Annotated in this window: 50 protein-coding genes and 5 tRNA genes (1 of these 55 only partly in view); 22 read left to right on the top strand and 33 right to left on the bottom strand. The window is 71.3% G+C overall.

Annotated features, from left to right (window positions below; genetic code table 11):
* From ACZ7GZ_RS29350 to ACZ7GZ_RS29335, 4 genes are all read right to left on the bottom strand, one after another.
* Positions 1-966, bottom strand: partial view of a sugar porter family MFS transporter gene (locus ACZ7GZ_RS29350; RefSeq protein ID WP_471028757.1) — the 5' portion only. Its footprint begins 453 nt before the window's first position; only the first 966 of its 1,419 coding nucleotides appear in the window; it begins with the start codon at positions 964-966; its stop codon lies beyond the left edge, outside the window.
* Positions 967-1,168: 202 nt separating this feature from the next.
* Positions 1,169-4,759, bottom strand: a complete 3,591-nt coding sequence (gene smc / locus ACZ7GZ_RS29345; protein WP_471028755.1) for a chromosome segregation protein SMC — start codon at positions 4,757-4,759, stop codon at positions 1,169-1,171.
* Between the two features lie 246 nt (positions 4,760-5,005).
* On the bottom strand, positions 5,006-5,209 hold the full coding sequence (locus ACZ7GZ_RS29340; RefSeq protein WP_014675251.1) for a hypothetical protein: 204 nt from the start codon (positions 5,207-5,209) through the stop codon (positions 5,006-5,008).
* A 382-nt stretch (positions 5,210-5,591) separates the two neighbouring features.
* Entirely contained in the window at positions 5,592-5,873 is a 282-nt protein-coding gene (locus tag ACZ7GZ_RS29335) for an acylphosphatase (RefSeq protein WP_471028753.1), read from the bottom strand.
* 181 nt (positions 5,874-6,054) lie between these two features.
* Here ACZ7GZ_RS29335 and ACZ7GZ_RS29330 point away from each other — a divergent pair, with 181 nt between their 5' ends.
* Positions 6,055-7,197, top strand: a complete 1,143-nt coding sequence (locus tag ACZ7GZ_RS29330; protein WP_471028835.1) for a CAP domain-containing protein — start codon at positions 6,055-6,057, stop codon at positions 7,195-7,197.
* A 45-nt stretch (positions 7,198-7,242) separates the two neighbouring features.
* On the opposite strand, the gene ACZ7GZ_RS29325 is transcribed toward ACZ7GZ_RS29330, so the two are convergent.
* A complete protein-coding gene (locus ACZ7GZ_RS29325; RefSeq protein WP_471028751.1) occupies positions 7,243-7,824 on the bottom strand; it encodes a flavodoxin family protein in 582 nt (193 codons plus the stop codon).
* A 120-nt stretch (positions 7,825-7,944) separates the two neighbouring features.
* Between ACZ7GZ_RS29325 and ACZ7GZ_RS29320 the strand changes: the two genes are divergently transcribed.
* Positions 7,945-8,355 (top strand): winged helix-turn-helix transcriptional regulator, encoded by a 411-nt coding sequence (locus tag ACZ7GZ_RS29320; RefSeq protein ID WP_471028750.1) that lies wholly within the window; start codon positions 7,945-7,947, stop codon positions 8,353-8,355.
* Here the strand turns inward: ACZ7GZ_RS29320 and mutM are convergent.
* The 8 genes from mutM to ACZ7GZ_RS29280 form a co-directional block, all read right to left on the bottom strand.
* Positions 8,328-9,188: a bifunctional DNA-formamidopyrimidine glycosylase/DNA-(apurinic or apyrimidinic site) lyase gene (gene mutM, locus ACZ7GZ_RS29315; protein WP_471028747.1), complete on the bottom strand. Its 861-nt coding sequence runs from the start codon at positions 9,186-9,188 to the stop codon at positions 8,328-8,330. The two genes, ACZ7GZ_RS29320 and mutM, sit on opposite strands and share 28 nt — an antisense overlap.
* 84 nt (positions 9,189-9,272) lie before the next feature.
* On the bottom strand, positions 9,273-10,121 hold the full coding sequence (gene rnc / locus ACZ7GZ_RS29310; protein WP_471028745.1) for a ribonuclease III: 849 nt from the start codon (positions 10,119-10,121) through the stop codon (positions 9,273-9,275).
* Positions 10,122-10,129: 8 nt separating this feature from the next.
* Positions 10,130-10,303, bottom strand: a complete 174-nt coding sequence (gene rpmF / locus ACZ7GZ_RS29305; protein ID WP_003951102.1) for a 50S ribosomal protein L32 — start codon at positions 10,301-10,303, stop codon at positions 10,130-10,132.
* Positions 10,304-10,305: 2 nt separating this feature from the next.
* On the bottom strand, positions 10,306-10,956 hold the full coding sequence (locus ACZ7GZ_RS29300) for a YceD family protein (protein WP_471028742.1): 651 nt from the start codon (positions 10,954-10,956) through the stop codon (positions 10,306-10,308).
* A 128-nt stretch (positions 10,957-11,084) separates the two neighbouring features.
* Entirely contained in the window at positions 11,085-12,158 is a 1,074-nt protein-coding gene (locus tag ACZ7GZ_RS29295) for a cell division initiation protein (protein WP_471028741.1), read from the bottom strand.
* Positions 12,159-12,215: 57 nt separating this feature from the next.
* The gene (gene coaD, locus ACZ7GZ_RS29290) at positions 12,216-12,695 is read right to left on the bottom strand and encodes a pantetheine-phosphate adenylyltransferase (protein ID WP_471028833.1); all 480 of its coding nucleotides are present in this window, start codon (positions 12,693-12,695) and stop codon (positions 12,216-12,218) included.
* A 26-nt stretch (positions 12,696-12,721) separates the two neighbouring features.
* Entirely contained in the window at positions 12,722-13,309 is a 588-nt protein-coding gene (gene rsmD, locus ACZ7GZ_RS29285; RefSeq protein WP_471028739.1) for a 16S rRNA (guanine(966)-N(2))-methyltransferase RsmD, read from the bottom strand.
* Between the two features lie 83 nt (positions 13,310-13,392).
* Complete coding sequence (locus ACZ7GZ_RS29280) at positions 13,393-16,632, bottom strand: helicase-related protein (RefSeq protein ID WP_471028738.1); 3,240 nt, start codon at positions 16,630-16,632, stop codon at positions 13,393-13,395.
* 169 nt (positions 16,633-16,801) lie between these two features.
* On the opposite strand from ACZ7GZ_RS29280, the gene ACZ7GZ_RS29275 reads away from it, so the two are divergent.
* Both ACZ7GZ_RS29275 and ACZ7GZ_RS29270 read left to right on the top strand, forming a co-directional pair.
* Positions 16,802-18,661 (top strand): HSP90 family protein, encoded by a 1,860-nt coding sequence (locus ACZ7GZ_RS29275; RefSeq protein ID WP_471028736.1) that lies wholly within the window; start codon positions 16,802-16,804, stop codon positions 18,659-18,661.
* Complete coding sequence (locus ACZ7GZ_RS29270) at positions 18,661-22,152, top strand: tetratricopeptide repeat protein (RefSeq protein ID WP_471028734.1); 3,492 nt, start codon at positions 18,661-18,663, stop codon at positions 22,150-22,152. The genes ACZ7GZ_RS29275 and ACZ7GZ_RS29270 overlap by 1 nt, the downstream gene beginning before the upstream one ends.
* A gap of 7 nt (positions 22,153-22,159) precedes the next feature.
* Here the strand turns inward: ACZ7GZ_RS29270 and ACZ7GZ_RS29265 are convergent, their stop codons facing one another.
* A complete protein-coding gene (locus tag ACZ7GZ_RS29265) occupies positions 22,160-23,935 on the bottom strand; it encodes a DAK2 domain-containing protein (RefSeq protein ID WP_471028731.1) in 1,776 nt (591 codons plus the stop codon).
* 253 nt (positions 23,936-24,188) lie between these two features.
* Between ACZ7GZ_RS29265 and rpmB the strand changes: the two genes are divergently transcribed.
* The 3 genes from rpmB (at position 24,189) to ACZ7GZ_RS29250 (ending at position 28,750) form a co-directional block, all read left to right on the top strand.
* The gene (gene rpmB / locus ACZ7GZ_RS29260) at positions 24,189-24,374 is read left to right on the top strand and encodes a 50S ribosomal protein L28 (protein WP_009190838.1); all 186 of its coding nucleotides are present in this window, start codon (positions 24,189-24,191) and stop codon (positions 24,372-24,374) included.
* 126 nt (positions 24,375-24,500) lie between these two features.
* Positions 24,501-27,509, top strand: coding sequence for an ATP-binding protein (locus tag ACZ7GZ_RS29255; protein WP_471028729.1), 3,009 nt, complete (start codon positions 24,501-24,503; stop codon positions 27,507-27,509).
* Positions 27,510-27,544: 35 nt separating this feature from the next.
* Positions 27,545-28,750: an FAD-dependent monooxygenase gene (locus ACZ7GZ_RS29250; protein WP_471028727.1), complete on the top strand. Its 1,206-nt coding sequence runs from the start codon at positions 27,545-27,547 to the stop codon at positions 28,748-28,750.
* Here the strand turns inward: ACZ7GZ_RS29250 and thiD are convergent.
* Complete coding sequence (gene thiD, locus ACZ7GZ_RS29245; protein WP_471028725.1) at positions 28,738-29,538, bottom strand: bifunctional hydroxymethylpyrimidine kinase/phosphomethylpyrimidine kinase; 801 nt, start codon at positions 29,536-29,538, stop codon at positions 28,738-28,740. The genes ACZ7GZ_RS29250 and thiD overlap by 13 nt on opposite strands.
* Positions 29,535-30,500, bottom strand: a complete 966-nt coding sequence (locus ACZ7GZ_RS29240; protein ID WP_471028723.1) for a thiamine-phosphate kinase — start codon at positions 30,498-30,500, stop codon at positions 29,535-29,537. The genes thiD and ACZ7GZ_RS29240 overlap by 4 nt, the downstream gene beginning before the upstream one ends.
* 246 nt (positions 30,501-30,746) lie before the next feature.
* Here ACZ7GZ_RS29240 and ACZ7GZ_RS29235 point away from each other — a divergent pair, with 246 nt between their 5' ends.
* Both ACZ7GZ_RS29235 and ACZ7GZ_RS29230 read left to right on the top strand, forming a co-directional pair.
* On the top strand, positions 30,747-30,980 hold the full coding sequence (locus ACZ7GZ_RS29235) for an Lrp/AsnC family transcriptional regulator (RefSeq protein ID WP_003997603.1): 234 nt from the start codon (positions 30,747-30,749) through the stop codon (positions 30,978-30,980).
* A 20-nt stretch (positions 30,981-31,000) separates the two neighbouring features.
* Entirely contained in the window at positions 31,001-31,522 is a 522-nt protein-coding gene (locus tag ACZ7GZ_RS29230; protein WP_471028721.1) for a DUF3515 domain-containing protein, read from the top strand.
* A gap of 12 nt (positions 31,523-31,534) precedes the next feature.
* On the opposite strand, the gene ACZ7GZ_RS29225 is transcribed toward ACZ7GZ_RS29230, so the two are convergent.
* The 3 genes from ACZ7GZ_RS29225 to ACZ7GZ_RS29215 all read right to left on the bottom strand — a co-directional run bounded on the left by ACZ7GZ_RS29225 (position 31,535) and on the right by ACZ7GZ_RS29215 (position 34,573).
* Positions 31,535-32,692 carry a D-alanine--D-alanine ligase family protein gene (locus tag ACZ7GZ_RS29225; protein WP_471028719.1) on the bottom strand — a complete coding sequence of 386 codons (1,158 nt, stop codon included), beginning with the start codon at positions 32,690-32,692 and terminating at the stop codon, positions 31,535-31,537.
* Positions 32,693-32,795: 103 nt separating this feature from the next.
* Positions 32,796-33,806 carry an NAD(P)H-dependent glycerol-3-phosphate dehydrogenase gene (locus ACZ7GZ_RS29220; protein WP_471028718.1) on the bottom strand — a complete coding sequence of 337 codons (1,011 nt, stop codon included), beginning with the start codon at positions 33,804-33,806 and terminating at the stop codon, positions 32,796-32,798.
* A complete protein-coding gene (locus tag ACZ7GZ_RS29215; protein ID WP_471028716.1) occupies positions 33,803-34,573 on the bottom strand; it encodes a lysophospholipid acyltransferase family protein in 771 nt (256 codons plus the stop codon). The genes ACZ7GZ_RS29220 and ACZ7GZ_RS29215 overlap by 4 nt, the downstream gene beginning before the upstream one ends.
* Before the next feature lie 153 nt (positions 34,574-34,726).
* Here ACZ7GZ_RS29215 and cofC point away from each other — a divergent pair, with 153 nt between their 5' ends.
* Both cofC and ACZ7GZ_RS29205 read left to right on the top strand, forming a co-directional pair.
* Positions 34,727-35,365, top strand: coding sequence for a 2-phospho-L-lactate guanylyltransferase (cofC, locus tag ACZ7GZ_RS29210; protein WP_471028713.1), 639 nt, complete (start codon positions 34,727-34,729; stop codon positions 35,363-35,365).
* Between the two features lie 107 nt (positions 35,366-35,472).
* Positions 35,473-35,676 (top strand): hypothetical protein, encoded by a 204-nt coding sequence (locus ACZ7GZ_RS29205; RefSeq protein ID WP_471028710.1) that lies wholly within the window; start codon positions 35,473-35,475, stop codon positions 35,674-35,676.
* Between the two features lie 83 nt (positions 35,677-35,759).
* Here the strand turns inward: ACZ7GZ_RS29205 and ACZ7GZ_RS29200 are convergent, their stop codons facing one another.
* The 4 genes from ACZ7GZ_RS29200 to leuC form a co-directional block, all read right to left on the bottom strand.
* Complete coding sequence (locus ACZ7GZ_RS29200) at positions 35,760-36,410, bottom strand: HU family DNA-binding protein (RefSeq protein ID WP_471028708.1); 651 nt, start codon at positions 36,408-36,410, stop codon at positions 35,760-35,762.
* Positions 36,411-36,546: 136 nt separating this feature from the next.
* A complete protein-coding gene (locus ACZ7GZ_RS29195; RefSeq protein WP_471028706.1) occupies positions 36,547-36,777 on the bottom strand; it encodes an SCO5555 family protein in 231 nt (76 codons plus the stop codon).
* 273 nt (positions 36,778-37,050) lie between these two features.
* On the bottom strand, positions 37,051-37,644 hold the full coding sequence (gene leuD / locus ACZ7GZ_RS29190; protein WP_471028704.1) for a 3-isopropylmalate dehydratase small subunit: 594 nt from the start codon (positions 37,642-37,644) through the stop codon (positions 37,051-37,053).
* A 6-nt stretch (positions 37,645-37,650) separates the two neighbouring features.
* Positions 37,651-39,081, bottom strand: coding sequence for a 3-isopropylmalate dehydratase large subunit (gene leuC / locus ACZ7GZ_RS29185; RefSeq protein WP_471028703.1), 1,431 nt, complete (start codon positions 39,079-39,081; stop codon positions 37,651-37,653).
* A 196-nt stretch (positions 39,082-39,277) separates the two neighbouring features.
* Between leuC and ndgR the strand changes: the two genes are divergently transcribed.
* The gene (gene ndgR, locus ACZ7GZ_RS29180) at positions 39,278-39,994 is read left to right on the top strand and encodes an IclR family transcriptional regulator NdgR (protein WP_471028700.1); all 717 of its coding nucleotides are present in this window, start codon (positions 39,278-39,280) and stop codon (positions 39,992-39,994) included.
* Between the two features lie 75 nt (positions 39,995-40,069).
* Here the strand turns inward: ndgR and ACZ7GZ_RS29175 are convergent, their stop codons facing one another.
* Positions 40,070-40,579 (bottom strand): DUF4188 domain-containing protein, encoded by a 510-nt coding sequence (locus ACZ7GZ_RS29175; RefSeq protein ID WP_471028698.1) that lies wholly within the window; start codon positions 40,577-40,579, stop codon positions 40,070-40,072.
* 83 nt (positions 40,580-40,662) lie between these two features.
* Between ACZ7GZ_RS29175 and ACZ7GZ_RS29170 the strand changes: the two genes are divergently transcribed.
* Positions 40,663-41,307 carry a MerR family transcriptional regulator gene (locus ACZ7GZ_RS29170; protein WP_471028696.1) on the top strand — a complete coding sequence of 215 codons (645 nt, stop codon included), beginning with the start codon at positions 40,663-40,665 and terminating at the stop codon, positions 41,305-41,307.
* Between the two features lie 50 nt (positions 41,308-41,357).
* Here ACZ7GZ_RS29170 and ACZ7GZ_RS29165 read toward each other — a convergent pair.
* The 9 genes from ACZ7GZ_RS29165 to ACZ7GZ_RS29125 form a co-directional block, all read right to left on the bottom strand.
* Positions 41,358-41,430, bottom strand: a tRNA-Glu gene (locus ACZ7GZ_RS29165).
* Between the two features lie 28 nt (positions 41,431-41,458).
* A tRNA-Gln gene (locus tag ACZ7GZ_RS29160) sits at positions 41,459-41,530 on the bottom strand.
* A gap of 21 nt (positions 41,531-41,551) precedes the next feature.
* Positions 41,552-41,624, bottom strand: a tRNA-Glu gene (locus ACZ7GZ_RS29155).
* Between the two features lie 30 nt (positions 41,625-41,654).
* Positions 41,655-41,727: transfer RNA gene (locus ACZ7GZ_RS29150), tRNA-Glu, on the bottom strand.
* Between the two features lie 21 nt (positions 41,728-41,748).
* Positions 41,749-41,820: transfer RNA gene (locus tag ACZ7GZ_RS29145), tRNA-Gln, on the bottom strand.
* Between the two features lie 90 nt (positions 41,821-41,910).
* Positions 41,911-42,642: an HAD family hydrolase gene (locus ACZ7GZ_RS29140; protein ID WP_471028694.1), complete on the bottom strand. Its 732-nt coding sequence runs from the start codon at positions 42,640-42,642 to the stop codon at positions 41,911-41,913.
* A 99-nt stretch (positions 42,643-42,741) separates the two neighbouring features.
* The gene (gltX, locus tag ACZ7GZ_RS29135) at positions 42,742-44,226 is read right to left on the bottom strand and encodes a glutamate--tRNA ligase (RefSeq protein WP_471028693.1); all 1,485 of its coding nucleotides are present in this window, start codon (positions 44,224-44,226) and stop codon (positions 42,742-42,744) included.
* Complete coding sequence (locus tag ACZ7GZ_RS29130) at positions 44,219-45,004, bottom strand: fumarylacetoacetate hydrolase family protein (protein ID WP_471028691.1); 786 nt, start codon at positions 45,002-45,004, stop codon at positions 44,219-44,221. Before ACZ7GZ_RS29130 ends, gltX begins: the two co-directional genes overlap by 8 nt.
* Positions 45,005-45,164: 160 nt before the next feature.
* Positions 45,165-45,359 (bottom strand): hypothetical protein, encoded by a 195-nt coding sequence (locus tag ACZ7GZ_RS29125; protein ID WP_471028690.1) that lies wholly within the window; start codon positions 45,357-45,359, stop codon positions 45,165-45,167.
* A 566-nt stretch (positions 45,360-45,925) separates the two neighbouring features.
* Between ACZ7GZ_RS29125 and ACZ7GZ_RS29120 the strand changes: the two genes are divergently transcribed.
* The 9 genes from ACZ7GZ_RS29120 to ACZ7GZ_RS29080 form a co-directional block, all read left to right on the top strand.
* Positions 45,926-49,726: a sensor histidine kinase gene (locus ACZ7GZ_RS29120; RefSeq protein ID WP_471028688.1), complete on the top strand. Its 3,801-nt coding sequence runs from the start codon at positions 45,926-45,928 to the stop codon at positions 49,724-49,726.
* A 9-nt stretch (positions 49,727-49,735) separates the two neighbouring features.
* Positions 49,736-50,149, top strand: coding sequence for a roadblock/LC7 domain-containing protein (locus ACZ7GZ_RS29115; protein WP_023546525.1), 414 nt, complete (start codon positions 49,736-49,738; stop codon positions 50,147-50,149).
* A 111-nt stretch (positions 50,150-50,260) separates the two neighbouring features.
* Positions 50,261-50,659, top strand: a complete 399-nt coding sequence (locus ACZ7GZ_RS29110) for a DUF742 domain-containing protein (protein WP_009190816.1) — start codon at positions 50,261-50,263, stop codon at positions 50,657-50,659.
* Positions 50,640-51,215, top strand: coding sequence for a GTP-binding protein (locus tag ACZ7GZ_RS29105; protein ID WP_323377011.1), 576 nt, complete (start codon positions 50,640-50,642; stop codon positions 51,213-51,215). The genes ACZ7GZ_RS29110 and ACZ7GZ_RS29105 overlap by 20 nt, the downstream gene beginning before the upstream one ends.
* A 393-nt stretch (positions 51,216-51,608) precedes the next feature.
* Positions 51,609-54,833, top strand: coding sequence for a nitrate- and nitrite sensing domain-containing protein (locus ACZ7GZ_RS29100; RefSeq protein ID WP_471028686.1), 3,225 nt, complete (start codon positions 51,609-51,611; stop codon positions 54,831-54,833).
* Between the two features lie 10 nt (positions 54,834-54,843).
* On the top strand, positions 54,844-55,257 hold the full coding sequence (locus tag ACZ7GZ_RS29095) for a roadblock/LC7 domain-containing protein (RefSeq protein WP_004983065.1): 414 nt from the start codon (positions 54,844-54,846) through the stop codon (positions 55,255-55,257).
* A gap of 97 nt (positions 55,258-55,354) precedes the next feature.
* Positions 55,355-55,930, top strand: coding sequence for a DUF742 domain-containing protein (locus ACZ7GZ_RS29090; protein WP_471028685.1), 576 nt, complete (start codon positions 55,355-55,357; stop codon positions 55,928-55,930).
* Positions 55,911-56,492, top strand: coding sequence for a GTP-binding protein (locus ACZ7GZ_RS29085; RefSeq protein ID WP_071369867.1), 582 nt, complete (start codon positions 55,911-55,913; stop codon positions 56,490-56,492). Before ACZ7GZ_RS29090 ends, ACZ7GZ_RS29085 begins: the two co-directional genes overlap by 20 nt.
* A gap of 92 nt (positions 56,493-56,584) precedes the next feature.
* A partial coding sequence (locus ACZ7GZ_RS29080; protein ID WP_471028684.1) for a WXG100-like domain-containing protein occupies positions 56,585-57,054 on the top strand: 470 nt, incomplete at its 3' end.

Raw genomic sequence — 57,054 nt, 5'->3', positions numbered from 1 at the left:
GATGTTGATGATCGACGTCGTGAAGGAGTAGAAGAACGAGTCCGTCGGGTCGACACCGACCGACTGCCACAGCGTCGAGGAGTAGTAGAACGCGACGTTGATGCCGACGAACTGCTGGAAGACCGACAGGCCGATACCGATCCAGACGATCGGCTTGAAGAAGAAGCCGCCGCCGAGCAGGTCCTTGAAGGTGGACTTGTGCTCGCTCTTCATCGCGTGCTCGATCTCGGCGACACGGGCGTCCAGGTCGGCGCTCTTGCCCTCGACCTCGGCGAGGATCTCCTTGGCGCGCTCACGCTTGCCGACGGAGAGCAGGAAGCGCGGGGACTCGGGGATCGCGAAGGAGAGCATGCCGTACAGGACGGCCGGGACGACCATCACACCGAGCATGACCTGCCAGGCCTCCAGGCCCATCAGGTGGCCGCGCTGGTCGCCGCCGGCGGCGTTCAGCAGGCCCCAGTTGACCAGCTGCGAGACGGCGATGCCGACGACGATCGCGGCCTGCTGGAAGGAACCGAGCCGGCCGCGGTAGGCGGGCGGGGCGACCTCGGCGATGTAGGCCGGGCCGATGACGGAGGCCATGCCGATGGCGAAGCCGCCGACGATGCGCCAGAGGGCGAGGTCCCACAGCGCGAAGGGCAGCGCGGAGCCGACGGCGCTGATCGTGAAGAGGACCGCGGCGATCTGCATACAGCGGATACGGCCGATGCGGTCGGCTATGCGGCCCGCCGTGGCGGCGCCGACGGCACAGCCGATCAGGGCGATCGCGATGACCTGGGCGAGGGCCGCGGAGCCGATGTCGTACTTGGTACGGATGGCCTCGACCGCGCCGTTGATCACGGAGCTGTCGTAGCCGAAGAGGAAACCGCCCATGGCGGCGGCCGCCGCGATGAAGATGACGTGCCCGAGATGTTCGGGGTGAGCCGTCCTGGCTCCTGACTGAGGTGCCTGCGCTGTGCTGGTCACGTGGATCTCCTCGGGCCACGGCAACGCTGCCGGGGTGGGGGACGAGCCCTTACAGGTGAGACCTGAAGGTAAAAGCAACGTTGCAGAGACTATGCCTTCAAGTTTCGAAGTCAATACTTCAACGGCTGTGAGTTTTTCGATATAGCCGATCACCCTGTGTTCAGTTCTTGAACACAGGGTGAGGTGATCTTGGAAGTCCGCGCTAACGGAGGCGCTGGGAGATGACCTTCGAGACGCCGTCGCCCTGCATGGAGACGCCGTAGAGCGCGTCGGCGACCTCCATCGTGCGCTTCTGGTGCGTGATCACGATCAGCTGCGAGGCCTCCTGCAGCTCCTGCATGATCCGGATCAGCCGCTGGAGGTTGGTGTCGTCCAGCGCCGCCTCGACCTCGTCCATGACGTAGAAGGGGCTGGGGCGTGCCTTGAAGATCGACACCAGCAGGGCCACGGCCGTCAGCGAGCGCTCGCCACCCGACAGCAGGGAGAGCCGCTTGACCTTCTTGCCCGGCGGTCGCGCCTCGACGTCCACGCCCGTGGTGAGCATGTTGTCGGGGTCGGTGAGCACGAGCCGTCCCTCGCCGCCCGGGAAGAGCCGGCTGAAGACGCCCTCGAACTCGCGGGCGGTGTCCCGGTAGGCCTCGGTGAAGACCTGCTCGACGCGCTCGTCGACCTCCTTCACCACCTGCAGCAGATCGGCGCGGGTCTTCTTCAGGTCCTCCAGCTGCTCGCTGAGGAACTTGTGCCGCTCCTCCAGCGCCGCGAACTCCTCCAGCGCCAGCGGGTTGACCTTGCCCAGCTGCTGGTACGCCCGCTCGGCCGCCTTGAGCCGCTTCTCCTGCTCGGCCCGCACGAAGGGGCGCGGCTGGTTACGGGGGTGGTCCGGGTCGTCCGGGAGTTGCTCGCCGTCGGCGGCGGGCGAGGGCGGCACGGGCTGGTGCGGACCGTACTCCGCCACCAGTCCCGCCGGCTCGACACCCAGCTCCTCCAGCGCCTTGGTCTCCAGCTGCTCGATCCGCAGCCGCTTCTCCGCACCGAGTACCTCGCCCCGGTGCACTGAATCGGTCAACTTGTCGAGTTCGGACTTGAGTTCGCGTCCGGCGGTGCGCGCGGCGGTCAGCTCCTGCTCGCGCTGGGCCTTGGCCGCCTCGGCGGCGGTGCGTTCCCGGTCGGCGCGGGCGAGGGACACCTCGATGTGCGCGAGCAGCTGCCGGGCGCCACAGGCGACGGCCTCGGCGACCGCGGCCTCGTGCCGCAGGCGGGCGCGGCGCTGCTCGGCACGCGCGCGTGCCTCGCGTTCCGCGCGGGCCGCGCGGTCGAGGGAGTCCGCCCGTCCGGCGAGCCCCTTGACCCGTTCCTCGTGGGTACGGGCCTGGAGGCGGGCCTCCATCTCGGTCTGGCGGGCGTTGGCGCCGTCGGCGGCGAGCCGGTCCCGGACGGAGGTGTCCGGCTCCTCCTCGACCGGCATCTCCTCGGCGACGGCCAGCCGCTCGGCCAGTTCCTCGGCCTCCTGTACGGCCTTCTCCAGCGCCTCCTGTGCGCGTGCCGCCGCCGCGGCCGACCGCTCGGCCTCCCCGGCGGCGCCGCGCGCCTGTCCGGCGAGCCGGCCCAGTTGCTGGGCCACGCCTGACTTCTCCCGGTCGGCGGCCCGGCGCCGCTCTCCGAGTTCTTCCACGAGGGCGGCAGCCTCGGTCCGCCGTTCGGCTGCCGCCCGCTGCTCCCGGGCCAGCTCCTCACACCGCACCGCCAGCTCGGCCAGCTCGGCTGCGGCCTCGTCGACGGAGGCCTGAACCTCCAGCAGGCTGGGGGCTCCGGCCGAGCCGCCGTGTGCGAAGTGGGCGCCCAGGAGGTCGCCCTCCGCGGTCACGGCGGTGAGCTCCGGGTGCGCGTAGACGAGGTCCTCGGCGTCCTCGAGGGTGCCGACGACGATGATGCCGGCCAGTAGCCTGCGGACAGCGGGGAGCAGTTCGGCGGGGCCGCGGACGAAACGCTCCGCGGGTCCGGCCGTGCTGGGCAGTCGTTCGTCTGCGGGTTCGCTGCTGCTGGGCGCGCAGTTCCCCGCGCCCCCTTGGGGCGCGTCCCCTGCCAGCAGCAGTGCCGCCCTGCCCCCGTCCTGTTTGCGCAGCAGCCGGATCGCCTCGGCCGCCGCTGCCGGGGTCGACACGGCGATCGCGTCCGCCGCCGCGCCGAAGGCCGCCGCGAGCGGCACTTCGTATCCCGGGGTGACCGTCAGCAGTTCCGCTGCCGGGCCGAGGACCCCGGTGAGGCGGTCGCGGGCGCCGAGCAGTATTCCGGTGCCGTCCTTGCGGCGCAGGCCCAGGGCCAGGGCCTCGTGCCGGGCCTGGGTCGCGGCGCGGGCGCGTTCCGCCCCGGCGGACGCCTCCCGGGCCGCGCTCAGGGCGGACTCGGCCTGCGTCAGCTGCCGCTTGGCCGCGGCGTGCTGCTCGGCCAGGTCCGCGTCGTCCGCGTCCAGGCCGTCGACCTCCGCCTTGAGCGCCTCGTACTCCTCCTGGGCCCGGACGGCACGTTCCTGCGCCTCGTCGCGGGCCGTGGCCAGGCGGTCGATCTCAGCCTGGGCCGAGGCCGCGCGCGAGCGGGCCGCGTTGACCTGGCCGGAGAGGCGGGCCAGGCCCTCGCGGCGGTCGGCGAGGGCGCGGGCGACGTCCTTCAGGCGGCGTTCCTCGACGGCCAGCTCCCGCTCCAGTTCGGCGCGGTGGGCGACGGTGTCGTCGAGGGCGCGCTGGGCCGCCTCCAGGGCCGCCTCCAGCTCGGCCTCCTGCTCACGGATGCGGGCGGCCTCGCGCTCCAGGTCCTCGGGGTCGCGGCCGCGCCGCTCCTCGGGGGGCGCGGAGGTGGCGCTCTTCACCCGGGCGTCGGCCAGCGAGACGGTGCCGCGGACGCGTTCGGCCAGCTGGGAGAGCTCGTACCAGGTCTGCTGGGCGCGCTGCAGGCGCGGCGTGAGCTGCCGTACCTCGTCCTCCAGCAGGGCCTCGCGGTGCAGGGCCTTCTTCAGCTCCTGCTCGGCCGTCTCCTTGCGCTCCTTCAGGGCCGCCTCGTCGGCGATCTCGGCCCTGAGGGCTTCGCGCAGGCGCACCAGGTCGTCGGCGAGCAGGCGCAGCCGGGCATCCCGCAGGTCCGCCTGGATGACCGCGGCCCTGCGCGCCACCGCCGCCTGCCGGCCCAGCGGCTTCAGCTGGCGGCGCAGCTCGTCCGTCAGGTCCTGCACGCGCGCGAGGTTGGCCTGCATCGCGTCCAGCTTGCGCAGCGCCTTCTCCTTGCGCTTGCGGTGCTTCAGGACGCCCGCGGCTTCTTCGATGAAGGCGCGGCGGCCCATCGGGTCCGCGTGCAGGACGGAGTCCAGCTGGCCCTGGCCGACGATGACGTGCATCTCGCGGCCGATGCCGGAGTCGGAGAGGAGTTCCTGGATGTCGAGGAGGCGGCAGGTGTCGCCGTTGATCTGGTACTCGCTGCCGCCGTTGCGGAACATGATCCGCGTGATGGTGACCTCGGCGTACTCGATGGGCAGCGCGCCGTCGGAGTTGTCGATGGTCAGGGACACCTCGGCGCGGCCCAGCGGCGGGCGGCCGGTGGTGCCGGCGAAGATGACGTCCTCCATCTTGCCGCCGCGCAACGACTTGGCGCCCTGCTCGCCCATGACCCAGCTGAGCGCGTCCACGACGTTGGACTTGCCCGAGCCGTTCGGTCCGACGACGCACGTGATGCCCGGTTCGAACCGGAGCGTGGTCGCCGAGGCGAACGACTTGAACCCGCGGAGGGTCAGGGCCTTGAGGTGCACGCCGCTGGACTCTACCGGGCGCCGCTATCTCACTCCATGAACCTTCGCAACCCCGCGGTTTCGCCATTGAACATGCAGGGCACACCGTACGTTAAAGACAGTGAAAGGATGCGCGGGGCACAGAAAGAAGGGACGCCGAAGCGTCCCTTGCAAACTCTGGCAACCGGGTTTCGGTCGCCCGATCAACTGAGCGGTTGATACGGCAGCCCGATCGCTGCGACTGCTGTTGTGGAGCTGATGCAGTGATCAGGTGAGCGCAGGCTCCGCCTGGTGTGCGTCGATGCTCTCCATGATCCTGTCCTGAGAGGCGGCAGCCGTCAGCGCTTCGTTCTCCGCCTGGATCCTTACCAGCTCGGACTCCAGGTCCTGGACGCGCTGCTGCAGCCGTCGCATCTCGGCGAGGAGTCGAGGGTCGGAGCCGCCGACGTAACCGAGAAGCGCCTTTGCCATGATGGATGGTCCTCCACACTGAGTGACCGACCGATGCGGTGTGGGTCGTGAGGGATTCGCACCCGCGGTGCTTGGCACATCCGGGTGTTGCTCTGCTGTTGCTCCATGCCAAACAGCTAAGGTGCGCGGGGCTTTCAGCGTCTCACCAAAAAGTTTGACGGTCAACACGATCACGCCCTGTATTGGTGGGCAAACCGGGCGCGCGGCCGGGAAAGCGGCGGCGCTGCGACTCATCCGGGGCCCTCAGGGCGTGACGATCAGAAGTACCAGCCGGAGCCTGCCATGTCGGGCCGTTCTTGGCAACCACCAGGTCGTTTCCGCTCCGTGCGGGTGCTCTTGGCGGCTCGCCGCGCGCCGGCCCACGCGCCTCCGGGGCACCCGCTCAGCGGATGGCGAAACCGTCGTAGCCGCCGCGGGGTGTGTCCCAGATCTCGGTGACTCCGTCCACCCGCCCGGGCGTGTCGTTCCCCTGAAGCCAGTCCAGCAGCCCCTCGCAGCCCTCGCGGGCCCCCTCCGCGACCACCTGGACGCGACCGTCGGCCAAATTGAGAGCAAAACCACTCAGGCCGCCGATCTCCAGCGCCTTGGCACGCGTGAACCAGCGGAAACCCACACCTTGCACCTGTCCGCGCACCCAGGCGACCAGTCGTACGTCCTCGCTCATGGGTGCAACCTAACCGGCCGATGTCGGTCGGGACACGTCGCGCCCCGGCGGCATGGGGTACCGTCCCGACCCAATGCATCTCATATGAAACTCACTCGATCGAGTGAGTCGGGTTGGCCAGAAGGAGTCACTCGCCGCGCAGGCGCCGGTCGACCGCGAGGACGAGGAAGAGGGCAAGGACATGGGACGCCACCGACGCATCGCCGCCGGCCGCGCCGCCACGGGCCGCGCCACGGGGGCCATACGTACGGAGCGCTCCGGCACCGGGAGCGGCGACCCGCGTAACCCGTACGCGGGCGAGGCGCCCAGGGGCATCGCGCCGTATCTGAACCCGGAGGCCTACGCCGAGGCGACCGCCCGGGCCCACGCCTATCTGTACGCGGCGGACGACGCGGGCCCGGCGCCGGCCGGCGCCGGCTTCACACCGGGCGGCGACCCCTCTCACGACCACCGGCGCCGGAAGAAGGCCGGGAAGCCGGTGCGCGCGGGCCTGCTCGGGGTGTCCGCGGCCGTCGCCCTCGGTACGGCCGCGGTGGCCACGGGCGTGGTGCCGGGTCTGCAGAACTACAAGCTCGGCGGCGCCACGAGCACCACCGGTGGTGAGCGGGTGCAGGCGGTGGACACGCCGAGCAACACGGCCGCCGAGCAGGGCGGCACCTCGGGCAGCGCGGACAGCCACGGGGGTGGCGCCGGCACCGGCCGGAACACGGCACGCCCGAAGTCCCCGAGCCCGTCCGTCTCCACGTCGGCGTCGGCGTCGGCGTCGAAGCCGGTCTCCCCCACGCCCAGCCCGTCGAAGACGGCGTCCGAGAGGCCGGCGCCGGCGACCACGCCGTCGAAGCCGAAGGGCACGAGCACCCCGTCGGGTGCGGCGTCCCGGACACCCGGTACGCCCAAGGCACCCAAGTCGCCCGCGGCGAGTCCCGCACCGGTGACGGTGTCGGCGCGGGCCGCCGCCGAGGCGGAGGTGCTCACCCTGGTCAACCAGGAACGGGCGAAGGTCGGGTGCAGCCCGCTGGCCGCGAACTCCTCGCTGACCAGGCTGGCCGAGACGTTCAGCGACGACATGGCGGCGCGGGACTTCTTCGACCACACCGACCCGAACGGCAAGACCCCGTGGGACCGGGCCGCGGCGGCCGGTGTCACCGACCTCGGCGGCGAGAACATCGCCCGCGGCCAGGCCGACGCGGCGGCCGTGATGAAGGCCTGGATGAACAGCCCCGGCCACCGCGCCAACATCCTGAACTGCGACTTCAAGACCCTCGGAGTCGGCGTCCACTTCGGCCCCGGCGGCCCTTGGTGGACCCAGGACTTCGGTTACTGACACCGTCGCGCCTCCGCGGTCCGAGCGGTCTCGGGCCGACGGGTCTCAGGCGGCGCGACCGCGCGTGAAGCGCTGTGCCGTCTCGGTGACCCGGCGGCCCAGGTGCTCGGCCGTCGCTATGTCGGCCTTGTGGACGCCCTCGGGGCCCTCGTCGCTGTTGGTCTGGGCGGCGGCGCCGGCGAAGAAGCCGAGGCGGTTGAGGTCGTTCTCGGACGCGGTGCTGGCGTTCCAGCCGGGCAGCAGGCCGAGGTTGACCCAGGTCATGCCGTGCTGGGCGGCGAGCGTCTGGAAGAACTGCAGGGTGTGCAGCTTGTCGCCGCTCTTGGAGGCCGAGTTGGTGAAGCCGGCGGCCAGCTTGTCCCGCCAGTCCTGGCCGAACCAGCGCTTGGAGGTCGCCTCGGCGAAGACGTGGAAGGCACCGGAGGCGGTGCCCATGTAGGTGGGCGAGCCGAAGACGATCGCGTCGGAGCGGTCCAGCGCCTCCCACTGCTCGTCGGTGATCTCGTCGACCTTGATCAGGTGCACCTCGGCACCCGCGTCGGCGGCGCCGGCGCGGACGGCCTCGGCGAGGACGGCGGTGTGGCCGTAGCCGGAGTGGTAGGCGATGGAAACGACAGGGGTGGTCACAGAGACTCCTCGAACGGTGGCTCGCAAGGGGCAGCGCAAGAAACAGTGACCCCAGGAAAGCACTAACCAGTAGTTAGTGCAACCTGCCGGTTAGCGCTGCACCCGCGTACTCTTGGCGGCATGACCGCCACCACCCAGGACCACGACGACCAGGCGTACGACGACCTGGCCTACAACGTCTTCGCCAAGGCCTGTCCGTCCCGCGGCACGCTGGAGCACGTCACGGGCCGCTGGGGCGGGCTGACGCTCGGCGCGCTGTACGAGGGCTCGCTGCGCTTCAACGAGCTGCGCCGCCGTGTGGACGGGGTGAGCGAGAAGATGCTGTCCCAGACCCTGCACGCGCTGGAACGCGACGGCCTGGTGCACCGCGAGGCACAGCCGACGAACCCGCCGCGCGTGGACTACGAACTGACCCCTCTGGGCCGCCAGGTCGCCGAGCGCCTGCTGGCGCTCATCCACTGCGTCGAAGGCGCCATGGACGACGTACTGGCGGCGCGTGCGCGTTACGACGGGACGCGCGGCGCCCTCTGACACTTCGGGCAGAAGTAGCTCGACCGGTTCATCCAGGGGCGGCGGCGGATCGGCGTACCGCACCGCTTGCACGGCTCGCCCTCGCGGCCGTACGCGTCCAGGGACCGGTCGAAGTAGCCCGACTCGCCGTTGACGTTGACGTACAGGCTGTCGAAGCTGGTGCCGCCGACGGCGAGGGCCGCGTTCATCACGTCCCGGACGTGGCCGAGCAGTGCCGTCGTGACCGGGCGGGTGAAGTTCGCGGTCGGGCGCTCGTAGTGGATGCGGGCGCGCCACAGCGCCTCGTCCGCGTAGATGTTGCCGACCCCGCTGATCAGCGACTGGTCCAGCAGAGCGCGTTTGATGGTGGTCCGCTTGCGGCGCAGTGCCAGGTGGAACGCCTCGGCGTCGAACAGCTCGTCGAGGGGGTCGCGGGCGATGTGCGCGATGACGTCGGGCAGGCCGTCCGCGGTGTTGTCGTGCAGCGACAGACCGCCGAAGGTGCGCTGGTCGACGAAGCGGAGTTCCGTGCCGAGGGAGTCGGCGAACCGGATGCGGATACGCAGGTGCTTCTCGTCCGGCGTCTCCTGCGGCTGCACCAGCAGCTGGCCGCTCATGCCGAGGTGGGCGAGGACGGACTGGTTGGTCTCCTCCAGCGGCAGCCACAGGTACTTGCCGCGGCGGCTGGGTGGACCGATGTGGTGGCCCTTGAGGCGGTGTGCGAAGTCCTCGGCGCCCGCGATGTGCCGGCGCACGGCGCGCGGGTGCAGCACCTCGACCTCCGCGACGGTGCGGTGGGCGACCCAGCGCGCGAGGCCGCGCCGGACGACCTCCACCTCGGGCAGCTCGGGCATCGGGACCCCCGTTACGAAGCGGTGGATGAGCCGAGCGCCCGCCCCACCGTGAAGGGCGGGGCGGGCGCTCGGTACTGCTGTGGGTCAGGCGGGAGCGGACGACGACTCGTCGTCCTTGACGGCTTCCTTGGCCGCCTCGTCGGCCCGCTGGGCCTCCTTGGCGCGCTCGTCCGCGGCGGCCTTGATGGCCCGCCAGGCGGACTCGGCAGCCTGCTGCTCCGCCTCCTTCTTGCTGCGGCCGGTGCCGGTGCCGTACGAGACGCCTCCGACGCGGGCGGCAGCAGTGAAGGTCTTCTCGTGGTCGGGGCCGGTCTCCGTGACCAGGTACTCGGGCACGCCGAGCCCCTCGATCGCGGTCAGCTCCTGGAGGGAGGTCTTCCAGTCCAGGCCGGCACCGAGGTTCGAGGACTTCTCGATCAGCGGGTCGAAGAGCCGGTGCACCAGCTCGGACGCCGCGTCGAGGCCCTGATCGAGATAGACCGCGCCGATCACCGCTTCCAGGGTGTCGGCAAGGATGGACGCCTTGTCCCGCCCGCCCGTGCCCTCTTCACCGCGGCCGAGCCGGATGAAGGAACCCAGGTCGAGGCCGCGGCCCACTTCCGCCAGCGCACGCGAGTTGACCACCGCGGCCCGCAACTTGGCCAGCTGGCCCTCGGGCAGGTCGGGGTGGGTGCGGTACAGCGTGTCCGTGACGACGAGACCGAGGACGGAGTCACCAAGGAACTCCAGCCGCTCGTTCGTCGGCAGACCGCCGTTCTCGTACGCGTAGGAACGGTGGGTCAGCGCGCGCACCAGAAGGGCGGACTCGACCTGGTAGCCGAGCCGCCCTTCCAGAAGCGTGTGGGACGAGGCCGTGTTGTCCGCCTTCTTCTTGGCGGGTGCGTCCGCCTTGGCGTCTTCCGCCTTCTTGGGACTGGACACAGTGCCTCTCACCAGCCCGCTCAGACTTCGAGGACCTGGCGCTTGTTGTAGGTGCCGCAAGACGGGCACGCGATGTGCTGCTGCTTGGGCTCGTGGCAGCGCTCGCACGCAACCAGGGTGGGGACCGCAGCCTTCCACTGCGACCGGCGGTGGCGCGTGTTGCTGCGCGACATCTTCCGCTTCGGAACAGCCACGGCTACTTCTCCTGCTTCTCGTCGACGCCCGCTTCCGCGTCAGCGCCGCTCATCTCGTCCTTCTCGCCGTCTTCGAGTGAACCGGCGAGTCCCTGCAAAGCCGCCCAACGGATGTCGACGGCGTCGTGGTGGTGGTCCGGGTCGTCCGCGAGCCGCGCTCCACACTCGGAGCACAGGCCCGGGCAGTCTTCCTGGCACACCGGCTGCATCGGCAGTGCGAGCACCACCGCATCGCGCAGCAGAGGTTCGAGGTCGAAGAGTCCGTCCTCGAGGAAGAACCTGTCCTCGTCGCCCTCGGCGTCGTCGCCCGGTTCCGCGATCACGCGGCCCCGGTCGTCGGCGTCAGGGTACGAGAACAGTTCCTGGAAGTCCGCTTCGAGCTCCAGCCCGACCGGCTCCAGACACCTTACGCACTCCCCCTCGGCCTGTGCACGGGCGGTGCCTGTGACGAGCACCCCTTCCATGACCGACTCGAGCCGGAGTTCGAGCTCCACCGGGGCGCCTTCCGGCACTCCGATGACCCCCTGGATGCCGAGATCGGCGGGAGCGTCGATCGTGCGGGTCAGGCGCTGCAGCGCGCCAGGACGCCGACCCAGCTCGTGTGTGTCGAACACGAGGGGGTTGCGGTGGTCGAGGCGGGCGTTGGAAGCCATTCCTGCTTTCGATCTTCGAGCTCGGAGGGCCGCCGCCCGTCGGTACCGAGGACAGCGGAGATCGCGGACGTACACGCGACCGAAGAGCCAGGATACTGGAGCTTTAGCTCAGGGCCCAATCCGGTACGTCACTGCAGACCGCGCCCCTGCTCGTACGCCCGCAGCTGCTCGGCGCTGATCATGCTGGTATCGAAGAGGCTGGTCTCGTCCAGAGCGTAACCGGGCTGCTGTTGGTGCTGGTGGGGCTGCTGCGGCTGCTGCGGGTCGTAGGCGGCCTGCTGGGGGTCGTAGGAGCCCTGGTAGGCGTAGGGGTCGGCCTGCTGGTAGCCGTAGGGGTCCTGCTGACCGTAGGCGGGCTGCTGCGGGAAGCCGCCGTAGGGGTCCGGCTGCTGCTGGTCGTACGCATACGCCGGCTGCGGCTCGTACGACGGCTGCTGCGCCGGCTGGGCCGGCCGCTCCGGGCGCTCGGCCGGGCTGTCCTGGTCCGCGAGGGCGGCGAGGTCGGCGAGGTAGTCGGCGTCGCTGGAGTGCTGGAAGGTCGAGGTGTCGTCGGCGAGGGCACCGAGGTCGTCCGTGGCGATCCGGCCGTGCAGCTTCTGCCGGCCGCGGCCGACGGCCTCCAGGGTCTTGGCGAGGACCGCCTCGAAGGCGCCCAGCTTGGCGTCGACGTACTGGTCGGCGTTGTGGCGCAGGGTCTCCGGGTCGTGGCTGCGCTCGGGGGCGTCCTCGTCCTCGTAGCCGTTCTCGTCCAGGCCGGGGCCGGTGCCGAGCAGCTTCTCGCGGCCACGGCCGACCGAGCCGAGGGTCTTGGTGAGGACGACCTCGAAGTTGGCGAGCTTGGAGTCGACGTAGTCGTCGGCCTCGGCGCGGATCTCCTCGGCCTCCTGGCGGGCCTCGGCGAGGATCCGGTCGGCCTCGGCCTGGGAGCGGCGGGCGATCTCGGTGTCGGAGATCAGCGAGCCGCGCTCGGCGTGCGCGTTCTCGATGATCCGCCCGGCCTCCATGCGGGCCTGCTCGACCATCTGCTCGCGGTCGCCGATCAGCTCCTGCGCCTGCGCGAGGGAGCCGGGCAGCGCCTGGCGCACCTCTTCGAGCATCGCGAGCAGCTCGGCGCGGTTGACCACGCACGACGCCGACATCGGCATGGACCGGGCGCCGGAGACCGTGGAGACGATCTCGTCGAGCTTCTTCTGCACGTCCACCTGTGCTCGCCACTCTCTACAGCCGGGTTGGAGACGGACGGGACGACTGTAGCCCCATCAGTCCTTGCGCAGGCGCTTGTTCAGGGCCCCGAGGACGGGGGCGGGAACCAGGTGGGAGACGTCGCCGCCCCAGGCGGCGACCTCCTTGACCAGGGAGGAGGACAGGAAGCTGTACGTGGGGTTGGTGGGCACGAACAGCGTTTCGACCCCGGTGAGGCCGATGTTCATCTGGGCCATCTGCAGTTCGTAGTCGAAGTCGCTGACGGCGCGCAGTCCCTTGACGATGGCGGGGATGTCGCGGTGCTTGCAGAAGTCGACGAGGAGGCCGTGGAAGGCCTCGACCCGGACGTTCGCGTACTCGGCGGTGACCTCGCGGATCAGCTCGATCCGCTCCTCGATCTCGAACAGGCCCTTCTTGGACTTGTTGATCATCACCGCGACGTAGACCTCGTCGTACAGACGGGAGGCGCGGGCAATGATGTCGAGATGTCCGTTGGTGATCGGGTCGAACGACCCGGGACAGACGGCGCGGCGCACTTGTGATCCCTCGCTCTCCGGTCCGGTCATCGTGCGTCTTCGCACGTAGAGGCGGCGCGACCGTACCAAAACGTTCCCTCGCCGTAGCGACGGGACCGGATCGCCTCGAAGCCGTCCGGCCAGTGGAATTCGCCGCCTCTGGTGCTGCGCTCCACGGTGACGAGCGCTTGCTCAGCGAGCCAGCGTTCCGAGTGGAGTGTGAGCAGAATCTCGCGAAGATCGTCGTCTGTGACGGCGTACGGGGGGTCGAGGAAGACGAGGTCGTACGGCTCTTCCGGTGCCGGCTGCTTGATGATCTGTTCCGCTTTGCCTGCTCTGACCTCGGCGCCTGGGAGGCCCAGGTTTCTCACGTTCTCACGGACGGTCTTCGCGGCGCGGGGGTCCGCCTCGACGAGGAGCGTGTGGCCCGCGCCGCGGGAGAGGGCCTCCAGGCCTACGGCGCCTGAGCCGGCGTAGAGGTCGAGGACCCGTTCGCCGTCCAGGGGGCCGCCGAGGAGGGACTGCCAGGTGGAGAAGAGACCTTCGCGGGCACGGTCCGATGTCGGCCGGGTTCCGGTGCCAGGGGGTACTGCGAGGCGCCGTCCGCCGGCCCGGCCGGCGATCACGCGGGTCATGTGGGGTCCTTCTTAGTGGGCGGCTTTACGGTTCATTGTGGCCGGTCGCCAGTCCCCCGCGCCCCTTCGGGGGCGCTTCGGCCTCACCCCTTCTCCAGGTACTGCTCCCTCTCGTCGTCCAGCAGGGCGTCCAGAGCCGTGCGCAGGCCCGGGAGCCGCCGCAGCTCCGGATCCGCAGCCACGACCGCCGTCGCCTCCTCCCTCGCCTCCGCGATGACCTCCTCGTCCTCGATGACCGCCAGGACGCGCAGGCTGGTGCGGGCGCCGGACTGGGCCTGGCCCAGGACGTCGCCCTCCCGGCGTTGTTCGAGGTCGATCCGGGAGAGTTCGAAGCCGTCGAGGGTGGAGGCGACGGCGTTCAGGCGCTGGCGGGCGGCGCTGGCCTCGGGCATCTCGGTGACCAGGAGGCACAGGCCGGGGGCCGAGCCCCGGCCCACGCGACCGCGCAGCTGGTGGAGCTGGGAGACACCGAAGCGGTCGGCGTCCATGATGACCATCACCGTGGCGTTGGGGACGTTCACGCCGACCTCGATGACCGTCGTGGCGACCAGGACGTCGGTCTCGCCGGCCGCGAAGCGGCGCATCACCGCGTCCTTGTCGTCCGGGTTCATACGGCCGTGCAGCACCTCCACGCTCAGGCCCCGGAGGGGTCCGCGGCTCAGCTGGTCCGCCACCTCCACGACCGCGAGCGGCGGGCGCTTCTCCGCCTCGTCCTCGGGCGGCTTCTGCCCGGCCTTCCCGGGAGCGGGTGCCTCATCGATGTCGTCGCCGATGCGGGGGCAGACGACGTACGCCTGGTGACCGTTCTCGACCTCCTCGCGGACCCGGTCCCAGGCACGGGTGAGGAAGTGGGGCTTGTCGGCGGCCGGGACCACATGGCTGGCGATCGGGGAGCGGCCGGCGGGGAGCTGGTCGAGGACGGAGGTCTCCAGGTCGCCGAAGACCGTCATGGCGACCGTGCGCGGGATCGGGGTGGCCGTCATCACCAGCAGGTGCGGGGGCTGCTTGCCCTTGCCGCGCAGGGCGTCGCGCTGCTCGACGCCGAAGCGGTGCTGTTCGTCGACCACGACCAGGCCGAGGTCGTGGAACTGGACCTTGTCCTCGATCAGGGCGTGCGTGCCGATGACGATGCCGGCCTCGCCGGTGACCAGGTCGAGCAGGGCCTGGCGGCGGGCGGGCGCGCCCATCGAGCCGGTGAGCAGGACGACCTTGGTGGCGTGCTCGGCGCCGCCCAGCATGCCGGCCTCGGCCAGCTCGCCCATCATCTCGGTGATCGAGCGGTGGTGCTGCTGGGCGAGGACCTCGGTGGGCGCGAGCATGGCGGCCTGACCGCCCGCGTCGACCACGGTGAGCATGGCGCGCAGGGCCACCATGGTGTTGTGCGTCACCGTGAAGTGATCGGTGACGTAGGCGCGGCCGGGGTGGGCGACGCTGATGCACTGCACCGGCTTGCGGCCTACGGGCTCCACGGAGCGGATCCCGCGCCGGAACGTGTCGTCCTGCGGTCGTGGGCGTACGCGCTCGGCTTTGCGGGTGAGCCGGAAGGGGGCGAAGCCCTCGGGCAACGCCACGGAGACGTGGAAAGCGGCCCTCTCGGGCAGGACACGCGCCCGGCCGCCCAGGGAACGGACGAGCCAGGCCACGTCGTCCGCCAACGTCTTCGATGCCGGGCACACGGAAATGCTCATGCCATCTTGATCAACGGTGCCGCCGGTGTCCATGAGCCCTTGCAGGAGGGCGAGGCGATTCTTGATCGACGTGTTCTTGAACTGGACGGGGATGAACTCGTCGTGTGACGCCACCCCCCAGAGGCCCAGGTCACGCAGAGTCTGAACGACGGGGTTGGGAACGCCCCCCGAGCGGTGGGCCGGCTCAATCGTGTGGTCGCAGAGCGAACCGGCCACGGGGACGAGACGGCAGTCCGGAGCCACCAGGGCCGCCAGCGCATCGCGGATCTCCGCGTCGGCAGTGGAGAACCGCAGAGGGTGCCGGAACGAGCCGTCGCCCAGCAGCAGCCCGAGCAGATAGGGGTCCAGAGGCAGCACGCAGTCGTCGCCGAGGTCCACCGGGGTCGCCGCCGGGATGTACCACTTCGACGACCCGTCGGCCTTGAACAGGTCCTGCCGGATTTCCCGGGTGGTCAGCACTTCGGGGGGCCGGCGACGGTCCCCGCCGCGGTCTGTGCCGACGATCCACAGGTGTTCGTCATCGCACTCGACCGAACTTCCGTCGGAAAGCACAACACGCCAGACATCCCGGTCGCCTTGTGGAAAGACCCCGTCGATCAGAGCGGTCTCGCCGGCCGGCACGACGACCTCGTCGCCCACTTCCAGGTCGCCCATCCGCCGGAAACCGCAGGGCGTGAGCACGAGCGAGTCCAGCGGCTGGGCCTTGCCGCTGCCGACCTCGCCTTGCAGCAGGCGGTGCATCGGGTGCTCGGTGGCCAGGTCGTCGAAGATCTCCTTGGAGACCTTCTGCTGGCCCTCGGTGAGGGTGAAGGGGAGGCGGCCGTCGAAGGCCGTGAGGAGGCCGTCCGGCCTGGGGGTGCGGGGGACGGCGGGGAGTTGGGCGTCCGCCTGGCGGCGGCGGGCCAGGGCGACCTGCAGGACGAAGGCCTCGTCCCACTTCAGGCGGGCGCGGGCATCGGCGATGTCGGCCTTGGTGTGCGGGCGGTGGATCTTGAGGAGGGCCTCGGGGAGCGGGAGCAGGCCGCGGCCCTCGCGCAGGGCGGGCGGGAGCGGGTCGAGGGCGTCCTGGGCGGCGGGCAGCACCGTCTGGACCGCCTTGCCGATCTTCCAGGACTCCAGTTTGGCCGTGGCCGGGTAGATGGGGATCAGGGCGCCGGCCCAGGTCTCGACCGCCTCCTCGCCGTCGCCACGCAGCAACTCGTAGGCGGGGTGGGCGAGTTGGAGGCGGCGGTTGAACACCGAGACCTTGCCGGCGAACATCGCGCGGGTGCCCGGCAGCAACTCCTTGTGGGGCTTGTGGACGCCGTTGCCGAAGAAGACCAGCTGGAGTCGGCCGCTGCCGTCGGTGATCGTGACCTCCAGGCGCTGGCCCTTGCCGCGGGGGGCCTTGGCGGAGGCGAAGCTGTGCAGCCGGGCGTCGGCGACCTGGGCGACCACCGTGACGTGCTCGTCCATGGGGAGGTCGGCGAGGTGGGTGAGCTGGCCGCGCTCCTCGTATCTGCGCGGGTAGTGGTGGAGGAGGTCGCCGACGGTGTGCAGGCCGAGGTGCTCGGCCATCACCTTCGCGGTGGCGGGGCCGAGCACTGACTTCAGTGGCTGGTTCAGTGGTTCTTCCAGTGCGGGCACGAGATCCATTGCACACCACGGCACTGACAATGCCGTATACGCTTCGGGAAAGTCCTGGTCACACGGTTCGTTCGGGCTCTAGGATGGCGCGCTCCGGCCATCCCCTCCGCGGTCACCGCCCCACCGGGACCGCCCGACCCCGCGCCGTGCGAGTTCCCCGCCCCGCGGCGCCGTGACGATGGACTCCCAGACCTCGCAGTCATCCCAGGCACCCCGGTCACCTCACGAACCTCACAAACCTCATACGTTCCAGGTCGACCTGCGCGGTCTGGTGGACCTGCTCTCGCATCACCTCTACTCCAGCCCCAAGGTCTATCTGCGCGAACTGCTGCAGAACGCGGTGGACGCGATCACCGCCCGGCGGGCCGCGCAGCCGGACGCGCCGGCGCTGGTCCGGCTGCACGCGGCGGACGGCGGCCTGCGCGTGGAGGACAGCGGTGTCGGGCTCACCGAGGCGGATGTGCACGACCTGCTGGCCACCATCGGGCGCAGCTCCAAGCGCGCCGAGGGCCTGCAGGAGGCCCGCTCGGACTTCCTCGGCCAGTTCGGCATCGGCCTGCTCGCCTGCTTCGTGGTCGCCGAGCGGATCCGGGTGGTCAGCCGCAGCGCCCGTACGCCCGGCGCGCCGCCGGTGGAATGGACGGCGAGCGACGACGGGTCGTACACCGTGCGCACGCTGCCCGGCTCGGCGCGTACCGAGCCGGGCACGACGGTGTATCTGACCGCGCGGGCCGGGGCGGCCGAGTGGCTGTCGCCCGAGCGGGTCCTCGCCCTCGCCCGGGACTTCGGCTCGCTGCTGCCGTACGACGTGCGGGTGGGCGAGGAGCCGGTCACCGATCTGCCCGCGCCCTGGGACCGTCCGTATCCGACCCCCGCCGCGCGCCGGGGCGCGCTGGCCCGGCACTGCCGGGAGCTGTTCGGGTTCGCGCCGCTGGACTCGATCGACCTGGACGTGCCGCTGGCGGGGATCCGCGGGGTGGCGTACGTGCTGCCGTCGGCGGTGAGCCCCGCCCAGCGGGCGACCCACCGGGTGCATCTGAAGGGCATGCTGCTGACCGAGCGGGCCGAACAGGTGCTGCCGGACTGGGCGTTCTTCGTGCGCTGCGTGCTGGACACCGACAGCCTGCGGCCGACGGCCTCGCGCGAGTCGCTGTACGAGGACGAGACGCTGGCCGCCGTGCGGGAGGCGCTCGGCGAAAGGATCCGCTCGTGGCTCACGGGGCTCGCCGCCGGTGATCCGGAGCGGCTGGCGGCGTTCCTCGCCGTGCACCACCTGGGCGTGAAGTCCCTCGCCCGGCACGACCGCGACATGCTGCGCACGATGCTGCCCTGGCTGCCGTTCGAGACGACCGACGGGCAGCTGTCCCTGGAGGAGTTCGCGCAGCGACATCCCGTGGTGCACTTCACGCGGACCGTCGAGGAGTACCGGCAGGTCGCGCCGATCGCCTCCGCGCAGGGCGTCGGCGTGGTCAACGGGGGCTACACGTACGACAGCGAGCTGGTCGAGGCGCTGCCTTCGGTGCGGCCGGGAACGGTGGTCGCCGAGCTGGACGCGGACACCGTGACCGCGCACCTGGACGCCGTCGACCCGGGCGAGGAGCTGGCCCTGTCGGGCTTCCTGGCGGCGGCGCGGGCGAAACTGGACCCGCTGGGCTGTGACGTCGTGGTCCGGGCCTTCCACCCGCTGTCGGTGCCCGCGCTGCACCTGGACGACCGGGCGGCCCGGCACGAGCAGGCGCGGGCCGAGGCCGAGGAGCAGGCCGACGACCTGTGGGCGGGCATCCTCGGCTCGCTGCGCGGCAGCGCCCCACGCGCGCGTCTGGTGCTCAACCATCTCAACCCGCTGGTGCGCAGGATCAGTTCGCTCAGGGACCCCGAACTGATCGGCACCGCCACCGAGTCGCTGTACGGGCAGGCCCTGCTGATGGCGCAGCGCCCGCTCCGGCCGGCGGACTCGGCGCTGCTGAACCGGGCGTTCATCGGCCTGCTGGAGTGGGCCACACACGGGGATTCCACAGGCGGGGAGAACGGTCGCTGATGGGTGAGGCCACGGACTTCGACGCGCTGCGCCGGGCGATGGCGGAGAACTCCGAGCAGCCGGAGGGCCCGGCCCGCAACGCGCGCGCGGAGCAGCTGCTCGCCGAGGCCGAGCGGCTGGACATCCCGCTCGCCGTGATCGAGGCGCTCGGGCACCAGCTGAAGGTCTACAACTACAGCTCCGAGAAGGACAAGATGTTCGTCCCGTTCGCGCGGCTGCTGCGCATGTGGGACGAACGGCCCGAGGACTTCGACGCGTACGAGACGCACTCGCTGCACTGGGTCTTCAAGTGGGTGTCGGCGGGCATGCTCGACCAGCCGCACATCCCGCTCGCCTCGATCGAGAAGTGGCTCGGCGAGATGGAGCACCGCTACCGTCTCGCCGGACACTCCGAACGGGCGGTGCGCGGCGCCGAGTTCAGCGTGGCCGCGCACGTCGGGGACCTGGCGCGCGCGGAGCGGGCGTACGCGGCGTGGCTCGCCGCGGACCGCGACCGGATGGCCGACTGTCCCGCGTGCGAGCTGCACGGGCAGGGTTTCTGGCAGGTCGAGCGGGGCCGCGACGCGGAGGGGCTGGGCCTCTGGCGGCCGGTGCTGGAGGGTGAGTACGCGTGCGCGCACGAACCGCACACCGTGCTGGCCTCCTCGCTGGCCCCGCTGCTGCGCCTGGGCCGCGTGGACGAGGCCCGCGCCCATCACCTGCGGGGCTTTCGCCTCGTGCGCCCGATGGAGTCGATGCGCGGCGCGTACGCCGACCACGTGGAGTTCTGTGCGCTGACCGGCAACGAGGCGCGCGGTCTGGAGCTGCTCGCCGCGCGGCCGGCGTACTTCACGGACACCGGGCACCCGCGCAGCCGGCTGGACTTCCTGGCCGTGGTGGCGCTGCTGATGGACCGGCTGGCCGAGCTGGGGCTCGCCGGGCAGCGGGTGCCGGGGCCGGCCGGACGGGACTGGACCGCGGGGGAACTCGCCGCCCACGCGCGCGTGGAGGCGCTGGAGCTGGCCGAGCGGTTCGACCGGCGCAACGGCACGTCGTACGTCGGCGACCGGACACGCGCGCGTATGGCGCAACGGCCGCTGGTGGACCGCCTGCCGCTGGGCGTGCGCACGCTGGGCCCGGCATCGGCACCGGTGGCCGTACCGGCGGCACCCGAGGTCACCGAGGCGCCCGGCCTGGGGGCTCTGCTCGCCGAGGCCCGACGGCTGTCGGACACGCTGCAGCCGCATGCCCTTGAAGCCTGGGCGGCGGTCGCGCGGGCCGCGGGCGACGCGGAGCTGGGGCCACGCGACCGCGCCGAGATCGCCGACCACGAGGCGATGGCCCGCGGCCCCGAGGGGGTCGCGCTGTTCGAACGGGCGGCTGTGCTGTACGCGGAGGCGGGCGACCCCGGCGAGGCACTGGCGGCACGCGCGCGTGGAGCGTACGTCCGCGCCCTGACGGGCGAGGTGGACGCGGCGCTGCACACCGTCACCGCCCTGTACGACGAGGCACTCGCCCTGTACGCCACGCATGCCACCGGCCTGCGGCAGACGGCATCGGTGCTGATGAGCCGGGCCCGGATCCTGATGCGACGACTGCAGGAGGGGGCGGTTTTCGAGGCTCCGCCGGGCGAGGGAGCAGCACCGGGCGGGTGTGTGACGGACGGGTCAGTGGCGGAAGAAGCCGTTTCGGACCGGCCGGGGCCGGGCGAGCACGCGGCGCAGGAAACCGGTTCGGGCGGCGGGGCGCCGGACGAGTTGGTGGCGGAGGGGGCTGGGATCGGCGGGGCAGGCCTCCACGGGCCGGTGCCTGGGGCGCCGACAGCCGCAGTGGCCGGGCCGGACGGGTCCACGCCGGAAGGGCCGGTTCCGGGCGGTTCGGAGCCGAGCGGAGGCGCGGCGGGGAAAGCCGATTCGGGCGCACCCGGCCCGGACGGGACCGCCACCGGTGTCCCTGCGGCCGAGACACCGTGGCCGGACAGGCACCCGACGGGGGAAGCCGTCTCGGGCGCACCCGGCCCGGACGGGACCGCCACCGCGGCCCCTGAGGCCGAGACACCGTCGCCCGGCGGCCCTGTGCCAGAGCCGGCCGCCTCGGGCGAGCACGGGCCGGGCAGGGGTCCGGTGGAGGAGGCCGGTGGGGTGGCGGCGGCGGGGGCCGGGGCCGGTGGGATCGGGCTGGAAGGGGCGGGTGGGGGAGTTCGGGGGGATGCCCAGGCCTGCGCCGAGCAGTCCGTGCGGGAGGTGCTCGCGCTGGTCGGGGGGCGGGTCGGGGACGATGTGCGGCTGGCCGCCCGGGCCGCGGAGGCGCGGGCCATGCTCGCCGAACTGGCCGCGCACGCCGGGGACGCCGAGCGGTCCGCGGAGCTGTTCCGGCGGTCCGCCGCCGACTACGTGGCCGCCGGGCTCCCGTGGTTCGCGGTCGAGTACGAGGTGCAGGTCGCCGCACTGGCCCACCAGGCCGGTGACCTCGCCGAGGCCGAGCGGGCGCTGCGGTCCGCCCTGGAGCACGGCGGCCCGTACGTGGAGCCGGTCGGCCTGGCCCAGCTGCATCTGCAGCTCGCCGAGGTGATCGGCGGGCGGGGCGAGAGCGTCGAAGCCGCCGAACACGCGCTGGAGGCCACGCACTGGGCCGACGAGGCGGGCGAGAGCGCCACGCTGGGCGCCTGGGCACGGCAGCAGCTGGGCGGGCTCCTGCTCCGCCAGGGCCGCTGCGCGGAGGCCGCAGAGGTGCTGGAGTCGGCGCTGGCCGACCTGTCCGCCGAGAGGCACGGCGACGGCGCCGTCGTACAGGCGCAATGGTGGCTCGGTGACTGCCTGAGCGAGCTGGGCGACCACCGCTCGGCCGCCGAACACAGGCTGCGGGCGGCCGAGATCGCCCGGCACTGGCCCGAGCAGCAGGACCACGCCACGCTCGCCCACCTGGCTGCCGAGTCGCTGAGCAACGCCGGTCTGCCGGCGGAGGCGGACCAGGCCTATGCGCGCGCGGGCGACCTGTGGCGGGCACTGGGCAATGCGCCCTTCCTCGTCCGCTCACTGCGCGCCCGCGGCTGGCTGGCGCTGCGCGGGGAGGAGGGAGCGGAGGGGGCCGGCGAGCTGATGGCGGAGGCGGTGCGGGAGTGCGAGCGGGCGCTGGAGCTCGCTGCCGACCCGGTGTCGCGGGAACAGCTCACGGAGGAGCTGGCCGGTACCCACCGCCAGTTCGGCGACCTGCTGGCCCGCTCGGCGTCCGAGGAGGCGGAGGACGGCGCCGTCCGGGCGGCGTTCGAGGCGGCGCTGGCGCAGATGGAGCGGGCGGCCTCGCTGTTCGGCACGCTGGGCGCGGACGGGCTGCACAGCCGTACCGGCGCGGAACTCGCCGCGGGCCGGCTGGAAACCGATCTGGGCCGTCCCGCGGAGGCGGCGGCACGCGCGCGTGCCGTACTCGCGGCCTACGAGGATGCCGGCGCCGGGGACGAGACCGTCCGAGCACGGCGGGCGGAGGCCGCCCGGTTGCTCGACCCGGAGTCGTGAGGGCGGGTCACTCCACGCCGATGAGGAGCAGGGTGCCCTGGCGGCCGCCCCGGTACACCATCGTGTCCACGGCGAGGTAGGACTCGCGCACGCGCGTTTCGAGGTGTTCGGCGATGGTCTGGGGGGCTTCGTCGCCTACGACGAGGGTGACCAGCTCGCCGCCGGCCTGGAGCATGCGGTCCAGGACGGTCGCGGCGGTGGCGGTGACGTCCGGGCCGATCACCGCCACGTCGCCGTCGATCAGCCCGAGCACGTCCCCGGCCTGGCAGATCCCGGCCGTCGTCCAGGACTGGCGTTCGGCGACGACGACCTCGGCGTACCGGGTGGCGCCCGCCGCCGCGGTCATCTGGACGACGTCCTCGTCGAACCGGCGCCCCGGCTCGTGGACGGCGAGCGCGGCGATGCCCTGGACCGCCGAGCGGGTCGGGATCAGGGCCACGCGGATGCCCTCGGTGCGGGCCTGCTCGACGGCCGCGGCGGCCGTGTGGCGCAGCTCGGCGTCGTTGGGCAGCAGGACGACCTCGCGCGCGTGGGCACGCCGTACCGCCTGCACCAGTTCCCCGCTGGCCGGCGGCTCCCCCGGGCGCGCGAGGACGGTGGTCGCGCCCGCCTCCGTGTACAGGCCGGCCAGGCCCTCGCCCGGTACGACGGCGACGACGGCCCGCTGGACGGGCTCGCGCGGGTGCCGCTCCCCGCGGGTGTGCACGTCCCCGAGACCGAAGTGGGTGATCCTGATCCGGTACGGACGCCCCGCCTCCACACCCGCCTCCACGGCGGCGCCCGCGTCGTCGACGTGCACATGGATGTTCCACAGCCCGTCGCCGCCGACCACCACCAGGGAGTCACCGAGCGCGTCGAGGCGTTCCCGGAGCCGGGCCACGGCCGTGTCGCCGGCCTCCAGGAGATAGATCACCTCGTAGGCGGGCCCGGCGGTCCCGGAGCCGTCGGCGCACGGCCCGGCATCGGAAACGGCCGCCACGCACGCGTGCGCCCCGCGAGCCCCGCCGTCCGCGGTCCCGGCGCCGTCCGCGGCCTCGCCGGCGTGCGGGATCCCCGGGGTCTCCCCTGCCGCAGGGCTCTCCGGCACCGCGGACACCTCCCGCGCCGCCACAGCCTCCCGCACCGTCTCCCCCGTGAACGCCTCCACCAGTGCCCCCAGTACCGCCACCAGGCCGCGTCCGCCCGCGTCGACCACTCCGGCCCGGCCGAGCACGGGCAGCTGGCCCGGCGTGGCCGCCAGGGCGGTCAGCGCACCGTCGTAGGCCGCGCGCGCGACCGTCCCGCAGTCGCCCTCGGCCCCCTCGGCGGCTTCGGCGGCGGCCGAGGCGACCGTCAGGACCGTGCCCTCGACGGGGTGGGCCACGGCCTGCCGGGCGGAGTCGGCGGCCCGCCGCAGGGCCTGCCGCAGCCCCGCGCCGCCGACGTGGGACGTCTCGTCCCCCGGGGCGTCCGCGAGCACCTGTGCCATGCCCCGCAGCAGCTGCGCCAGGATCGTCCCGGAGTTGCCTCGGGCCCCGATGAGCGCCCCGTGGGCCATCGCGTGCACGGCGTCGGCCAGGGACGGCTCCCCTGCGCCCGTCTCGTACCCGGCGAACACCGCCTCCACGGCGGTGGCCGCCGACTCCAGGGTGAGATAGAGGTTCGTCCCGGTGTCGCCGTCGGCCACCGGATAGACGTTGATCGCGTCGATCTCCTCACGGGCCCGGCCCAGTGCCCGGAGCGCCAGACCGCACCAGGTGCGCACCGCGAGAGCATCGAAGAACGTCTGCGGCACCTGCGCCACCTGCGCCTCCCTGAGCTGGACGTGGGACGCAGCGTAGACCCCGGAACCGTGTGCACCGGAAGAGGGCCGGGGGCGGGGCCCTGAGCTGCCATGGTAGTTTCGTTGTACGGGCGCAGCCGTTGTATGCTGCTCCGGTTGCCCGATCTGATCGGGCTGTTCCCCTGGCAACGCCACTCAGATCTCAGGTCGTACGATCTCGATCCCGGCATGCCGGGATTAACCGTAAGTGCATCTGAAGTCTTTGGAGTGACCCGTGGCTGCCAACTGCGACGTCTGCGGCAAGGGGCCGGGCTTCGGCAACAACATCTCGTTTTCGCACCGCCGTACGTCCCGTCGCTGGAACCCGAACATCCAGCGTGTGCGTACCGTGGTCGGCGGGACGCCGAAGCGCGTGAACGCTTGCACCTCGTGCATCAAGGCCGGCAAGGTCTCGCGCTGACGCTACAGCTGAGCGCGCGGCCACTGCCTGGTTCGCTGCACTGAGCCGGTCCACCCCAGGGTGGACCGGCTTTTTGCCGTACCCGGAGTCACTCGACGTCACTCGCCGCCTGCCAGAATCCGGGGCATGCGCTTCGGCATCCTGGGCCCGCTGGACATCCGCACCGACGACGGCGGCCCGATCGACCCCGGCGGCCCCCGCCCCCGCGCCCTGCTCACGCTGCTGCTCCTGGACGCCGGCCGCCCGGTCGCCACGGAGCGGCTCACCGACGGTCTGTACGGCGCCGAACCTCCCGCCGGTGCGGCCGGTGCTCTGCAGTCGCAGATCTCCCGGCTGCGCAGGCGCCTCGGCCCGCACACGGAGGTCGAGGCCACGCCCGGCGGTTACCGGATCACCGCCTGCGCCGACTCCGTCGACGCCCACCGCTTCGAACGGCTGGCCCGGGAGGGGCGCGAGGCCCTCGCCGCCGGCGACCCGCAGGGTGCCGCGACCCTGCTGCGCGAGGCCCTCGCCCTGTGGCGGGGCCCCGCGCTGCCCGATCTGCCGGACGCGCACGCCGAGTCCGCCCGGCTGGAGGAGCTGCGGCTGGCCGCCGTACAGGACCGGATCGAGGCCGACCTCGGCTCCGGCGGCGGCCCGGAACTGGTGCCCGAGCTGCGCTCACTGCTCGCCGCGCATCCGCTGAGCGAGCGGCTCTACGGGCAGCTGATGCGGGCCCTGCACGCCGGCGGCCGGTCCGCCGAGGCGCTGCGCGTGTACGAGGAGGCGCGGCGCACGCTCGCCGACGAACTGGGCGCGGATCCCTCGCCCGAGCTGGCGGCCCTGCACCTGGAGCTGCTCCGGGGTGCGGAGCCGGTCCGCCCGCGGTCCCGGCTGCCGGCGCAGCTGACCCGCTTCGTCGGCCGGGACGCCGAACTGTCCCGTATCCCCGCGCTGCTCGCCGACGCGCGCCTGGTCACGCTCACCGGTCCCGGCGGGGCGGGCAAGACCCGGCTCGCGATCGAGGCCGCCCGCGCCCGCGCGGACGCGTACCTCGTCGAGCTGGCCCCGCTCACCGACGGGACCCGGATCCCGTACGCGATTCTCGCCGCCCTCGGGGTCCGCGAGGGCCTGCGCGGCGCCACGACGGACACCGCCGGGCGGCTCCTGGCCGCGCTGGAGGACCGGGAGCTGCTGCTCGTGCTGGACAACTGCGAGCACCTGGTGGAGGACGCGGCCCGGACCGCGGGGCTGCTGCTCGGCTGCTGCCCCGGGGTGCGGATCCTCGCCACCAGCCGGGAGGCCCTCGGCATCACCGGCGAGGTGCTGGTGCCGGTGCCCGCGCTGCCGCCGGAGCCGGCCGAGCGGCTGTTCCTCGACCGTGCCCGGGCGGTGCGCCCCGGATTCGACGGCCACGCGCGCGTGGCGGACGTCTGCCGCGCCCTGGACGGGCTGCCGCTGGCCATCGAGCTGGCGGCGGCCCGGCTGCGCACGCTGGAGCCGCAGGAACTCGCGGACCGCCTGGACGACCGCTTCCGGCTGCTGTCCCGCGGCGACCGCACCAAGGCGCCCCGCCATCGCACGCTGCGGGCCGTGGTGGAGTGGAGCTGGGAGCTGCTGGACGAGGAGGAACGGGAGCTGGCCGGGCGGCTGACCGTGTTCTCCGGGGGCGCCACGGCGGACGCGGTGGAGGCCGTGTGCGGGGTGCCGTATCCGGAGGACCTGCTGGTGTCGCTGGTGGAGAAGTCGTTCCTGGAGGTGTCCGAGGGGCGGTACCGGATGCTGGAGACCCTCCGTGCCTTCGCCGCCGAGCACGTGTCCGGCGGCCCCTCGCTGCGGGACGCGCACGCCGCCTACTACCTGCGGCTGGCCGAGCGCGCCGAGCCGTTTCTGCGCAGTGGCGGGCAACTGCCCTGGCTGGCCCGGCTGGCCGCCGAGCACGCCAACCTGGACGCGGCCCTGCGCCACCTCACCCGCCGCAACACCACGCACGCGCTGCGCCTGATGGCCGCGCTGTCCTGGTTCTGGCGGCTGCGCGGGCTGCACGGCGAACAGGTACCGCTGGCCCGGACCCTGCTGGCGGCCGTCGGCGACACACCGCCGCCGGGCCTGGTCGAGGAGTACGCCCTGTGCACGATGAACACGATCACCGGAAGCGGTGACGACCCCGCCGAACCCGGCCGCATCGCGCGCGTGGCCGAGTTCATGCGCACGCTGGACGGGCCGATGCGGCTGCCGTTCACGATGGTTCTCTGGGCGCTGACCGGGGGCCCGTTGTTCTCCGACGACGCGAAGCTGCGGGCCGTCCGGATCGGCGAGGACCCGTGGGCTCGCGCGCTGCTGGACCTGGGGCTCGCCTACCAGGCGCAGTTCGCGGGGCGTCCGGCCGACTCGGAGGCCGCCTTCACACGTGCCCTGGAGGGCTTCCGGGCGGCCGGTGACCGCTGGGGGATGGCCAACTGCCTGGATCCGCTGGGCGCCTTCGCCGACTGGCGCGGCGACTACGAGCGGGCTCTGACGCTGTTCGACGAGGGCCTGGCGCACGTCCGGGAGCTTCAGGCTCCGGAGGAGACCGCGGACCTGCTGCGGACCCGGGCGACGGTGCTGCTGCACCGCGGTGACGTCGAGGACGCGGTCGCGCACTTCGAGCGATCGGCCGCCCTCGCCCGCTCCACGGGCGCGCCCGACAAGGTGGCCGCCGCCCGGCGGGGCCTCGGCGACGCGGCTCGCCTGTCGGGAGACACCGCACGCGCGCGCGTGCACTACGAAGAGGCCCTCCGGGCATGTGCCGCCAACTGGTTCAGCGCGGGCGAGACCGTGCGGATCCTCATCGGCCTGGGGCGTACGGCCGCCGCCGAGGGGCGGGTCGAGGAGGCGCGCGACTGGTTCGGGCAGGCCGCCGCTCTGGCCGCCGACGGCCCGGGCGTCCTGGAACTCGCCGAGGCGGCCGAGGCGCTGGCGTCCGTCGCCGGGACGTCCGAGCGGGCCGCCGTCCTGCTCGGCGCGGGCGCCGGTCTGCGGGGCGCCGTGCCCCAAGGGGACCCCGACGTCGTACGCACGGAGCGGGAGGTGCGCGCGCGACTGGCCCCGGCGGCGTACGACCGGGCCTTCGAGCGGGGCCGGCGGCTGCGGTCAGCGGCGGTCAGCGAACGGTAGGCGGACGGTCAGTGCCCCCGCCGAGGCTGACGGGCATGACGCACACCCACCACAGCCTCGGCCACCTCAACGTCCTCGTCTCCGGCGCCAGTGTCGCCGGACCCGCCCTCGCGCTGAACCTCGCGCGGTACGGCGCCCGTGTCACCGTCGTCGAGCGGGCCCCCGCCCTGCGCGGCGGCGGCTTCGCCGTCGACTTCCGCGGCCACGTCCACCGCAAGGTGCTCACCGGCATGGGCATCTGGGAGGAGATCCACGCCCGCCAGACGCACATGGGTCCGCAGAGCGTCGTCGACGCCGACGGCAGCCGGCGCGTGGACCTGCCGGCCGAGCTGATGAGCGGTGACGTGGAGATCTTCCGCGGCGAGCTGGCACGGATCATGTACGAGCGCACCGCGGACCGGGTCGAGTACGTCTTCGGGGACTCGATCGCGGCGCTCACCGACACCGCGGACGGCGTCGACGTCACCTTCGAGCGCGGCGCGCCCCGCCGCTTCGACCTCGTCGTCGGTGCCGACGGTCTGCACTCCCACACCCGCCGTCTGGTCTTCGGCGACGAGTCCCGCTACCTGCGGTTCTTCGACCACTACGTGGCCGGTTTCCCGGTGCCCAACCACCTGGGCCTGGACCGCAGCGGCCTCCTGCACAGCGAGCCCGGACGCTGCGTCGCGCTCAGCAACTACGACGGCGACCCGGACCGGGCCGGAGCGCTGCTGGTGTTCCGGTCCGAGCCGCTGGCGTACGACCGCCGGGATCCGGCCGCGCAGAAGCGGATCCTCGTCGAGCGGTTCGCGGGCATGGGCTGGGAGACCCCACGCGTCCTGAAGGCGCTGGAGGAGACCGACGAGCTGTACTTCGACGCCATCGCCCAGATCCACGTCGACCGGCTGGCCAAGGGGCGGGTGGTGCTGCTCGGGGACGCCGGGTACGGCGCCACCATGGGCGGGATGGGCACCGGGGTGGCGATCGTCGGCGCGTATGTGCTGGCCGGTGAACTCGCCCTCGCGGGCGGTGACCACCGTACGGCGTTCGCCGAGTACGAGAGCCGGATCACGGGCTTCGCCAAGGGCTGCCAGAAGATCTCCGGCAACGCGGGGCCGTTCTTCGCGCCGCCCACCGAGCGGCGCATCCGCAGCCGTGACCGGATGTACCGGCTGCTCGCCTCACGCCTGCTGGCCGGCTTCTTCAAGCGGCTCACCGAGAAGGCGGCCACGGACATCCGGCTGCGGGACTACCCGGTGTGAGGCCTGTGCAGGGCCCATCCGTGATCCACCGGCCCGATGCCCGCGCCCAGCGCGAACCCGGCGGCGATCGCCCCCGTGACGTACTTCTTGGCCTGCGTGACGGCCTCCGGGACACTCAGGCCCTTCGCCAGCCCCGAGGCGGTCGCGGAGGCGAGCGTGCAGCCCGTGCCGTGCGTGTGCCGGTTGTCGTGGCGGGGCGCGCGCAGCCAGTGCTCCTCGGAGCCGTCCGTCAGGAGATCGACAGCCTCCCCGGGCAGGTGTCCGCCCTTGATCAGCGCCCACCGCGGCCCGTACGCCAGCACGGCCGCCGCCGCCTGCCGCAGGTCGTCCTCGGACTCGACGCGGACCCCGGTGAGTTGGGCCACCTCGTCGAGGTTCGGGGTGGCCACGGTCGCCACCGGCAGCAGCCGGGTGCGGACCGCGTCCAGGGCGGTGGCGGCCAGCAGCGGATCGCCGTGCTTGGAGACGCCCACCGGATCCACCACGGCCGGGGCGTCCGTGCCGGAGATCAACTCGGCGACCGCCTCGACCAGTTCCGCCGAGGCCAGCATGCCGGTCTTCACGGCCTGCACGCCGATGTCGTCCACGACACTGCGGTACTGCGCCCGGACGGCCTCCACGGGCAGCTCCCACGCGCCTTGCACGCCCAGGGAGTTCTGGGCGGTGACGGCGGTGAGCACGCTCATCCCGTGCACGCCGAGCGCCAGCATCGTCTTCAGGTCGGCCTGGATGCCGGCGCCGCCGCCGGAGTCGGAGCCGGCCACCGTCAAGACCCTCGGCGGGCTCATGACTCGATGTCCCCGAAGTGGTCCCAGCCGCCCTTGCTGGTCCAGGGGGCCCCGTCGACGGTCACCTGGGGCAGCGCGGAGGGGTTGAGGACCTCGCCGATGACCTTCCACCGGGCCGGGAGCTTGGCGTCCGGGGGGAAGGTCGCCACGATGGCGTGGTCCTCTCCCCCGGTCAGCACCCACTGCATCGGGTCGACGCCGACGGCCTGACCGATGTCGTTCATCTGCGTCGGGATGTCGATCGCGCCGGAGCGGATGTCGATGCGGACCTTGCTGGCCTCGGCGATGTGCCCGAGGTCGGCGATCAGCCCGTCGCTCACGTCGCACATCGCGGTCGCGCCGAGCGCGGCGGCGGCCGGGCCCGCGTGGTACGGCGGCTCCGGGCGCCGGTGGGCCTCGACGAAGGCGCGCGGGGAGCGGAAGCCACGGGAGAGGACCGCGTAACCGGCCGCGGACCAGCCCAGCCAGCCCGTGACGGCCACCAGGTCGCCGGGCTGGGCGCCCGCGCGGGTGACGGGCTCCCGGTTGCGCAGATCGCCGAGCGCGGTGATCGACACCATGATCGTGTCGCCTCGTACGACGTCCCCGCCGACCACGGAGGCGCCCGCGACCTGGCACTCGTCGCGCAGGCCGTCCATCAGCTCGCTCGGCCAGGTCACCGGGAGTTCGGCCGGTACGACCAGGCCGAGCAGCAGGGCGGTCGGTACGGCGCCCATCGCGGCGATGTCGGCGAGGTTCTGTGCCGCCGCCTTGCGGCCGACGTCGTACGCCGTGGACCAGTCGCGGCGGAAGTGCCGCCCCTCCAGGAGGATGTCGGTGCTCGCCACCACCCTCCGGTCGGGCGCGGCGACCACCGCGGCGTCGTCGCCGGGGCCGATCCGGACCGCCGGGGTGGTGGTGAGCCGGGAGGTGAGCTCCCTGATGAGCCCGAACTCCCCGAGCTCACCAACAGTGCCCTTCATTGCTCTTGCTCCCCTTCTCTGCCTTGCCGTGCCCACTCGCGCGTCATCAGTGTCCCCGATACGGTCGAGGTGACCGTCGACACGGTCGGAACGACCGTCGATACGGTCAGATGACCGTCAACTTCCGTCGTGCCTGCACCCTGGCGCGCAAGCCCGGTTCCCGCAGGTCTCCCCGCGGGGAGCGGCGACGCGATACCGTGGCGTTCCTTTTCCCCACATGATCCTCGTGGCCGCTCTGGAGGTTCCGTGGTACAGGCGTACATCCTGATCCAGACCGAGGTCGGCAAGGCGTCGACCGTCGCCGAGACGATCAGCAAGATCCCTGGAGTGATCCAGGCCGAGGACGTGACGGGACCGTACGACGTCATCGTGCGCGCCCAGGCCGACACGGTCGACGACCTCGGTCGGATGGTGGTCGCCAAGGTCCAGCAGGTGGACGGCATCACCCGCACCCTGACCTGTCCGGTCGTGCATCTGTAGCCCCCGTCTACCCTTGGCCGGTGAACATTTTCCGTCACCGGCCCTCCGGCCTGCTCGCGCCCGCGCTGCTGATCGCGGTCGCGGGCTGCTCATCGGCAGACGACGGCGCCACGGTGGCGGTTCCCGGCCCCGACGCGAAGACGGCGAAGGTGTGCCGGGATCTGCACCGGGTGCTGCCGCAGAAGCTCGACGGACGGAGCCGCAACGACCCCGAACCCCGGTCCGCCTTCACGGCGGGCTGGGGAAACCCGGCGATCATACTGCGCTGCGGTGTCGTACGGCCGCCGAAGATGGTCGATCCCAAGGTGGCCGAAGGCGGCGACCCGGACGCCGTCGCGGGCGGGGTGAACGGCGTCGACTGGCTGATGGAGAAGCAGGGCGACGGCACCTGGCGGTTCACGACGGCGAACCGCGTGGCCTATGTGCAGGTGAGCCTGCCCAGGGGGATGTCCGCGCAGGAGGAGGGCACAGCCGTGCTCACCGACCTCGCGGCGGCCGTGCGGAAGGCGATCCCCAAGGGGATCGCCTCCATGCGCGGATGACCAGCCGGCTGCTCAGCGCAGCCCGGTCGAGCGGCGCAGCGCGGCCTGGACCAGGCGGTCGATCAGCTCCGGGTAGCTGACGCCGCTGGCCTGCCACATCTGCGGGTACATCGAGATCGGCGTGAAACCGGGCAGGGTGTTGATCTCGTTGATCACGAACGTGCCGTCCTCGGTGAGGAAGAAGTCCGCGCGGACCAGGCCCTCGCAGGAGACCGCCTCGAAGGCCTGCACCGCGAGCGCCTGCACCTCGGCGGTCTGCTCCTCGGTGAGCGGCGCCGGGACGATGCCGGGCGTGGAGTCGATGTACTTGGCCTCGAAGTCGTAGTACGCGTGCGCGTCCGGCGGCGGGATCTCGGCCGGCACGGAGGCGCGCGGCCCGTCCTCGAACTCCAGCACCCCGCACTCGATCTCGCGGCCCCGCACGGCGGCCTCGACCAGGATCTTCGGGTCGTGGGCCTGCGCGGTGGCGATCGCCTCGTCCAGGCCGGACAGGTCGTCGACCTTGGTGATGCCGATCGAGGAACCCGCGCGCGCGGGCTTCACGAACAGCGGCCAGCCGTGCTCGCCGGCGAAGTCGATGATCTTCCTGCGGGCGGCGGACTCGTCCTGCTGCCACTCACGGGGCCGGATCACCACGTACGGGCCGACCGCGAGCCCGTAGGAGGTGAAGATCCGCTTCATGTACTCCTTGTCCTGGCCGACGGCCGAGGCGAGCACACCGGCGCCCACGTAGGGCACCCCGGACAGTTCCAGGAGGCCCTGCAGGGTGCCGTCCTCGCCGTACGGGCCGTGGAGCACCGGGAAGACCACGTCGACCTCGCCGAGCGCCTTGGGCACCGAGCCGGGCTCGCTGTAGACGACCTCGCGGTTGGCCGGGTCGACGGGGAGCACCACGCCGCCCTCGGTGGACTCGGCCATGTCGTCGACGGCGGGAACCCGGCGGTCGGCGATGGCCATCCGCTCCGGCTCGTCGGCGGTGAGCACCCAGCGACCCTCCCGGGTGATGCCGATCGGCAGCACGTCGTACTTGGTCCGGTCGATGGCGCTCAGCACGGCGCCGGCGGTGACCGTGGAGATCCCGTGTTCGGAGCTGCGCCCGCCGAACACGACGGCCACGCGCGGCTTGCGCGACGGCTGCTCAGGGTGCTGGGGAAGGTTCTCGGTGCTCATATCGCGTTGAGAGTACCCGGTGGTATCCCCCTAGTCAGCGCCCGCTGGGCCGCCGTGACTCAGCGTCCCTCCAACGGTCGCTCAGCGTCGCGCGGCAGGAGGTTCAGCGCCTTTCGGGCTTGGCGCTGCGCGCCATCAGCTCCTTGAGGGCGACCACCGGCGGCTTGCCCTCGTGCACGATGTCGACGACCGTCTCGGTGAGGGGCATCTCCACACCGTGCCGGCGGGCCAGATCCGCCACGGACTCGCACGACTTGACGCCCTCGGCGGTCTGCTTGGTGACCGCGATGGTCTCCTGGAGGGTCATGCCCTTGCCGAGGTTGGTGCCGAAGGTGTGGTTGCGGGAGAGCGGCGAGGAGCAGGTGGCCACCAGGTCGCCGAGGCCCGCGAGTCCGGAGAACGTCAGCGGGTCGGCGCCGAGCGCCATGCCGAGCCGGGTGGTCTCGGCGAGGCCACGCGTGATGAGCGAGCCCTTGGCGTTGTCGCCGAGCCCCATGCCGTCGGCGATGCCGACCGCGAGGCCGATGACGTTCTTGACCGCTCCGCCCAGTTCGCAGCCGACGACGTCGGTGTTGGTGTACGGCCGGAAGTACGGCGTGTGGCAGGCGGCCTGGAGGCGCTGGGCGACGGTCTCGTCGGTGCAGGCGACGACGGCCGCGGCGGGCATGCGGGCGGCGATCTCGCGGGCCAGGTTGGGCCCGGTGACGACCGCGATGCGGTCCGCGCCGACCTTGGCGACGTCGTCGACGACCTCGCTCATCCGCATGGTGGAGCCGAGTTCGACCCCCTTCATCAGGGACACGAGCACGGTGTCCGGGGCGAGCAGCGGGGTCCACTCGGCGAGGTTGGCGCGCAGGGTCTGGGAGGGGATGGCGAGGACGGTGAAGTCCGCGTCGCGCAGGGCCTCGGCCGGGTCGGAGGTCGCTGTGAGGTTCCCCGGGAGTTCGACACCGGGCAGGTAGTCGGGGTTGGTCCGGGTGGAGTTGACCGCCTCGGCCAGCTCGGGACGGCGCGCCCACAGGGTCACTTCGCAGCCCGCGTCGGCGAGGACCATACCGAAGGCGGTGCCCCATGAGCCGGTGCCCATGACCGCCGCCTTGACCGCCTTGCTCACTTGCCCTGCCCTTCCGGTTCCTTGCGCTTCGTCTGCGCGTGGGTGCGGCGTCGCTGTTCGATCCGCTCGCGGCGCGGGTCGTAGGGCGTCTCGGGCGCCTTCTCGCCGCGGATCTCCTCGAGCTGGCGGGTGATGGCCGCCATGATGACCTCGGTGGCCTCCTTCAGCAGGTCCGGGGTCATCTCCTTGTCGTAGAAGCGCGAGAGGTCCACGGGCGGGCCCGCCAGCACATGGTGGGTCTTGCGCGGGAAGAGGTCGGGCTTCTTGGCGTACGGCGGCAGCAGCTCGTTGACGCCCCACTGGGCGACCGGGACGACCGGGCACTTGGTCTGCAGGGCGACGCGGGCGGCACCCGTCTTGCCGGTCATGGGCCAGCCGTTCGGGTCGCGGGTGAGGGTGCCCTCGGGGTAGAAGGCGACGCACTCACCGCGCTCCACGGCGTCGATCGCGGCGCGGAAGGCGCTGAGCGCGTCCGTGGACTCGCGGTAGACGGGGATCTGCCCGGTGCCGCGCATGGCGGCGCCGACGAATCCCTTCTTGAAAAGCCCGCTCTTCGCCAGGAATCGCGGAACCCGTCCGGTGTTGTACTGATAGTGCGCGTACGCGAAGGGGTCCACGTGGGAATTGTGGTTCACCACGGTGATAAATCCGCCCTCGGCCGGAATGTGCTCCATTCCACGCCAGTCCCGCTTGATCAGAACCACCAGCGGCGGTTTGCAGATCACCGCGGCGAAGCGGTACCAGAAGCCGATTCTGCGGCGGGGCACAAGGACACCTTCCTCTAGGGGCTGCCACCCCGGCGGGGGCCGCACAAGTGTCGCCCCGAGCCGCCGGTCTGTCGAGAACACCGTACGCCCCGAGGGACAGGCCGCCAGATGACCCGGGGACAATGATCGGGACAAGAGAGGGGCGGTACGCCGGTGCAGTGGACCTTGGTCATCCCCCTGAAGCCCCTGACCCGGGCCAAGAGCAGACTCTCGGACACCGCTGCCGACGGGGTGCGCCCGGGGCTGGCGCTGGCGTTCGCGCAGGACACGGTGGCCGCGGCGCTGGCCTGTGCGGCGGTCGGGGATGTGGCGGTCGTCACGGACGACGAGCTGGCGGCGCGTGAGCTGGCGGCGCTGGGCGCGCGGATCGTGCCCGACGCACCGGCGAACGGTCTGAACGCGGCGCTGGCGCACGGTGCGGCCGTCGTCCGCGACATGCGCCCGCGCACACCGGTTGCCGCCCTGAACGCCGACCTGCCGGCGTTGCGGCCGGCGGAACTGGCCGTTGTCCTGGGCGAGGCGGCGGAGTTTCCGCGGGCGTTTCTCGCGGATGCCGCACAGCTGGGCACGACGTTGCTGGCCGCGGGGCCGGACGGGGAATTGCAGCCGGAGTTCGGCATTGATTCCCGTTCCCGGCACCGGGCCTCGGGCGCGGAAGAACTCCGGCTCACGGGTGTGGATTCGGTTCGGCAGGACGTGGACACCGGGGACGATTTGCGCGCGGCGCTGGCATTGGGGGTCGGACCGTATACGGCGGCCGTTTCGGCCGGATTGCTGATCCCGGGGTCCTGAGGCGGCCGGAGCGCGGGCCGGGGGTTCAGGGCGCACGGACCCGCATGCCACGGACGGCCTGCGGCCCTGCGGCGCTACCGGCAACGGCACACATTAGGCTGGCCGTCATGCAGGCCACCGCATACACCTACGACGCAGAGACCCGGAGCGGGCAGGTGCTCCTCGACGACGGCACCCCGGTCCCCTTCGACGCCGCCGCCTTCGCCGCCGGAGGCCTGCGCCTGTTGCGGCCCGGTCAGCGTGTGCGGATCGAGACCGAGGGACAGGGCGACGCCCTGCGCATCACCCTCGTAACCCTCCAAACGCTGTAACCGCCCTTACACACGCCGCGGGCCGGGCTCCCTGGGGAGTCCGGCCCGGCGCGTGAGTGCCCTGGCGTCGTGCCCTGGCGTCCTTACGACGTCGCCTTGCGGGCGGTGGCCTTCTTCGCGGTGGTCTTGCGCGCCGTCGACTTCTTGGCCGGGGCCTTCTTCGCGGTGACCTTCTTCGCCGGGGCCTTCTTGGCGGTGGCCTTCTTGGCGGTGGTCGTCTTCGCGGCGGTGGTCTTGGCGGTCGCCGTGGTCTTCTTGGCGGGCGCCTTCTTCGCCGTGGTCTTCTTCGCGGCGGCCGTGGTCTTCTTCGCGGGCGCCTTCTTCGCCGTGGTCTTCTTCGCGGCGGCTGCCTTGGCGGTCTTCTTCGCGGCGGCCTTCTTGACCGTCGCCGCGGCGCCGCCGGTCAGGCTGCCCTTCGGCGCCTTCTTGACCGAGACCTCGCCACCGCGCGGCAGCTTCTTCGAGCCGCTGACCAGGTCCTTGAAGCCCTGACCGGCACGGAAGCGCGGCACGGAGGTCTTCTTGACCCGAACCCGCTCGCCGGTCTGAGGGTTGCGGGCGTAACGGGCGGGGCGGTCCACCTTCTCGAAGGACCCGAAGCCGGTGACCGAGACCCGCTCGCCCGCGACGACCGCGCGGACGATGGCGTCCAGGACATGATCGACAGCGTCGGCGGCCTGCTGGCGGCCACCCACCTTGTCGGCAATCGCTTCTACGAGCTGCGCCTTGTTCACGTCTTCCCCTTCGGAGACATCGCCAGAACGAAAGTGTTCAAGCTTTTTCGCACGTTAGGCAGATATATACCGCAAATCAAACACGAAACGGGCTAATCACCCTTGTGCCGCAACGGACTCGGTGGTCTCGGGCTGTTCAGTGGTCCTCGTCGGGGATCCGACCCTCGTCGAGGTCCTCGTTGAACCGCTCGAGCCGCCTTGCCGCAGCGGCGAGATCGTGCTTGGCCGCGGCCGTAATGACCAGCAGCTTCCGGGTCAGCGCCATCCGTACGCCCTCCGGGACTTGCAGTGCGCGCACTCTTGCGTGCGCTTCCTTCAGTTGGTTCGCGACCGCCGTATAGAGCTGGAGTTGGCCGTCGTGTCCCATGCACAGATTGTGCCATCTGGGGCGAGTTGTCGCCTGCCCAGGGGGCAACTCCCGCCTCAAACGGCCTTCCAGGCACTTGCACAGGACGCGATCCCAGCACTCACGTACCCGTGCAACGCCCTTCGTAACGTGGGGAGTTGAGAGCAGGACGAGAAGCGTGCGGGGCGGTTCGGGCCCGGACACGGCCGTACCCCCGATCGTGGTGATCGGGGGTACGGAGGGGGTGTTGGGGTGGCCGGATCTCGACCGCCCGGGCCCGGCGGCCGGAGCGGATCAGACCTGGAGCGTGCTCGGCTTGTACGACGGCCGCTTGACCTCGTACGCGGCGATGTCGGCCTCGTTCTGCAGCGTGATGGAGATGTCGTCCAGGCCGTTCAGCAGCCGCCAGCGGGAGTTCTCGTCCAGCTCGAAGGAGGCGGTGATGCCCTCGGCGCGCACCTCACGTGCCTCAAGGTCCACAGTGACCTCAGCAGTGGGGTCCTGTTCCGTGAGCTCCCACAGCGCGTCCACGATCTTCTGGTCCAGGACCACCGTGAGCAGGCCGTTCTTGAGCGAGTTGCCTCGGAAGATGTCCGCGAAACGGGAGGAGATCACGGCCTTGAAGCCGTAGTTCTGCAGTGCCCAGACGGCGTGCTCGCGGGAGGAGCCGGTGCCGAAGTCGGGGCCGGCGACCAGGACGGTCGCACCCTGCCGCTCGGGGCGGTTGAGGATGAAGTTCTCGTCCTTGCGCCAGGCCTCGAACAGACCGTCCTCGAAGCCGTCCCGCGTGACCTTCTTGAGCCAGTGAGCAGGGATGATCTGGTCGGTGTCGACGTTGCTGCGGCGCAGCGGGACGGCCCGGCCGGTGTGGGTGGTGAATGCTTCCATGGCTGATCAGACTCCAGCGGGCGTACGGGTCTCGGCGTCGGACAGGTCGGCGGGCGAGGCCAGGTGGCCCAGGACCGCGGTCGCCGCCGCGACCTGCGGCGACACCAGGTGCGTACGGCCGCCCTTGCCCTGTCGGCCCTCGAAGTTGCGGTTGGAGGTGGACGCGGAGCGCTCACCCGGGGCCAGCTGGTCGGGGTTCATGCCGAGGCACATCGAGCAGCCCGCGTGCCGCCATTCGGCGCCGGCCTCCTTGAAGACCACGTCCAGGCCCTCGGAGACGGCCTGCAGACCCACCCGGGCGGAGCCCGGGACGACCAGCATCCGTACGCCGTCGGCGACTTTGCGGCCGCGCAGCAGATCCGCGGCGGCGCGCAGGTCCTCGATGCGGCCGTTGGTGCAGGAGCCTACGAAGACGGTGTCCACCTTGATGGAGCGCAGCGGCTGACCGGCCTCCAACCCCATGTATTCCAGGGCCTTTTCGGCGGCGAGGCGCTCCGAAGCGTCTTCGTACGAAGCCGGGTCGGGGACGTCCGCCGAAAGCGGTGCGCCCTGGCCGGGGTTGGTGCCCCAGGTGACGAACGGCGACAGCGCGTCGGCGTTGATCACGACCTCGGCGTCGAACTCGGCGTCGTCGTCGGTGCGCAGCGTCTTCCAGTACTCGACGGCCGCGTCCCAGTCGGCGCCCTCGGGGGCGTGCGGGCGGCCCTTGAGGTACGCGAAGGTGGTCTCGTCAGGGGCGATCATGCCCGCGCGGGCGCCGGCCTCGATCGACATGTTGCAGATGGTCATCCGGGCCTCCATCGAGAGCTTCTCGATGGCGGAGCCGCGGTACTCCAGGATGTAGCCCTGGCCGCCGCCGGTACCGATCTTCGCGATGATCGCCAGGATCAGGTCCTTGGCGGTGACGCCCTCGGGCAGCTCGCCCTCGACGGTGATCGCCATGGTCTTGGGGCGGGCCAGCGGCAGCGTCTGGGTGGCCAGCACGTGCTCGACCTGCGAGGTGCCGATGCCGAAGGCCAGGGCGCCGAACGCGCCGTGCGTGGAGGTGTGGGAGTCACCGCAGACCACGGTCGTCCCGGGCTGGGTCAGGCCCAGCTGCGGGCCGACGACGTGCACGACGCCCTGCTCGACGTCGCCCAGCGGGTGCAGCCGCACGCCGAACTCGGCGCAGTTCTTGCGCAGCGTCTCCAGCTGGGCGCGGGAGACCGGGTCGGCGATGGGCTTGTCGATGTCGAGGGTCGGGGTGTTGTGGTCCTCGGTGGCGATGGTGAGGTCGAGGCGGCGCACCGGGCGACCGTTCTTGCGCAGCCCGTCGAAGGCCTGCGGGCTGGTCACCTCGTGCAGCAGGTGCAGATCGATGAAGAGGAGGTCGGGCTCGCCCTCGGCGCGCCGGACGACGTGGTCGTCCCAGACCTTCTCCGCGAGTGTCCTACCCATCGCTTTCCCTTCGGCCGGCAAAGGTCCACCGACCCAACTAGAGATCTTGAGGAAGCGGCCGCCGCACCCTGATGTCGTGATTCCAGGCGTCCACCGCCAGGCCCGTTGGTCTGCGGGCCGCTGTGTGATTCCAGGGTGGCGCGTTCCACGGAAAATTGAACTTGCGTTTCACAGAGTGAGACGTGAGTATCGTTGCATGGACAACAGTAGCGGCGTCGGCGTTCTGGACAAGGCGGCCCTCGTCCTGAGCGCTCTGGAGTCCGGTCCGGCCACCCTCGCGGGTCTGGTCGGCGCGACCGGACTGGCACGACCCACGGCTCACCGCCTGGCCGTGGCCTTGGAACACCACCGCATGGTGGCACGCGACATGCAGGGCCGTTTCATTCTCGGCCCGCGCCTCGCGGAGCTTGCGGCGGCGGCGGGCGAGGACCGCCTGCTCGCGACGGCGGGCCCCGTGCTCACCCACCTCCGCGACGTCACCGGCGAGAGCGCACAGCTCTACCGGCGCCAGGGTGACATGCGCATCTGTGTGGCCGCGGCGGAGCGCCTGTCCGGCCTGCGGGACACCGTCCCGGTCGGCTCCACGCTCACGATGAAGGCCGGCTCCTCGGCGCAGATCCTGATGGCCTGGGAGGAGCCCGAGCGCCTGCACCGGGGCCTGCAGGGCGCCCGCTTCACGGCGACGGCCCTGTCCGGCGTACGGCGGCGCGGCTGGGCCCAGTCCATCGGTGAGCGCGAGCCGGGCGTCGCGTCCGTCTCCGCACCCGTACGCGGCCCCTCCAACCGCGTCGTGGCCGCCGTGTCGGTCTCCGGCCCCATCGAGCGCCTGACGCGCCACCCGGGCCGGATGCACGCCCAGGCGGTCATCGACGCCGCGGCCCGCCTCTCGGAGGCCCTGCGCCGCTCGGCCTGAGCCGGCGCCGTCCGGGAACGCCGAGGAGGGCCTGCCTCAACGCCGCGGCAGGCCCTCCTCGCCCCCTCCCCCCGTTCAGCTGGTCCTCTCGGCCACCGGGTCCTGCTGCGAGCGGTACGAGAACCGGTCCTTCGCGTACCGGCCGCGCTTCTCCAGCGGGATCTGCCCGTGTGCGGCCGCGAGGCCGAACGCCGGCATGTCCCCGTAGATCGCCTCGTACGAGCCCTCCGGCACGACGTACGTCTCGTGCCAGATCCCGACCTGCCCCCGCAGCCTTCCGCTGCGCTCCCTGCGGTTGAGCGCGGCCCACGCCCGGTGGTGGAACGCGTCCGGCGCCGTCGCGTAGGCGTACAGCTTCTCCTTGGACTCCCAGTACTGCACGACGTAGTACGTGCGCGGCGAAGCCGTCAGCATCACCCGGCTGCGCAGGCCCCGCGCGGGGTCCTTCTCCAGCTCCCGCAGCATGCGGAACATTCCGAGCATCACCGGCAGCCACAGATGGACGGCCCAGAAGCGGTTGATGCGCATGCCGATCAGCAGGACGACGACGTCGCCCTTCGCGTCGGCGGTCGTACGGGACACCATGGCCACGTCCCCCTTGTTGGTGAGCGGCGCTATCCGAGTACCGATGATTGGATAGTGCCGTTATCCGAGAAGGAGCGCAAGACATGCGGCTCGCCGAACTGAGCAGACGCAGCGGTGTGTCCGCCGCGACGATCAAGTACTACCTGCGCGAAGGGCTGTTGCCGCCGGGCGGCCAGATCAACGCCACGACGGCCGAGTACGGCGAGGAGCACCTGCGCCGGCTGCGGCTGGTGCGGGCGATGATCCAGGTGGGCCGGGTGCCGGTGGCGAAGGTGCGCGAGGTGCTCGGGCACGTGGACGACGACTCCCTGGGCCTCTCGATGCGCCTGGGCGCGGCCCTGTGGGCGCTGCCGCAGGTGCCGGAGCCGGACGAGGAGGACGCGTACGTCCAGGCCGCGCACCAGGAGGTCACCGCGCTGCTGGACCGGCTCGGCTGGGAGAACGCCAAGCAGCTCACGACCCTCTCCCCCGCGTACCGCTCCCTGGTGGTGGCGGTGGCCGCGTTCCGCCGGCTCGGCTACGACTGGGGGTTCGAACTGCTCGCGTCCTACGCCACGTTGATGCACGAGACGGCCAAACTCGACCTGGACTTCGTGGAGACGCATCCGTCGGAGGCGGAGAAGGTGGAGACGGCGGTGCTCGGCTCGGTACTGACCGAGCCGATGCTGCAGGCCCTGCGCCGGCTGGCCCAGGAGGAGGAGTCGGGGCGTCGCTACGGTTTCGAGTAGCGCCCGGGGACGACGAAGGCCCCCCACCGAAGTGGAGGGCCTTCCCTGTGTACCCCCGACCGGATTCGAACCGGCGCTACCGCCTTGAGAGGGCGGCGTGCTAGGCCGCTACACAACGGGGGCGTGGACACTGCGTTTCCGCAGGTCCGAGCTGGTCTACCTGGACTCGAACCAAGACTAACTGAACCAGAATCAGTCGTGCTGCCAATTACACCATAGACCAATGATGGTTTAGACCAGTCAGTACCCCCGACCGGATTCGAACCGGCGCTACCGCCTTGAGAGGGCGGCGTGCTAGGCCGCTACACAACGGGGGCCCTAGCGATCCCGACCGAAGTCAGGATCAGTACCCCCGACCGGATTCGAACCGGCGCTACTGCCTTGAGAGGGCAGCGTGCTAGGCCGCTACACAACGGGGGCTTTGCAGATAAGCTCTGCGAGCTGGCCTACCTGGACTCGAACCAAGACTAACTGAACCAGAATCAGTCGTGCTGCCAATTACACCATAGGCCACCGGAACTCAAGCCCCTACGGGGTTCTCGTTCTAGCTTGCTCCTCGGGGCTCCGGCCTTCCGGCCCGCTCCCCTCGGCGCAGGAAGAACATTACCCGAAGGTGGACGGGGCTCCAAAACGGGTATCGGCGCGGACGAGCGCCGGGAGTTCGGCGAGGGTCGAGATCCGGTGCGCGACGACCTCCCCGGCGGCCTGCGCGTATGCCGTCCCGCGGTCGATCCACACGGACAGCAGCCCGGCCTCCGCCGCACCCCGCCCGTCGATCTCCGGGTGGTCGCCGACGTACGCCACCTGGTGCGGAGGCAGGCCCAGCGCCTCGCAGGCCGCCAGGAAGGCGTCGGCCTCCGGCTTGGAAACGCCCAGCTCGGCGGCGCACAGCACGGCCTCGAAGCGGTCGAGGAGGCCGAGGGTGCGCAGCTTGTGCTCCTGGACCGTGATGCTGGAGTTGGACAGCACCGCGTGCCGGTGGCTGGCGGAGAGGGCCTCCAGGGCGGGCAGGACGTCCGGGAACAGGCCCCAGGCGGCCTCGTAGTGGACCAGGTAGCGCGCGAACCACGCGTCGGCCTCGCCGTCGGTCAGCTCCTGGCCCACGAAGACCCGGGTGCGGTCGCGGCGCTGTGTGACGAAGTCGACCTCACCCGAGGCGAACCGGGCCCACTGGGCGTCGGTGATCTCCCGCCAGCGCAGAAGGGCCTGCTCCGGGCTGTCGTACCCGGCGAGCAGCCCCTCCGCCGCGAGATGCGCCCGCATGCCCTCCCGGTCCGCGGTCGTGTAGTCGAAGAGGGTGTCGTCCACGTCCCAGACCACGGCTCTGATCGTCATGACACCGACGGTAACCGGCACGCGGCCGTGCTGTCCGGCGGACGGGTACGGCACAGGGGCGGCACCCGGAGACCGGGTGCCGCCCCTGTGTGGCGTTCGTTACGCTGCGAGCCTGGCCAGGGCCGCGTCGACACGGGCCAGCGTCTTCTCCTTGCCCAGGACCTCCAGGGACTCGAAGAGCGGCAGGCCGACGGTGCGGCCGGTGACGGCGACGCGGACCGGGGCCTGGGCCTTGCCGAGCTTGAGGCCGTGGGCCTCGCCGGCGGCCAGGACGGCCTCCTTGAGGGACTCGGGCGACGTCCAGTCGGCCGACTCCAGCTTCTCGCGGGCGGTGCGCAGGAGGGCGTCGCTGCCCTCCTTCATCGCCTTCGCCCACGAAGCCTCGTCGAAGACCGGCTCGGCGAGGAAGAGGAAGTCCACGTTGTCGGTGATCTCCGACAGGACCTTGAGGCGGGTCTGGGCGTGCGGGGCGATGGCCTCCCACTTGGCCGCGTCGAAGTCCTCCGGTGCCCAGGGGGCGAAGGGGGCCTTCAGCCAGGGCGCGCAGCGCTCGGTGAACTCCTTCACATCCAGCATGCGGATGTGGTCGGCGTTGATCGCCTCGCACTTCTTCAGGTCGAAGCGCGCCGGGTTGGGGTTGACGTCGGAGATGTCGAAGGCCGCGACCATCTCGTCGATCGTGAAGATGTCCTGGTCGGCGGAGAGCGACCAGCCCAGCAGCGACAGGTAGTTGAGCAGGCCCTCGGGCAGGAAGCCCTGCTCGCGGTAGAGGTTCAGGGACGACTGCGGGTCGCGCTTGGACAGCTTCTTGTTGCCCTCGCCCATCACGTACGGCAGGTGGCCGAAGGCCGGGGTCTGCTTGGCGATGCCCAGCTCCGTCAGCGCCTTGTAGAGCGCGATCTGGCGCGGGGTGGAGGAGAGCAGGTCCTCGCCGCGCAGGACGTGGGTGATCTCCATCAGCGCGTCGTCGACCGGGTTGACCAGCGTGTACAGCGGGGCGCCGTTCGCGCGGACGATGCCGTAGTCCGGGACGTTCTCCGGCGTGAAGGTCAGCTCGCCGCGGACCAGGTCGGTGAAGGTGATCGTCTCGTCCGGCATGCGGAAGCGGACGATCGGGGTGCGGCCCTGGGCCTTGTACTCCTCGACCTGCTCGGCGCCGAGGTCGCGGCAGTGGCCGTCGTAGCCGGAGGGCTTGCCGGCGGCGCGGGCGGCCTCGCGACGGGTGTCCAGCTCCTCCTGGGAGCAGTAGCAGTGGTAGGCGTGGCCGGCGTCCAGGAGCTTCTGGGCGACGTCCCGGTAGATGTCCATGCGCTGCGACTGGCGGTACGGCGCGTGCGGGCCGCCGACCTCGGGGCCCTCGTCCCAGTCGAAACCGAGCCAGCGCATCGCGTCGAGCAGCTGGTTGTACGACTCCTCGGAGTCGCGGGCAGCGTCGGTGTCCTCGATGCGGAAGACCAGGGTGCCCTGGTGGTGCCGGGCGAACGCCCAGTTGAACAGGGCGGTGCGGACCAGGCCCACGTGCGGGTTACCGGTGGGTGAGGGACAGAAACGAACGCGTACGGGTGAGCCGGGTGCGCTAGCCACGCTTGACAACCTTGTTGGTGAGAGTGCCGATGCCTTCGATGGTGACGGCGACCTCGTCGCCGACGTTCAGGGGGCCGACCCCCGCCGGGGTACCGGTGAGGATGACGTCGCCGGGGAGCAGGGTCATGGCCTCGGAGATGTTGACGACCAGGTCCTCGATGGGGTGGACCATCTCGCTGGTACGGCCGAGCTGGCGCTGCTGGCCGTTGACCGTGAGCTGGATGGTCAGGTCGTTCGCGCGCTCCAGGTCCAGGTCCGTCTCCACCCAGGGGCCGAGCGGGCAGGAGCTGTCGAAGCCCTTGGCCCGCGCCCACTGCTTCTCGCGGCGCTGGACGTCCCGGGCGGTGACGTCGTTGGCGCAGGTGTAGCCGAAGATCACGTCCTTGACGCGCTCGCGCGGCACCTCGCGGCACATGCGGCCGATGACGACGGCCAGCTCGGCCTCGTGGTGCAGTTCCTCGGAGAAGGACGGGTACTGGATGTCGTCGCCGGGGCCGATCACCGAGGTCGACGGCTTGAAGAAGGCGAAGGGGGCGTCCGGCACCTCGTTGCCCAGCTCGCGCGCGTGCTCGCCGTAGTTGCGGCCGAACGCCACGACCTTGTTGGGCAGGACCGGCGGGAGCAGCCTGACCTTGCTCAGCGGCACCTTCGTACCGGACAGCTCGTGGTCCGCGAACGGGATGCCCTTGATGATGTCGAGGACGAGTTCGTCCTGCTTGTCGCCCTCGACCGCGCCGAAGGCGACGTTCCCGTCGATGGAGAACCTGGCGATGCGCACGGGATCCTTGCGCCCCTCACTGAGAACCGGCGTACTGACGCCTCAGGTTAACCGGTCGGACCGCCGGAATTCCGAGTCCGCGGTGTCGTACGGGAAATTTCGGAATTCAGCGGAAATGGTGAGCCAGGAGCCGGCCGGCCGGAGCCTGGAGCGCGCCGCGCTACTCTCCGACGGCCGCCGTCGCGCCGACGGGGACGTCCACCAGGACCGTGCGCCGCGGGTTGGCGGTCTGGGCGGGGAGGTCGACGGAGTGCTCCGGCAACTCGGGGGTGTGCAGCTCGTCGGTGTCCTTCAGATGCGCCAGGGTGGTGCGTCGCGGGTTGGCGATCTTGTGGAACATCATCGTCGTCTTCACGGTTGTACGAGTCCTAGTCCTGTGTCGATACAGAAGCGTCGCTCTTGTAAAGCGCCAGGCTAAACATTCAATTCGTTGCCGCAGGCGCCAACCACCCAGGATGTTCATGTGAGTTTGCTCACGACCTCGCGGACAAACCGGTCAAACCTGACCCGCAACGCGCCCTAGCGAAACGGACATTGACCCCCTGAAGCCATCATTCCGCTCCTGATCATGGCGACTGGGACACCGGGCACCGAGCGACAACTCGCCGAGAAACGCCCGTTTTGACCTGGATCGGCCTCCACGGCTGGTAACCCGGCACTCACACCCCGTCACGGAGGTCACAGCTCGGGACACGGACCTTGTTGGAGATCCGGCACTGTGCTGGAATTCCACGGACCGCCGCGGGGATCGAGCCGGCGCACCGGGCGCGACGCAGCGCCGAGCGGCGGCGAGATCAGGGGGGAGCCAGCGCCGGTCACTCAAGACCACCCGGAGGGCGTTTTCAGGGCGCTCTCCACAACGCCGACACCGTGTCCCTCCGTTCACGCGGAGGGGTGCCTGGTCCAGAGGTTGCGACGCTAGTGCAGGGACGTTTCAAGAGGGATGGCAGCGCTTCGGCGGAGCCGGAGTCGCACGACGGGACTGGCCCCATGAAGGGCAGCTCCTCGCCCCAGCACGCCCAGAACCCGGGCCAGGCCCTCGGGGGCGGCGAGCGCAGCGGACGCCCCGGCGTGTCGGGCTCGTCCGCGGGCACGGGCAGCGCCGGCTCCGGTGCCGCCCCCACGCCGGACGTGAAGCCCCCCAAGGGCCCCACCGGCCCCGGCTCACGCATGGCCCTGCGCAACTGGCGCATCTCCACGCGTCTGGTCTCGCTGCTGGCGCTCCCCGTCATCGCGGCCACCTCGCTGGGCGCGCTGCGCATCAGCGACAACATGGACGACATCCAGCAGCTCGACAACATGAAGCTGCTGACGGACATGACCAAGCAGGCCACCGAGCTGGCCATGGCCCTCCAGGACGAGCGCGACCAGTCCGCCGGCCCCCTGGCGCACGGCCTGTCGCAGAACGACTACACGGTCAAGGGCTTCGAGGAGAAGACCGACCGGGCCCGCGAGAACTTCCTCAACTCCTCCGAGCAGATCGACGCGGCCAGCAAGGACGGCAACCTCCAGGGCGTCCGCGACGCGCTCGTCGGCCTGGCCAACCAGCTGGACGACCTGGCCAAGATCCGCAAGACGGCCTACAAGTCGCAGGGCAACTCGACGCAGACGGTGGAGTCCTACCACCGGCTGATCACCCAGCTGATCAGCCTGTCCCAGGACATGGCCGAGGCGTCCAGCAACCCGGAGATGATCTCGCGCACCCGCGCCCTGGCGGCCTTCTCCACCGCCAAGGAGTACGCCTCCGTGCAGCGCGCCACGATCGCCGCCGCACTGCCCGCGACCACGGACAAGAAGGGCGACCTCTCCGAGAACGACCGCCTGTACGGCCAGTCGGCGTACGAGAGCGAGAACTCGGAAATCGCGATCTTCCGGAAGATCTACGCCAACAACAACGCCGAGGAACTCCTCAAGCCGATCGACGAGGGCAACCCGACGATCCAGTCCGCGGACACCTACGCCAAGCGCGTCTTCGACTCCCGCGACGGCATACAGAGCATGAACAACCGGTCCTACAAGGACTGGGTGGACGACAGCTCGACCAAGATCGACCAGATGAAGAAGATCGAGCACACGCTGCTCGAGCAGATGGAGCAGAAGGCCCGCGAGCTGAAGAGCGCCACCCAGCAGGACGCCATCATCTCCGGTGCGCTGATCCTGCTCGTGCTCGGCGTGTCGCTCGTCGGCGCGTTCGTCGTGGCCCGCTCGATGATCCGCTCGCTGCGCCGGCTGCAGGAGACCGCGACCAAGGTCGCCCAGGAACGCCTGCCCGAGCTGGTCAAGCAGCTGTCGGAGTCGGACCCGCAGGACGTCGACACCTCGGTGGAGTCGGTCGGTGTGCACTCCCGGGACGAGATCGGCCAGGTGGCCGCGGCCTTCGACGACGTGCACCGCGAGGCGGTCCGCCTCGCCGCCGAGCAGGCGCTGCTGCGGGGCAACGTCAACGCGATGTTCACCAACCTCTCGCGCCGCTCGCAGGGTCTGATCCAGCGCCAGCTGTCGCTGATCTCCGAACTGGAGTCCCGCGAGGCCGACCCGGACCAGCTGTCCTCGCTGTTCAAGCTGGACCACCTCGCCACGCGTATGCGCCGTAACGGTGAGAACCTCCTCGTTCTCGCGGGTGAGGAGCCCGGCCGTCGCTGGACCCGCCCGGTCCCGCTGGTCGACGTGCTCCGCGCCGCCGCGTCCGAGGTGGAGCAGTACGAGCGGATCGAGCTGGCCGCCGTCCCGACCACCGAGGTCGCCGGCCGGGTCGTCAACGACCTCGTGCACCTGCTCGCCGAGCTGCTCGAGAACGCGACCTCGTTCTCCTCACCGCAGACCAAGGTCAAGGTCACCGGTCACGCGCTGCCCGACGGCCGCGTGCTGATCGAGATCCACGACACCGGTATCGGCCTGTCCCCCGAGGACCTCGCGGCGATCAACGAGCGGCTCGCCTCGCCGCCCACCGTGGACGTCTCCGTCTCCCGCCGCATGGGCCTGTTCGTGGTCGGTCGTCTGTCGCAGCGGCACGGCATCCGCATCCAGCTGCGCCCGTCCGACTCCGGTGGTACGACCGCGCTGGTCATGCTGCCCGTGGATGTCGCCCAGGGCGGCAAGAAGCCCGCTCCGGGCAAGCCCGGCGGACCCGGCGGAACCGGTGGTCCCGCCGCCGCGCAGGCCGCCGCAGGTGCGGCGGCGGCGCGACGCGCGAACGCCAACAACGGCCAGGGCGGTGCCCTCGGCGGTGCTCCGGCCGGTGGCGGTCTGCTCGGTGCCGGTCCCGGCCCGCGCGGCCAGGTCGGCGCCGGCCAGGGCCCCCGGGCCGCGCTGCCCGGCACGGGCCAGGGCGGCCGTCCCGGTGCGCGTGGTCCCCAGGGCGGTCCCGGTGCTCCGGGTACCGCTGGTGGTCTCGGTGGTCCGCAGCAGGGCCGGCCGATGCCCGCGGGTGCCGGTGCGGGCGGCTTCGGCGGTCAGGCACCCGGCGCTCCGCAGGGCCTGCAGACCGCGAACCCGGTCGGCCCGCAGCAGGACGCCTTCGGCGGCCGTGGCCCGCAGCGGCCCGGTGCCGCCTCCGACCAGGGCCGCCAGCCCCAGCTGCCGCCGCGCGGCGGCCCGCGGGCCGAGCTGCCCGGCGGTGCCCAGCAGCCGCGCACCCCGGACTGGGCCGACGCGCAGACCCCGCCGTCGCGTGCCTCGCTGGACGCGCCGCGCGGCCACGACGAGCAGGACCCGGCGCACACCGCACACATGCCGCGCGTCGACGACCGGCAGGGCCCGGGCGCGACCGCGGAGATGCCCCGGATCGACGCGCACGGCCCGGCCGCCACGGGCGAGTTCCCGCGCCCGGACCTGAACGGCCCGGGCGGCCCCCGGCACACGGGCCAGTTCGCCCGCCCGGAGAACCCGCAGCAGACGGGCCAGTTCGCCCGGCCGGACGCCGCCGAGCTGCCCGGCCGGTTCGACGGCGCCGGTGGCCCGCAGGGCGCCGATCCGTACGTCCGCTCCGATGTCTTCGACACGCCGGCGCAGCAGCAGAACGACCCCGCGCGGAACGCGGGTCAGAACACGGGCCAGTTCGCGGCTCCGCAGGGATTCGACGGCGGCTACGACGGCGGCTCCACCGGCCGGCACGCCCTGCCCGGCCGCCAGAACCCGGCGCACACGGGTCAGTTCGAGCGCCCGCAGCCGGCCGGCCGGGACGAATTCGGCGCCCCGCGCCAGCAGGCCCCGCAGCAGCGTCCGGTGCACCGTGAGCCGGAGGCCCTGCCGCCGGCCGCCGGTCCGGGCGACGGCCGTACCCCGCTGTACGACACGCTGGAGACCAACTGGTTCCACGGCGGTCCGCAGGCGGAGGGCGCGCCCGCGCAGCAGCAGCAGCAGCCGCAGCAGCCGCAGGCACCCGCCCCGGCCCCGCAGCGCCCCACGAACGGCAACGGCTCCGCCACCGGTTCCTGGCGCACCTCGCCGAACGACGAACTCGTCCGGCAGGCCGAGCGCGTCCGGCAGCCCGCCGCGGGCGGGGTCACCACCTCCGGCCTGCCGCGCCGGGTGCCCCGGGCCAACCTTGTCCCGGGCACCGCCCAGCAGCAACAGCACCAAGCCGGTCCGCAGGTCTCGCGTGCGCCTGACGACGTACGCGGACGGCTGACCAATCTCCGTCGGGGCATCGCTCAGGGCCGTCAGGCCGGCAGCGGCCAGACCGGCAGCTACCCGAGCCCCACTCACCAGCAGGAGCGTTAGTTGAGTCCGATGAGCCAGGCGGCACAGAACCTGAACTGGTTGATCACCAACTTCGTGGACAACACCCCCGGGGTGTCGCACACGGTGGTGGTCTCCGCCGACGGCCTTCTGCTGGCGATGTCCGAAGGCTTCCCGCGGGACCGCGCCGACCAGCTGGCGGCCGTCGCGTCCGGGCTGACCTCCCTGACGGCCGGGGCGTCCCGGATCTTCGAGGGCGGCACCGTGGCGCAGACGGTCGTCGAGATGGAGCGCGGGTTCCTCTTCCTGATGTCCGTCTCGGACGGGTCGTCCCTCGCGGTCCTGGCCCACCCCGAGTGCGACATCGGTCTCGTCGGCTACGAGATGGCACTGCTCGTCGACCGCGCAGGGGCGGTACTCACCCCGGACCTGCGCGCCGAACTCCAGGGCAGTCTGCTCCACTGACCGCCCCCGGCACCACCCACCTCACGAAAACACCGTCCGGCCGCCACAATCCCCCCACCGGCCCCGTCAGACGGCTTGACTGACCGACTTGCTGTCCCGCCCGGAGGATTCATGACCCCGCCCACCGCCCATCACGATCCGTATGCGGAACCGTACGGGGACGAGGGCGACCAGCCGCTGGTCCGTCCGTACGCGATGACCGGCGGCCGGACCCGGCCGCGCTACCAGCTCGCGATCGAGGCGCTGATCAGCACCACGGCCGACCCGGCAGCGCTCATGGGACTGCTCCCTGAGCACCAGCGCATCTGCCACCTGTGCCGTGAGGTCAAGTCGGTCGCGGAGGTCTCCGCGCTGCTGGCCATGCCGCTCGGAGTGGCCCGGATCCTGGTGGCCGACCTCGCGGAGGCCGGCCTGGTCGCCATTCACCAGCCGGGTGGCGACGAGAACAACGGCGGCGCACCGGATGTGACGCTGCTCGAAAGGGTGCTCAGTGGACTTCGCAAGCTCTGACGGGGGCCGGGCCACCACCTCCGCGAAGATCGTGGTGGCGGGCGGCTTCGGCGTGGGCAAGACCACGTTCGTCGGCGCCGTCTCGGAGATCAACCCGCTGCGCACAGAGGCCGTCATGACGTCCGCTTCGGCCGGCATCGACGACCTCACCCACACCGGAGACAAGACCACCACCACGGTGGCCATGGACTTCGGCCGTATCACCCTGGACCAGGACCTGATCCTGTACCTCTTCGGTACGCCGGGCCAGGACCGCTTCTGGTTCATGTGGGACGACCTGGTGCGCGGCGCGATCGGCGCGGTGGTGCTCGTGGACACCCGGCGCCTCGCCGACTGCTTCCCCGCGGTCGACTACTTCGAGAACAGCGGCCTGCCCTTCGTCGTCGCCCTCAACGGCTTCGACGGACAGCAGCCGTACCAGCCCGAGGAGGTGCGCGAGGCCCTGCAGATCGGCCCCGACACCCCGATCATCACGACCGACGCCCGGCACCGCGCCGACGCCAAGTCGGCGCTGATCACCCTGGTCGAGCACGCCCTGATGGCACGCCTCAAGTAGCACACGCGTACGCACTCAAGTGCGACGGCGTTTACGGCAGTTGCGGTGAACGGCACGGAGCCGACTGTGGCCTTTGACACGGTCGGCTCCGACGTTCATAACAGTTCGGCAGAGGAATCACCCGGCTTCACCACGCGACGCGGTCGCGCAGTGCCGCTGTGCGCACAAACGCCCCGCCTTTTGGCGGGGCTCGCTCTTTATGACCGTTTTATCTGGGGCTTACAAGAGGGTCGCTCCGGGGTTTCCGCTGTTTGGAAGAGCGCTGGTCCACGTGCTGGAATGCCTGAACTGCCCAATAGTCAAAGACGTACCTGCCAAGGGGTCGATGACGAACCGGGCTCTGAGAGACTGCGGCACGACGTAGGTGCCGACCGCCGAGAGGTTGTTGGTCGAGTGAGGCGAAGCAAGAACGGTCCCGAGCCGTCGGCGCGGGGCAACTTCACCCCGCCGCCGCGCGCTGCGGCGCCCACCCCTGTGCCCGGCGCGGAACCGACGGCGGCACCCGCGCCCAGCGGCGGCCGTTTCTCGCCGCGCAACTGGCGTGTGCCGACCAGGCTGAACGCGATCCTGCTGATACCCGTGGCGGTCGGCCTCGTCATGGGCGGCTTCCAGGTCAAGAGCTCGATCGACACCTGGCAGCAGGCACGCGACGCCGAGAACACCGCCCGCCTGGTGCGAGCCGCCCTCACCTACGCCGACGCCCTCGAGAACGAGCGTGACGTCACCGCGGCGCCCCTGCTGCTGAAGAAGACGGACAGCAAGAGCAAGGCGACGATCGCCGCCGCCCGCAAGGCCACGGACGACGCCGCCGACGGCTTCGACCAGGCCGCGCAGAACATGCCGCAGAAGTCGGGCCTGGTGCGCCGGCTGAAGCTGTTCCGCGAGGCGGAGCCCAGGCTCGCGCAGCTGCGGCAGGTCGCCTACACCTCCAAGGTCACCGGCGTACAGACCGAAGAGGGCTACGTCGACGTCAGCCACCCCCTGATGGAGTTCGCCAACGAGCTCGGTCTGGGCACCGGCAACATCACCTCCTACGGCCGTACCGTCTACGCCATCTCGCTGACCAAGGCGGCGCTGTCGCTGGAGCGGTCGATCGGCACGCATCTGCTGGTCAAGCCCGGTCCGGACGCCCCGAACCTGGCGACCCAGCGGGTCTCCCTGTCCTCGTACGCCTACCTCGAGCGCATCGCCGTGGAGGAGTACAAGGGCGGTGGCACCGAGGCCGACGCGCAGAAGCTGAAGGACAAGCAGACACAGATCGAGTCGCAGGGCGCCGCGATGGCCACGGCGGCCAAGCAGCAGAACCCGAACTACGTCCCGCCGCCCTCCGACCCGACCAAGATGGTGGCGGCACTGGCCACCATGAAGGACACCAGCGTCCTCACCCGTCAGACCCTCGCGGCGGGCGGCATCACTGCCGATAACTGGTACGCGGTCAACTCGCTGAAGTACAAGGCTTACCGCCAGATCGAGTCGGACATGGCCGACAGGGCCGTGAACGAGGCCTCCGACATCGCCGACAACGCCAAGACCTCGGCGTTCATCACCGGTGGCGTCGTCGTGGTCGCCCTGCTGCTCGCCTTCATCCTGGCCGGTGCCGTGGCCCGCCAGATGAGCCGCTCGATGCGCCAGCTGCGCAACGCCGCCTTCGGCATCGCCGAGCAGCGTCTGCCGATGCTGGTCGACCAGCTCTCCCGCACCGACCCCGGCCGGGTCGACACCCGGGTCGCGCCGATCCCGATCAACACGAAGGACGAGATCGGCGAGGTCGCCCGCGCCTTCGACCAGGTCCACCGCGAGGCGGTCCGGCTCGCCTCCGAGCAGGCCCTGCTGCGGGGCAACATCAACGCGATCTTCACCAACCTGTCGCGCCGCAACCAGTCGCTGATCGAGGGCCAGCTGACCCTGATCACCGACCTGGAGAACAACGAGGCCGACCCGGACCAGCTGGAGAACCTCTTCAAGCTGGACCACCTGGCCACCCGTATGCGCCGCAACGGCGAGAACCTGCTGGTCCTCGCCGGCGAGGAGCCCGGCCGCCGCTGGGACCAGCCGGTCCCGCTGGTCGACGTGCTGCGCGCCGCCTCCTCCGAGGTGGAGCAGTACGAGCGCATCGAGCTGTCCGGCGTCCCGGAGGCCGAGATCCACGGCCGCGCGGTCACCGACCTCGTGCACCTGCTGGCCGAGCTGCTGGAGAACGCGACGACGTTCTCCTCCCCGCAGACCAAGGTCCGCGTCACCGCGACCCGTCTCCCCGACGGCCGTATCATGATCGAGATCCACGACAAGGGCATCGGCCTGACGGCCGAGGACTTCGCGGACATCAACCACAAGCTGGCGAACCCGCCGACCGTGGACGCCGCGATCTCCCAGCGCATGGGCCTGTTCGTGGTCGGCCGGCTGTCCGACCGGCACGGCATCCGCGTCCAGCTGCGCCCCTCGGGCGAGCAGGCCGGTACGACCTCCCTGGTCATGCTGCCGGACGCGATCACGCACGGCGGTGGCGGCGAGGCGCCGCTGGACCGCGAGGAGTTCACGGTCTCGCAGATCATCCCGGAGCAGCAGTTCCAGGGCGAGAGCTTCCACCAGGCGCAGCCGATGCGCACCGCCGCCGAGCTGGGCTTCGACGACAGCCAGTACACGGAGGTCCCCGACGACATCCGCGAGCTGGACCCCGTCGGCCGCTCCCTGATGCGCGAGGAGCGCCGGGCGGCCCTGGAGGCCCAGACGCACGGCCAGCAGACCGGCGACCCGCAGGCCGAGTCCCCCGAGGGCCCCTCGTACGAGGACCCGCTCTTCGACGGGCGGCAGGCCTACCAGGAGCAGCAGCCGTCGTACCAGCAGCAGGCCTACCAGGAGCAGCCGCAGCAGACGTACGAGGAGCAGACGTACGCCGAGCCGCAGCAGGCCTCGTACGAGGAGCAGTCGTACGACAAGCCGTACGAGGAGCAGTACTACGCGCCGAACGGCGGCTACCCGGACCCCGCGTACGCGGAGCCGGCCCAGGCCCCGTCCTACCAGGACGACTGGCCGCAGCAGCCCCAGCAGCCCCAGCAGCCGCAGAACGGCTACCGGAACGGGTATCCGGACCAGTACGCTCCGGAAACGGAATCCTCGCAGGCCGCTGACGCGAGTGAGCGGAACCGCGTAGGCTTCGACCGTCCGGGACCGGCCTCTCCCGCCGCCCACCAGCTGACCGACGCCGGGCTGCCCCGCCGCGGATCCGTCGCGAGCGGTTCCAACGGCTCGGATACCGCGGGCGGCACGGCGCGCAGGCACCAGGAAGCCGCGGCACCGGACAACACACCGCAGGCGGGCGGCGACAGCGACTGGCGTTCGGCCAACGACGAGCGCTGGCAGCAGGCCTCGCAGCTCCGGAAGCCCAAGGCAGGCGGGGTCACCTCCTCGGGCCTGCCGCGGCGGGTACCCAAGGCCAACCTGGTCCAGGGTTCCGCCGAAACCACCCCCCAGGGGGGCCCACAGGTCTCCCGCGCCCCGGAGGACGTCCGGGGCAGGCTGAGCAACCTGCGTCGGGGCGTCCAGCGCGGACGCAGCGCAGGCAGTGAAACGAACGGCCAGGGCTTCGGTCCTGACAGCACCTACAACCAGGAGCGTTAGTGTGAGCCCGATGAGCCAGGCGGCACAGAACCTGAACTGGTTGATCACCAACTTCGTGGACAACACCCCGGGGGTGTCCCACACGGTGGTGGTCTCCGCCGACGGACTCCTTCTGGCGATGTCCGAAGGCTTCCCCCGCGACCGCGCCGACCAGCTCGCGGCCGTCGCCTCCGGTCTGACGTCTCTGACGGCAGGCGCCTCCCGCATCTTCGAGGGCGGCAGCGTGAACCAGACGGTTGTGGAGATGGAGCGGGGATTCCTCTTCATCATGTCCATCTCCGACGGTTCGTCGCTCGCCGTGCTGGCCCACCCCGAAGCGGACATCGGCCTCATCGGGTACGAGATGGCCCTTCTGGTGGACCGCGCGGGCACGGTCCTCACCCCGGATCTGCGTGCAGAACTCCAGGGCAGCCTTCTCAACTAACAGGTGAACGGTGCGTATACGCGTCCCGGGGCCGTAAGGTTTCGGGACGCGGCTCCACACGGATGGGTGCCCGGCACGGTCGGAGGAGGAGAAGAGAGTGGCAACACCCCCAGGCGGTTCCAATGCGGGCAACTGGTCGTACGGCCCTGCCCAGGGCCGCGGCGACGGTTCCCAGAACCCGAACCGTTACAACTTCCCCTCCTCCCCGGGCCACCGGCAGCCGTACGCTCCCCAGGGCCCCGGCCCCTCGCCGTACGACCAGCCGCAGGCCCCGCGCATCCAGCCGGTGCAACCGCAGCGCCGCCCCGAGCCGGCGCCCGCGACCGCGTCGAACAACCCCTTGGTGCGTCCGTACGCCATGACCGGCGGCCGGACCCGCCCGCGCTACCAGCTCGCCATCGAGGCACTGGTGCACACCACCGCCGCTCCGCACCAGATGCAGGGCCAGCTGCCCGAGCATCAGCGGATCTGCAACCTGTGCCGGGAGATCAAGTCGGTAGCCGAAATCTCCGCGCTGCTGACGATCCCCCTCGGCGTGGCCAGGATCCTCGTCGCCGACTTGGCGGAGGCGGGCCTGGTCGCCATCCATCAGCCCGGCGGCGACGAGAACGCCGGTGGCCAGCCAGACGTGACACTGCTCGAAAGGGTGCTCAGTGGACTTCGCAAGCTCTAGCGGCGGTCCTTCCCGCTCCACCACCTCCGCGAAGATCGTGGTGGCGGGCGGCTTCGGCGTGGGCAAGACCACGTTCGTCGGCGCCGTCTCGGAGATCAACCCGCTGCGCACAGAGGCCGTCATGACGTCCGCTTCGGCCGGCATCGACGACCTCACCCACACCGGAGACAAGACCACCACCACGGTGGCCATGGACTTCGGCCGTATCACCCTGGACCAGGACCTGATCCTGTACCTGTTCGGCACCCCCGGCCAGGACCGCTTCTGGTTCATGTGGGACGACCTGGTGCGCGGCGCGATCGGCGCGATCGTCCTGGTCGACACCCGGCGCCTCGCCGACTGCTTCCCCGCGGTCGACTACTTCGAGAACAGCGGCCTGCCGTTCGTCATCGCCCTCAACGGCTTCGACGGCAACCAGCCGTACCAGCCCGACGAGGTCCGCGAGGCCCTGCAGATCGGCCCCGACACCCCGATCATCACGACCGACGCCCGGCACCGCGCCGACGCCAAGAGCGCGCTGATCACCCTGGTCGAGCACGCCCTGATGGCGCGACTTCGGTAACCGGCCGGTGATGTTGTACATCTGAGGGGCGGCACCTGGAAGGTGCCGCCCCTCAGTGCTGGGGTGCCTGTACGGAAAGGACTTTGCGGGGGATGGGTTATACGATTCCGGGCTGGCTGGACCAGGTCCTGGACTACATCGGTATCCACTTTCCGAATGTGGACGAGGACGACTACCGTCACATGGCGGACGCCATGCGGGAGTTCGCCGACAAGTTCGAGGGACACGGTGCGGACGCGCACAAGGCGGTGGAGCAGATCCTCGCCTCGTCCAAGGGCTGGGCCGTGCACTCGATGCAGACCCACTGGAACCAGGTCAAGGCCGGTCACCTGGACAAGATCCCGGAGCTGGCCCGCCTGTTCGCCGACGCCTGTGACGTCGTCGCGGACATCATCTTCGGGATGAAGACCAAGGCCGAAGCCGAACTCGCCGTCATGGCAGGGTCGGTGGGCCTCTCGATCGGCGCCGCCTTCATCACCGGAGGCCTCTCCGCGGTCCTCGGCGCGGCCGAGATCACGGCCATGCGCCAGTTGGTGAAACGCATCATCGACGAGGCCGCCGA

The sequence above is a fragment of the Streptomyces sp. NPDC037288 genome, assembly GCF_055603265.1.
This window is presented reverse-complemented; position numbering and strand designations above follow the sequence as displayed.

Bases quoted from the DNA above. Each gene is read 5' to 3' on its own strand.
- ACZ7GZ_RS29340 (WP_014675251.1), bottom strand. From the start codon at position 5,209: ATGGCAAAGGCGCTTCTCGGTTACGTCGGCGGCTCCGACCCTCGACTC.
- ACZ7GZ_RS29335 (WP_471028753.1), bottom strand. From the start codon at position 5,873: ATGAGCGAGGACGTACGACTGGTCGCCTGGGTGCGCGGACAGGTGCAA.
- ACZ7GZ_RS29330 (WP_471028835.1), top strand. From the start codon at position 6,055: ATGGGACGCCACCGACGCATCGCCGCCGGCCGCGCCGCCACGGGCCGC.
- ACZ7GZ_RS29320 (WP_471028750.1), top strand. From the start codon at position 7,945: ATGACCGCCACCACCCAGGACCACGACGACCAGGCGTACGACGACCTG.
- mutM (WP_471028747.1), bottom strand. From the start codon at position 9,188: ATGCCCGAGCTGCCCGAGGTGGAGGTCGTCCGGCGCGGCCTCGCGCGC.
- ACZ7GZ_RS29300 (WP_471028742.1), bottom strand. From the start codon at position 10,956: ATGGCTTCCAACGCCCGCCTCGACCACCGCAACCCCCTCGTGTTCGAC.
- rsmD (WP_471028739.1), bottom strand. From the start codon at position 13,309: ATGACCCGCGTGATCGCCGGCCGGGCCGGCGGACGGCGCCTCGCAGTA.
- ACZ7GZ_RS29280 (WP_471028738.1), bottom strand. From the start codon at position 16,632: ATGGATCTCGTGCCCGCACTGGAAGAACCACTGAACCAGCCACTGAAG.
- ACZ7GZ_RS29275 (WP_471028736.1), top strand. From the start codon at position 16,802: ATGGACTCCCAGACCTCGCAGTCATCCCAGGCACCCCGGTCACCTCAC.
- ACZ7GZ_RS29270 (WP_471028734.1), top strand. From the start codon at position 18,661: ATGGGTGAGGCCACGGACTTCGACGCGCTGCGCCGGGCGATGGCGGAG.
- ACZ7GZ_RS29255 (WP_471028729.1), top strand. From the start codon at position 24,501: ATGCGCTTCGGCATCCTGGGCCCGCTGGACATCCGCACCGACGACGGC.
- ACZ7GZ_RS29250 (WP_471028727.1), top strand. From the start codon at position 27,545: ATGACGCACACCCACCACAGCCTCGGCCACCTCAACGTCCTCGTCTCC.
- thiD (WP_471028725.1), bottom strand. From the start codon at position 29,538: ATGAGCCCGCCGAGGGTCTTGACGGTGGCCGGCTCCGACTCCGGCGGC.
- ACZ7GZ_RS29240 (WP_471028723.1), bottom strand. From the start codon at position 30,500: ATGAAGGGCACTGTTGGTGAGCTCGGGGAGTTCGGGCTCATCAGGGAG.
- ACZ7GZ_RS29225 (WP_471028719.1), bottom strand. From the start codon at position 32,692: ATGAGCACCGAGAACCTTCCCCAGCACCCTGAGCAGCCGTCGCGCAAG.
- ACZ7GZ_RS29205 (WP_471028710.1), top strand. From the start codon at position 35,473: ATGCAGGCCACCGCATACACCTACGACGCAGAGACCCGGAGCGGGCAG.
- ACZ7GZ_RS29195 (WP_471028706.1), bottom strand. From the start codon at position 36,777: ATGGGACACGACGGCCAACTCCAGCTCTATACGGCGGTCGCGAACCAA.
- leuD (WP_471028704.1), bottom strand. From the start codon at position 37,644: ATGGAAGCATTCACCACCCACACCGGCCGGGCCGTCCCGCTGCGCCGC.
- leuC (WP_471028703.1), bottom strand. From the start codon at position 39,081: ATGGGTAGGACACTCGCGGAGAAGGTCTGGGACGACCACGTCGTCCGG.
- ndgR (WP_471028700.1), top strand. From the start codon at position 39,278: ATGGACAACAGTAGCGGCGTCGGCGTTCTGGACAAGGCGGCCCTCGTC.
- ACZ7GZ_RS29175 (WP_471028698.1), bottom strand. From the start codon at position 40,579: ATGGTGTCCCGTACGACCGCCGACGCGAAGGGCGACGTCGTCGTCCTG.
- ACZ7GZ_RS29170 (WP_471028696.1), top strand. From the start codon at position 40,663: ATGCGGCTCGCCGAACTGAGCAGACGCAGCGGTGTGTCCGCCGCGACG.
- ACZ7GZ_RS29140 (WP_471028694.1), bottom strand. From the start codon at position 42,642: ATGACGATCAGAGCCGTGGTCTGGGACGTGGACGACACCCTCTTCGAC.
- ACZ7GZ_RS29115 (WP_023546525.1), top strand. From the start codon at position 49,736: ATGAGCCAGGCGGCACAGAACCTGAACTGGTTGATCACCAACTTCGTG.
- ACZ7GZ_RS29110 (WP_009190816.1), top strand. From the start codon at position 50,261: ATGACCCCGCCCACCGCCCATCACGATCCGTATGCGGAACCGTACGGG.
- ACZ7GZ_RS29095 (WP_004983065.1), top strand. From the start codon at position 54,844: ATGAGCCAGGCGGCACAGAACCTGAACTGGTTGATCACCAACTTCGTG.